The sequence below is a fragment of the Deferribacter abyssi genome, assembly GCF_049472655.1.
Lineage (GTDB): Bacteria > Chrysiogenota > Deferribacteres > Deferribacterales > Deferribacteraceae > Deferribacter > Deferribacter abyssi.
In genome coordinates, this window is record NZ_JAQNCS010000001.1 from 1 (window position 1) to 57,671 (window position 57,671).

General features: G+C 29.4%; 42 protein-coding genes and 2 tRNA genes (1 of these 44 running past the window's edge). 31 read left to right on the plus strand and 13 right to left on the minus strand.

Annotation, left to right across the window (positions count from 1 at the left end):
- Positions 1-109 precede the first annotated feature (109 nt).
- A complete protein-coding gene (locus OWK30_RS00005; protein ID WP_423322319.1) occupies positions 110-367 on the plus strand; it encodes an SHOCT domain-containing protein in 258 nt (85 codons plus the stop codon).
- 422 nt (positions 368-789) lie between these two features.
- On the opposite strand, the gene OWK30_RS00010 is transcribed toward OWK30_RS00005, so the two are convergent.
- The 6 genes from OWK30_RS00010 to OWK30_RS00035 all read right to left on the minus strand — a co-directional run bounded on the left by OWK30_RS00010 (position 790) and on the right by OWK30_RS00035 (position 5,796).
- A tRNA-Met gene (locus OWK30_RS00010) sits at positions 790-863 on the minus strand.
- A 36-nt stretch (positions 864-899) separates the two neighbouring features.
- Positions 900-976 (minus strand) — tRNA-Met (locus tag OWK30_RS00015).
- A gap of 69 nt (positions 977-1,045) precedes the next feature.
- On the minus strand, positions 1,046-3,466 hold the full coding sequence (gene hypD, locus OWK30_RS00020; RefSeq protein WP_423322321.1) for a trans-4-hydroxy-L-proline dehydratase: 2,421 nt from the start codon (positions 3,464-3,466) through the stop codon (positions 1,046-1,048).
- Between the two features lies 1 nt (position 3,467).
- On the minus strand, positions 3,468-4,415 hold the full coding sequence (locus OWK30_RS00025) for a glycyl-radical enzyme activating protein (RefSeq protein WP_423322323.1): 948 nt from the start codon (positions 4,413-4,415) through the stop codon (positions 3,468-3,470).
- Positions 4,360-5,043 carry a GntR family transcriptional regulator gene (locus OWK30_RS00030; protein WP_423322325.1) on the minus strand — a complete coding sequence of 228 codons (684 nt, stop codon included), beginning with the start codon at positions 5,041-5,043 and terminating at the stop codon, positions 4,360-4,362. The genes OWK30_RS00025 and OWK30_RS00030 overlap by 56 nt, the downstream gene beginning before the upstream one ends.
- A 159-nt stretch (positions 5,044-5,202) precedes the next feature.
- Entirely contained in the window at positions 5,203-5,796 is a 594-nt protein-coding gene (locus OWK30_RS00035; RefSeq protein WP_423322327.1) for a peroxiredoxin, read from the minus strand.
- A gap of 220 nt (positions 5,797-6,016) precedes the next feature.
- Between OWK30_RS00035 and OWK30_RS00040 the strand changes: the two genes are divergently transcribed.
- The 8 genes from OWK30_RS00040 to OWK30_RS00075 all read left to right on the plus strand — a co-directional run bounded on the left by OWK30_RS00040 (position 6,017) and on the right by OWK30_RS00075 (position 15,901).
- On the plus strand, positions 6,017-6,766 hold the full coding sequence (locus tag OWK30_RS00040; protein WP_423322329.1) for an NAD-dependent protein deacylase: 750 nt from the start codon (positions 6,017-6,019) through the stop codon (positions 6,764-6,766).
- Positions 6,759-7,250 carry an HIT family protein gene (locus OWK30_RS00045; protein ID WP_423322331.1) on the plus strand — a complete coding sequence of 164 codons (492 nt, stop codon included), beginning with the start codon at positions 6,759-6,761 and terminating at the stop codon, positions 7,248-7,250. The genes OWK30_RS00040 and OWK30_RS00045 overlap by 8 nt, the downstream gene beginning before the upstream one ends.
- Entirely contained in the window at positions 7,247-7,549 is a 303-nt protein-coding gene (locus OWK30_RS00050) for a lipopolysaccharide assembly protein LapA domain-containing protein (protein ID WP_423322333.1), read from the plus strand. The genes OWK30_RS00045 and OWK30_RS00050 overlap by 4 nt, the downstream gene beginning before the upstream one ends.
- A gap of 51 nt (positions 7,550-7,600) precedes the next feature.
- A complete protein-coding gene (locus OWK30_RS00055) occupies positions 7,601-8,605 on the plus strand; it encodes a tetratricopeptide repeat protein (protein WP_423322335.1) in 1,005 nt (334 codons plus the stop codon).
- 289 nt (positions 8,606-8,894) lie between these two features.
- Positions 8,895-11,450 (plus strand): DNA mismatch repair protein MutS, encoded by a 2,556-nt coding sequence (gene mutS, locus OWK30_RS00060; RefSeq protein ID WP_423322337.1) that lies wholly within the window; start codon positions 8,895-8,897, stop codon positions 11,448-11,450.
- A gap of 604 nt (positions 11,451-12,054) precedes the next feature.
- Positions 12,055-12,735 carry a 23S rRNA (guanosine(2251)-2'-O)-methyltransferase RlmB gene (gene rlmB, locus OWK30_RS00065; RefSeq protein WP_423322339.1) on the plus strand — a complete coding sequence of 227 codons (681 nt, stop codon included), beginning with the start codon at positions 12,055-12,057 and terminating at the stop codon, positions 12,733-12,735.
- The gene (locus tag OWK30_RS00070; protein ID WP_423322341.1) at positions 12,732-14,501 is read left to right on the plus strand and encodes a hypothetical protein; all 1,770 of its coding nucleotides are present in this window, start codon (positions 12,732-12,734) and stop codon (positions 14,499-14,501) included. The genes rlmB and OWK30_RS00070 overlap by 4 nt, the downstream gene beginning before the upstream one ends.
- Before the next feature lie 161 nt (positions 14,502-14,662).
- Positions 14,663-15,901 carry an EAL domain-containing protein gene (locus OWK30_RS00075; protein ID WP_423322343.1) on the plus strand — a complete coding sequence of 413 codons (1,239 nt, stop codon included), beginning with the start codon at positions 14,663-14,665 and terminating at the stop codon, positions 15,899-15,901.
- Between the two features lie 51 nt (positions 15,902-15,952).
- On the opposite strand, the gene OWK30_RS00080 is transcribed toward OWK30_RS00075, so the two are convergent.
- The 5 genes from OWK30_RS00080 to OWK30_RS00100 form a co-directional block, all read right to left on the minus strand.
- Complete coding sequence (locus OWK30_RS00080; RefSeq protein ID WP_423322345.1) at positions 15,953-16,729, minus strand: ABC transporter permease; 777 nt, start codon at positions 16,727-16,729, stop codon at positions 15,953-15,955.
- Positions 16,710-17,717, minus strand: coding sequence for an ATP-binding cassette domain-containing protein (locus OWK30_RS00085; RefSeq protein WP_423322347.1), 1,008 nt, complete (start codon positions 17,715-17,717; stop codon positions 16,710-16,712). The genes OWK30_RS00080 and OWK30_RS00085 overlap by 20 nt, the downstream gene beginning before the upstream one ends.
- A gap of 95 nt (positions 17,718-17,812) precedes the next feature.
- Positions 17,813-18,769 (minus strand): tungstate ABC transporter substrate-binding protein WtpA, encoded by a 957-nt coding sequence (gene wtpA, locus OWK30_RS00090; RefSeq protein WP_423322349.1) that lies wholly within the window; start codon positions 18,767-18,769, stop codon positions 17,813-17,815.
- Positions 18,762-19,655: a substrate-binding domain-containing protein gene (locus tag OWK30_RS00095; protein ID WP_423322351.1), complete on the minus strand. Its 894-nt coding sequence runs from the start codon at positions 19,653-19,655 to the stop codon at positions 18,762-18,764. The genes wtpA and OWK30_RS00095 overlap by 8 nt, the downstream gene beginning before the upstream one ends.
- A gap of 141 nt (positions 19,656-19,796) precedes the next feature.
- Positions 19,797-20,555 carry an SDR family oxidoreductase gene (locus OWK30_RS00100; RefSeq protein WP_423322353.1) on the minus strand — a complete coding sequence of 253 codons (759 nt, stop codon included), beginning with the start codon at positions 20,553-20,555 and terminating at the stop codon, positions 19,797-19,799.
- 36 nt (positions 20,556-20,591) lie between these two features.
- Here OWK30_RS00100 and ilvA point away from each other — a divergent pair, with 36 nt between their 5' ends.
- The 19 genes from ilvA to OWK30_RS00195 all read left to right on the plus strand — a co-directional run bounded on the left by ilvA (position 20,592) and on the right by OWK30_RS00195 (position 51,542).
- Entirely contained in the window at positions 20,592-21,809 is a 1,218-nt protein-coding gene (gene ilvA, locus OWK30_RS00105; protein WP_423322355.1) for a threonine ammonia-lyase, read from the plus strand.
- Positions 21,802-23,133: a chromosomal replication initiator protein DnaA gene (gene dnaA / locus OWK30_RS00110; protein WP_423322357.1), complete on the plus strand. Its 1,332-nt coding sequence runs from the start codon at positions 21,802-21,804 to the stop codon at positions 23,131-23,133. Before ilvA ends, dnaA begins: the two co-directional genes overlap by 8 nt.
- Positions 23,134-23,497: 364 nt before the next feature.
- Positions 23,498-24,607, plus strand: a complete 1,110-nt coding sequence (gene dnaN, locus OWK30_RS00115; protein WP_423322359.1) for a DNA polymerase III subunit beta — start codon at positions 23,498-23,500, stop codon at positions 24,605-24,607.
- On the plus strand, positions 24,608-25,597 hold the full coding sequence (locus OWK30_RS00120; RefSeq protein ID WP_423322361.1) for an AAA family ATPase: 990 nt from the start codon (positions 24,608-24,610) through the stop codon (positions 25,595-25,597). It abuts the gene before it with no gap.
- A gap of 10 nt (positions 25,598-25,607) precedes the next feature.
- Positions 25,608-27,977 carry a DNA topoisomerase (ATP-hydrolyzing) subunit B gene (gene gyrB, locus OWK30_RS00125; RefSeq protein ID WP_423322363.1) on the plus strand — a complete coding sequence of 790 codons (2,370 nt, stop codon included), beginning with the start codon at positions 25,608-25,610 and terminating at the stop codon, positions 27,975-27,977.
- A gap of 8 nt (positions 27,978-27,985) precedes the next feature.
- Positions 27,986-30,394 carry a DNA gyrase subunit A gene (gene gyrA, locus OWK30_RS00130; RefSeq protein ID WP_423322365.1) on the plus strand — a complete coding sequence of 803 codons (2,409 nt, stop codon included), beginning with the start codon at positions 27,986-27,988 and terminating at the stop codon, positions 30,392-30,394.
- Positions 30,395-30,396: 2 nt separating this feature from the next.
- Positions 30,397-31,254, plus strand: a complete 858-nt coding sequence (gene folD / locus OWK30_RS00135; RefSeq protein WP_423322367.1) for a bifunctional methylenetetrahydrofolate dehydrogenase/methenyltetrahydrofolate cyclohydrolase FolD — start codon at positions 30,397-30,399, stop codon at positions 31,252-31,254.
- Positions 31,255-32,583 (plus strand): tRNA uridine-5-carboxymethylaminomethyl(34) synthesis GTPase MnmE, encoded by a 1,329-nt coding sequence (gene mnmE / locus OWK30_RS00140; protein ID WP_423322369.1) that lies wholly within the window; start codon positions 31,255-31,257, stop codon positions 32,581-32,583.
- A gap of 91 nt (positions 32,584-32,674) precedes the next feature.
- On the plus strand, positions 32,675-34,549 hold the full coding sequence (gene mnmG, locus OWK30_RS00145; RefSeq protein WP_423322371.1) for a tRNA uridine-5-carboxymethylaminomethyl(34) synthesis enzyme MnmG: 1,875 nt from the start codon (positions 32,675-32,677) through the stop codon (positions 34,547-34,549).
- The gene (gene rsmG / locus OWK30_RS00150; protein WP_423322373.1) at positions 34,524-35,162 is read left to right on the plus strand and encodes a 16S rRNA (guanine(527)-N(7))-methyltransferase RsmG; all 639 of its coding nucleotides are present in this window, start codon (positions 34,524-34,526) and stop codon (positions 35,160-35,162) included. The genes mnmG and rsmG overlap by 26 nt, the downstream gene beginning before the upstream one ends.
- Complete coding sequence (locus tag OWK30_RS00155; RefSeq protein WP_423322375.1) at positions 35,077-36,534, plus strand: tetratricopeptide repeat protein; 1,458 nt, start codon at positions 35,077-35,079, stop codon at positions 36,532-36,534. The genes rsmG and OWK30_RS00155 overlap by 86 nt, the downstream gene beginning before the upstream one ends.
- A 339-nt stretch (positions 36,535-36,873) precedes the next feature.
- Positions 36,874-37,560, plus strand: coding sequence for a metal-dependent hydrolase (locus tag OWK30_RS00160; RefSeq protein WP_423322377.1), 687 nt, complete (start codon positions 36,874-36,876; stop codon positions 37,558-37,560).
- The gene (mqnC, locus tag OWK30_RS00165; protein ID WP_423322379.1) at positions 37,550-38,593 is read left to right on the plus strand and encodes a cyclic dehypoxanthinyl futalosine synthase; all 1,044 of its coding nucleotides are present in this window, start codon (positions 37,550-37,552) and stop codon (positions 38,591-38,593) included. Before OWK30_RS00160 ends, mqnC begins: the two co-directional genes overlap by 11 nt.
- Positions 38,593-39,738 carry a GAF domain-containing sensor histidine kinase gene (locus OWK30_RS00170; RefSeq protein ID WP_423322381.1) on the plus strand — a complete coding sequence of 382 codons (1,146 nt, stop codon included), beginning with the start codon at positions 38,593-38,595 and terminating at the stop codon, positions 39,736-39,738. The genes mqnC and OWK30_RS00170 overlap by 1 nt, the downstream gene beginning before the upstream one ends.
- Positions 39,738-41,267: a DUF342 domain-containing protein gene (locus tag OWK30_RS00175; protein WP_423322383.1), complete on the plus strand. Its 1,530-nt coding sequence runs from the start codon at positions 39,738-39,740 to the stop codon at positions 41,265-41,267. Before OWK30_RS00170 ends, OWK30_RS00175 begins: the two co-directional genes overlap by 1 nt.
- Positions 41,260-44,067, plus strand: a complete 2,808-nt coding sequence (gene uvrA / locus OWK30_RS00180) for an excinuclease ABC subunit UvrA (protein WP_423322722.1) — start codon at positions 41,260-41,262, stop codon at positions 44,065-44,067. The genes OWK30_RS00175 and uvrA overlap by 8 nt, the downstream gene beginning before the upstream one ends.
- Positions 44,048-45,688, plus strand: a complete 1,641-nt coding sequence (locus tag OWK30_RS00185) for an N-acetylmuramoyl-L-alanine amidase (RefSeq protein ID WP_423322385.1) — start codon at positions 44,048-44,050, stop codon at positions 45,686-45,688. Before uvrA ends, OWK30_RS00185 begins: the two co-directional genes overlap by 20 nt.
- 72 nt (positions 45,689-45,760) lie before the next feature.
- Positions 45,761-49,078 (plus strand): translocation/assembly module TamB domain-containing protein, encoded by a 3,318-nt coding sequence (locus OWK30_RS00190; protein WP_423322387.1) that lies wholly within the window; start codon positions 45,761-45,763, stop codon positions 49,076-49,078.
- The gene (locus tag OWK30_RS00195) at positions 49,047-51,542 is read left to right on the plus strand and encodes a BamA/TamA family outer membrane protein (RefSeq protein WP_423322389.1); all 2,496 of its coding nucleotides are present in this window, start codon (positions 49,047-49,049) and stop codon (positions 51,540-51,542) included. The genes OWK30_RS00190 and OWK30_RS00195 overlap by 32 nt, the downstream gene beginning before the upstream one ends.
- Positions 51,543-51,605: 63 nt before the next feature.
- Here the strand turns inward: OWK30_RS00195 and OWK30_RS00200 are convergent, their stop codons facing one another.
- Together OWK30_RS00200 and OWK30_RS00205 are read right to left on the minus strand one after the other, a co-directional pair.
- A complete protein-coding gene (locus tag OWK30_RS00200) occupies positions 51,606-53,504 on the minus strand; it encodes a transketolase (protein WP_423322391.1) in 1,899 nt (632 codons plus the stop codon).
- 93 nt (positions 53,505-53,597) lie between these two features.
- Positions 53,598-55,316: a YgiQ family radical SAM protein gene (locus tag OWK30_RS00205; protein WP_423322393.1), complete on the minus strand. Its 1,719-nt coding sequence runs from the start codon at positions 55,314-55,316 to the stop codon at positions 53,598-53,600.
- Between the two features lie 125 nt (positions 55,317-55,441).
- On the opposite strand from OWK30_RS00205, the gene pstS reads away from it, so the two are divergent.
- From pstS to pstA, 3 genes are all read left to right on the plus strand, one after another.
- The gene (gene pstS, locus OWK30_RS00210; protein WP_423322395.1) at positions 55,442-56,452 is read left to right on the plus strand and encodes a phosphate ABC transporter substrate-binding protein PstS; all 1,011 of its coding nucleotides are present in this window, start codon (positions 55,442-55,444) and stop codon (positions 56,450-56,452) included.
- Between the two features lie 188 nt (positions 56,453-56,640).
- Complete coding sequence (gene pstC, locus OWK30_RS00215) at positions 56,641-57,567, plus strand: phosphate ABC transporter permease subunit PstC (protein WP_423322397.1); 927 nt, start codon at positions 56,641-56,643, stop codon at positions 57,565-57,567.
- On the plus strand, positions 57,557-57,671 hold the 5' portion of the coding sequence (gene pstA, locus OWK30_RS00220; protein ID WP_423322399.1) for a phosphate ABC transporter permease PstA. Its footprint extends 734 nt past the window's final position; the window shows 115 of its 849 coding nt (coding positions 1-115); the start codon lies at positions 57,557-57,559; its stop codon lies off the right edge, out of view. Before pstC ends, pstA begins: the two co-directional genes overlap by 11 nt.

The window sequence follows — 57,671 nt, forward strand, 5'->3', positions numbered from 1 at the left end:
TGTAAATCCTTGGGGTTTTGTAATGGGACCTTTTCCAGACAACTATGATAAAGATGATGATTAAAAGGGGTGGGTTTTACCCATCCCTTTATCTATAAGGGGGTAAGCTATGATGCATGGATTTGGTGGTGGATATGGATTTGGATTTTTAGGGGTGTTTAATATGATTATATGGCTAGTTATATTAATAGCAGTAATTTATGCAATTTTTTATCTTATAAAAGGTTTGGGGTCAAATAAAAACATAGAGAAATCGAGTTCACATGAAGCCTTAAACACATTAAAACAAAGATACGCAAAAGGTGAAATAACCAGAGAGGAGTTTCTCAACATGAAAAGAGATTTGGAAAATTGGAATAACGAATAGCCTAACCCGTAACTGATAAGCAAAAGAAGGTATTCTAGCACAACAATATAAAGCTATCTATACCACATCTTTGAGTTTCTTTTATTCAGCTTTTAATGTCAATAAAAAAATTACAAAATTGCCAACTTAAAAGTTAACAAAAGTGTTAACTAATTTTTGCATTATTTTACATAAACTTATATGACAGAACCGCAAGAATGATAGAAACTTTAATTTGTTATCAGTTTCGAACTATTTTTCAGCTGTGTTGAAAAATAAGAAAGTTGAAAAATATGGTAGATTACAGGAGGATAAAAGTTTTACACAAAATCAATGGTACAATGATTTGCACTGAAAGTTGTAAAATAAGCGATATATTTATATTCTGTAAATAAACCTAATGAAGATTAATAAAATATGAAATTGTCGATTTATAAATAAGATGGCGGCACAGGGACTTGAACCCCGGACCCTGCGGATATGAGCCGCATGCTCTCACCAGCTGAGCTATGCCGCCATACAAAAAAACCGGCATGAAGCCGGGTTATTTACTTGGTTGCGGGGGCCGGATTTGAACCGACGACCTTCGGGTTATGAGCCCGACGAGCTACCAAACTGCTCTACCCCGCGTCAGCGAATTGTTAATATATAAACATTTTATAATTTGTCAAGTACTTTTTGATTTATAGATTCTCTATTTTATACCGTTTCATGTTCTGTTCTCTTTATAATCTCATCCTGTAATTTCTCATTTAAATCACAGAAATAATCGCTGTACCCTGCAACACGAACAATAAGATCTCTATATCTCTCAGGATGCTTTTTTGCCTTTTTAAGCGTTTCTGCATCTATCACATTAAACTGAATATGGTGACCATCCATAGCAAAATACCCTTTTATCAAGCCACATACAGCATCAATCCCTTTTTCCGTTTGCATAAATGATGGAGTAAATTTTACATTCAACAGACTCCCTCCAGTTTTTAAATGATCCATCTTTGAAGCCGATTTTATAACTGCTGTAGGACCATTTCTATCACAACCTTGCACTGGTGATATTCCTTCAGAAAGCGGTTCGTAGGCGAACCTACCATCAGGGGTTGCTCCACAAACTTCACCAAAATAAACATGACATGTAGTTGGGAGCATATTAACCCTAAATTTTCCACCTGGTTTTGTTGTTGCACGTCCGTCAACGCAACTAAAAAATGATTCAAAAATTTCCTTCATTATACTATCGGCATAATCATCATCATTGCCATATTTTGGAGTTTTATTCCATAGAATCAACCTCTCTCTTTCAAAACCATTAAAATTTTTATGAAGCATCTCCATTAACTGCGCCATGGTGAACCTTTTATTTTCAAAAACATGGTACTTGATTGCAGATAAAGAGTCTGTAATAGTACCTATCCCAACCCCTTGGATATAAAGAGAGTTGTATCTAGCACCACCCGCATTGTAATCCATCCCCTTTTCGATACAATCATCTATAAAAATAGATAAAAAGGGAGAAGGTAAATATCTCGCATATATCCTCTCTATTATAAGGTTCCCTTTTATCTTTACGTTTATAAAGTATTCAAGTTGTTTTTTAAATGCATCCATTAATTCCTCAAAGCTTTTGAAATTATTTACATCCCCTGTCTCAACACCAATTTTTTCCCCTGACAAAGGGTCAATTCCATTATAAAGAGTTACTTCAAGCACCTTAACAAGATTAAAATAGCCAGTAAGAGCATAATTTTCTTTACCAAAAGCTCCAGCTTCCACGCAACCACTTGTACCACCATTTCTTGCATCAACTAGACTTTTATCCTGTCTCAACAATTCTTGAATAACCGCATCAGCATTGAAAACTGAAGGCTGACCAAACCCTGTCTTTATTATATGCAAAGCTTTTTTAATAAATTTATCAGAACTTTTCTTGCTAACATGAATACTAGTACTCGGCTGCAACAACCTCATTTCTTCTATAACATCAAGAATGAGATAGGTAAGTTCATTAACTGCATCACTTCCATCTTCATTTAGTCCACCAAGATTTATTTGAGCAAAATCTGTGTATGTAGCACTCTCTTTTGCAGTTACCCCTACCTTTGGCGGTGCAGGCTGATTATTAAATTTTATCCAGAAACATTCCAATAATTCTTTTGCTTTTTCTTTGGTAAGTTTACCTTCTTCAATATCTTTTTTATAAAAGGGGTAAAGATGTCTATCAAGTTTACCAGGATTAAAAGCATCCCAGGTATTTAATTCGATTATAACTCCCAAATGTACAAACCAATAATATTGTAATGCCTCATGAAAGGTTCTCGGAGCATTTTCAGGTACCCACTCACAAATCTCAGCAAGATTTAATAACTCCTCTTTTTTAACAGGGTCATTCTCTTCCTTAGCAAATTCTCTCAACTTTGCTGCATGTCTTTTTGCATAGATTATTATACCTTCTGCAGCATACTTCATACCAACCAATTGTTCTCTTTTATCTAAAGCAATGGGGTCTTTTTCAAAATCAAGTCTATTAATTCTATCATCTATTTTTGCAATAAAATCTTTCATCCCCATTCTGTAAATTTTATCATCCAACACCGTATGGCCCGGAGCTCTCTGTTCCATAAACTCCGTAAAAACACCAGCTTTGTAAGCACTCATCCAAGCTTCATCCATCTCTTTATAAATCTTTTCTCTTATTGTTCTTCCTTTCCAAAAAGGAATTATCTCTTTTTTATAAAGCTCAAATACCTCTTCGCTTACTTTATAAGGCACCTTTTCTCTATCATTTAACAGCTTCAAATCCTCTAAAGTATGACAGCAAACCTCTGGGTAAGTAGGTGTCCCCTTCGGCTTATCCCCTCTTTCTCCCACAATTAGCTCATCTTTATCTATATAAACCGTTTTCTTCTCCATTAAATACTTAATTGCCTTTCCCCTCATAATAGGGATAGATACTTCTCTATTATTTTTATAAAATTCTGTTATTAATTTTGCTCGCTCTCCACTAATATGTTCTATTGCTTCAATACTTTTTCTTCTGAGTCTTCTTACTCTGTCTGTAGAACCTCTTTCAAGATATTGTTCACCTGTAGGAAAATGTAAAGCACATGTTTTTACAGCCATATTATCCCCCTATGGTTACATCAAAATTGTTTTTTTCAAAAAATTCCCTAAATTCTTCTATTCTTTCCCTCTCAAGAGTAAGTGATTCATCCAAAAGATAATTCATGTTCAGTCTGCGGTATTTTTCAAGCATAATATTATGAAACGGTAAGATATCCACACCAGATACATTCTCAATTTTACTAATAAATTTTAAAAACATTTTCAAATCACTCTTAGAATCGTTTACCCCTGGAATTAAAGGAATTCTAATCCTAATTTCTTTTGCAATTTTAGATAATCTTTCCAGGTTTTCGAGAATCAACCTGTTAGACACCCCGGTATACTCTTTATGCTTTAAATCATCTATTATTTTTAAATCATAAAGATACGTATCAATATATCTATTACACTTTTGAATTTTGAAAAATTCCACATATCCACAGGTGTCCACAGATGTATGCCAACCTTCAATTTTAGATAATTTTAAAAGTTCATATAAAAATTCAAACTGAACAAACGGCTCCCCACCTGAAAATGTAACTCCCCCTTTAGAATATCCATAAAATATCTCATCTTTTTTAATTTCATTTATAACTTCACTCACTTCCATCTCTTTACCCACTATCTCAATGGCATTTGTAGGACAATCCATTATACATACTCCACAAAAGCTACAGGAATCGTCCAAATACATGTTTTCATCTATTTTTATGCAACTTTTAGGGCAAACTGACTCACATGTCTTACATTGAATACATCTATCTATATAAAAAATCATTTGAGCAGAAAGCTTTTGACTCTCCGGATTATGGCACCATAAACACTTCAATGGACAACCTTTGAGAAACACAGTACTTCTGATACCAGCACCATCATGAACAGAGTATTTTTTAATATCAAATACTATCCCTTTAACCACCTGACATCTCATTGGAGTAGTACTGTAAAATATATTTTTTCTGCACATTAAAGGACCAATGCACATCACGGATATAATTAGCAGCTTTAACAAATTCTCCTATTCTTAAAAATTCCACAATTTTGGCATGTTCATGTAAAGAACTGTATTCCCACTCAGGCACATAATCTTTTTTACGAGGAAAATCATAAAGACGCTGTTTACAAACTTCCAAGGTACGCAAAAGGGGAGTATTGCAGCTTTTACTGAGATATATATTATGGAATTCTACATTTTTTTCATAATATAAATCAAAATCATCCTGATTAAGAGCCTGCTCCATCTCATCATTTAACTTTTCCATTTTATCAAAATCTTCAGCAAGCATATTATCAGCCACACTCAAAAGTACAGAACTTTCCAATCCACCAATCATTTCATAATAATTTTTTATATCATCCAAAGTTAAATCATTAACAACAACCCCTTTTCTTGGTAAAATTTTTACAAAACCATCAATTTCAAGCTGTAATAACGCATCTCGAAGTGGGGTTTTGCTAATACCAAGCATTATACATAATTTATTTATATCGATAAAATCGCCTCTTTTTAATCGCCCATCATTAATTTCCTGTTTTAAATAATCATAAACCTGCTCTCTAAGAGATTTTGTGTAAAGTATTTTAGAATTTGTCATAAAACTCACCTCTTTGATATCTGATATATCAGATATCGTCTTTTATGTCAAGCTGTGATTCCATGTTATACCAAAATAAACTGTTTAGAAAATAAAGTTAAAAGAATTATATATTATAAAAAAGCCGCCCAAACAGGGCGGCAAATTTGGGAGGTTCTATTAGAAGTGCCCCTGTGGTACCTTTTTGAAAAAATCTTTCATCTTTTCCGGATCAGGAACCATTGTTTCCTTTCCTGGCTCCCAACCTGCAGGGCATACTTCACCATGTTTTTTTGTATACTGAAGAGCATCCAAACTTCTTAAAATCTCTTTTACATTTCTACCGATTCCCAAATCGTGAATAAGTTCAAATTGAACTACACCATCAGGATCTATGATAAAAGTAGCTCTCAGTGCCATGCCAGCTGGCAAAAGAACACCATAATCTTCAGAAATTTTCTTTGTAAAATCAGCAACTAGTGGATACTTAATATCACCTAGTCCTCCTTCTTCTCTAGGAGTATTGATCCATGCAAGATGTGAAAATTTACTATCAGTTGAAACTCCTATAACCTCACAATTCCTCTTTTGAAATTCTTCATACGCATCGCTTAAAGCTGTAATTTCAGTTGGACATACAAATGTAAAGTCAAGGGGATAGAAAAAAAGAACAACCCACTTACCTCTGTAATCCTCTAATTTAATTTTCTTAAACTCTTTGTTTACCACTGCATCTTCTTCAAAAAGTGGTGCTTTCTTAGCTACTAAACTCATCACATTACCTCCTTATGCTTTATTTATAATAATTCTAATTAAAAATTCTGTGATTGTCAAGACTTTTTTAAGATATTTTTTGTCTCATTTATGATTTTTAATTGAACAAAAAATCTTAAAATCTTCTATTTATAATTTAACTATTTTTCATGAAAAAAAATTAACCTGCCTCAGCAATCTTAAAGTTGATAAAAACTAAATCATTTGATATATTTCAAAAATGAGCAAAATTAACAAACTAGCTGAAAAAATAGTTAATTCGAAAAATATTGTCTTCTTTACAGGCGCAGGGATAAGCACTGAAAGTGGAATTCCAGATTTTAGATCACCAACGACTGGTTTATGGAATAAATATTCTGATCTTGACTTTATTACCATCGATGGGTTTAAGCGCAATCCTAAAAAATTTTATGATTTTGCTTTAGAAACATTTGATACAATATTTAACGCAAAACCAAATGATGCACATTATTTTATATCGGAACTGGAAATAAAAGGAAAAGTTAAGGCCATTATAACCCAGAATATAGATGGACTCCACCAAAAAGCAGGTTCTAAAAATGTCCTTCAATTACATGGCGATTTAACAAAATCAATATGTTTAAATTGTAATGTTCAATATTCAACAAGAAGAATATTTGAAATTGCTAAGAAACTAAAGACCGCACCAACATGTCTACAATGCGGAGGTATTATTAAACCAAACGTAGTATTTTTCGGTGAATCATTACCAGAAGATATATTGGAAGAATCTGTTACTTATTCGAAAAACTGTGATCTTTTCATTGTTATGGGATCTTCACTTGTAGTGATGCCAGCAGCCCTCTTACCTGGTTATGCAAAAGAAGCCGGTGCAACTGTTGCTATTATTAACAAAACTTCAACACCATACGATTCTCTTGCAGATATTGTAATAAATGATACATTAAGCAAAACTGTAAACAAGCTGGAAGAGGTGATCAATGGATAAACTTTGGGCACCATGGAGAATGAAATATATATCAGGTGTACATAAAGATGAAGGGTGTATTTTTTGTACAAAGCCAAAGGAAAATAATGATAGAAACAATCTTATTTTATACCGTGGGAAACATGCTTTTATCATGATGAATTTGTTTCCTTACAATAACGGACACCTGATGGTAGCACCCTATAAACATACCGGCAATATAGAAGATTTATGTGACGATGAACTTCTTGATATAATGCATTTAGTTCAAAAAAGTATAAAGGCTATAAAAAAATGTATGCGTCCTGATGGTTTTAATACTGGATTTAATATTGGTAGAGCTGCAGGAGCAGGCATAGAAGCTCATGTACACTTCCACATAGTCCCTAGATGGATTGGGGATACTAATTTTATGCCTACATTGGCTGGGACAAAGGTTATTTCTGAGCACATTCTTGATACATATGATAAAATCTATAAAGAAATACATATGGAGGATCTATGAAAACTCTTAGTACAATTATAAAAACAATTATTATTGCATTAATAGCTCTTTTTGCTGCTTTTAATATGCAATCAGTAGATATAAAGTATTTTTTTAATAAACCACCTATTCAGTTACCTCTTTTTTTTGTAGTACTTGCTGCTTTCATCCTAGGTGTGATAATTTCTGCTTTTATAGCATTTACCGAAAAAATTAAATTAAAAAAAGAAATTAATTCATTAAAAAAGGAAAATAAAGAATTGGAAAAAGAAATTATTAGGCTAAAAAATTTACCTTTAAGCAAAGAAAAAGAGGAGTAATTTTATTATATAATGATTTTAAAAAAATTTTTAAAAAATCTGAGGAATAAAGTGGATGATAAAAGCAAAAAATCTTTTTTAAAAGGGTTTGGATACTTAATTAATCAAGAGTACGATAAAGCGTTAGATGAATTAAAAGAGGTTGTGAGAAACAACACCCATATGGTGGAAATGTACGTTGCCTTAGGAACGCTATTTAGAAATAAAGGAGAGTATTTAAAAGCTATACATATCCATGAAAGTGCTGTGGGTGAAAAAAACTTAAAAGAAGATTTAAAAAAGCAAATTTTGCATGAATTAGTATTAGATTACAAACTTTCAGGACAATTTGAAAAAGCGATTTACTATCTCAATACTCTTTTGAAAATCGACAAATCCCCAGTTTTATATAAACTAATGGCTACCCTTCTTTTCGAAAAAGGGGAATATGAAAATGCAATAAAATTTTATTCGAAATATGCAAAACTTTCTAAAAAAGATATAAGTAAGGAAATTGCTTATGGCTATTTTAAACTATCAGAGAAAACTTCTGACCTTAAAGGAAAAATTAAACAGCTTAAAAAGTCTATAAATTCCTTTTCCTCATTTAGACTCGCAAATTATGAGCTTATTAAAGTTTATAAAAAAATTGAAAATGATAAGTTATTGTATAATCAATTAAACTGGATTATTGATAACGATGTTTTCTTTAAAAAAGATGATATTAATTTTGTTTCAACTATTTATTATGACAAAGAAAAACTAGATGAGTTTGTAAAAAAATGTATTGGTAAAGTATCAACTAAAAATAAAAATCCTATTTATTATATATTTTTGTCAGAATACTTCAGTAAAAAAGGGGATAAACAAAAAGCTATCTCAATTTTACAAGACTTTCTAAAAGAAAAGAAAATAAATATTGTAGCAAAACAATATGTTTTATTTAAAGAAGATGAAATTTTATCAAACCTTTTTGATGAATATCTGTACATTTGTAAAAAATGTGGTGAATCTTTTAACGATTATTACGATATCTGCCCTAGATGTAAATCTATTCAAACATTATTTTTCAAATAAATACCACTTATAATCACCGGTAATGCCCATCTTGTAAACTTTGAAAATACATCTGAATAGATCTCTATCAACCCACATCCTAACAAAAAATAACTTTTAAAAATGAAGTTTTATCTATACATTATAATTTGACAATATATGCTGTTGAATTATAAATGAGAATAGCTAAGTTTAATTTAAAAATTTTAATGCTTAAATTGAAGATGTTTTGTAAAGTAATATGGGTAACTCTTTAAATTTATAATAAAGTAAATTGATCTAAAAAAATAACGGAATAAAAAAAGCAACTATGGATAAAAAAGACGTAAAACTTACTCCAATGATGAAACAGTATTATGAAATAAAAAATAAATACCCAGATTGTATTTTGTTTTTTAGAATGGGTGATTTTTATGAAATGTTCGAAAACGATGCCATTGAAGCATCAAAAATCCTTGGAATTGCATTAACATCAAGAAATAAAAAAGATGAAAATCCTATCCCTATGTGTGGTATTCCATATCACTCATATCAAAGTTATCTTGATAAATTGATTAATGCTGGGAAAAAAGTTGCCATATGTGAACAGCTTGAAGATCCTGCTACAGCAAAAGGGATTGTAAAAAGAGGAGTAATTAGAGTAATAACTCCAGCCACAATTATAGAAGAAGAGTCCATAAAAAGTGCAGATTACAACTTTCTTCTATCCTTTTACAAAGATAAAGACAGTTATTACGTTGCTCTTGTAGATACATCCACTGGTGATCTATTTATAACAATAGGAAATGACTTAGAAAATATCATTGAAAAATGGTCCCCTAAAGAGATTATAGGTAATAAACCCTTGAATAATTCAAAAATCAACTCACAAATAATCAACTATCCCACATTTGAAAAAACTGTTGAGTCTACAATATGCGACCATTACAAAGTAAGTAGCTTGAAATCACTAGGTTTAGATAACGTAAAGTTTGCCAAACCTATTTATTTTGCTATCAAATATTTTGATGAGCTTCTTTTAAATATAACAATTAAACCACCAGTTTTACTCACAGTAGAAGATGAGTTATATCTTGACTCTGTAGCAGTAAATACACTAGAACTTGTAAAGAATTTAAGAGATGGTTCTACTAAAAATACTCTTTTTGAGTTGCTGAATTTCTGTAAAACAGCAATGGGAGAACGTTTATTAAAATTATCTATACTTCGCCCATCAAAAAATCTTCAACTTATCAGATGGCGTCAAGATTTAATTGAAGCATTTATATTTAATCAAGAATTAAAGTCAAAATTGCAGGAATTGTTATCAAAAGTTTATGACCTTGAACGTATAGCCTCTAGGCTAACTGCAAAAAAATCAAATGCTAGAGATCTTATATGGATAAAAAATTCCATAGAAATTCTACCAACTTTAAAAAAAGTATTATTGTCTGCAAATCATCCTGTTTTAAAAGATTTTGGAGAACAGTTTGACACCTTGGAAGATATATTCGATCTTATAGATAAAAGTATTGTAGATGATCCTCCTTTTCAAATTACAAATGGAGGAGTAATAAAAGAAGGTTTTAACAATATTATTGATGAATTTCGTGAAATTAAAAAAAATAGTACCATATTACTTGCAAAATTAGAGCAAAAGGAAAGAGAAAAAACTGGTATAACAAATCTTAAAATAAAGTTTAATAAGGTTTTTGGCTACTACATAGAAGTTTCCAAATCACATCTTTCAAAAGTGCCTTCCTATTTTATCAGAAAACAAACACTAGTTAATGCAGAACGATTCATCACTGATGAATTAAAAGAATTAGAGATAAAAATTATGGAAGCAGACACAAGATTAAACGAATTAGAATACGAGCAATTTTTAAAAATAAGAAAAAACGTGGAGCTAAATGTTGAAAGATTGAGAAAACAAGCTTCATTAATCGCAAATCTTGACATGCTTCTTTCCCTTGCACACTCTGCCATAAAATACAATTATATTCGCCCAATCATTGATGATACTGATGAATTAAAGATTTTAGAAGGTCGTCATCCGGTAATAGAGCAGAAAACAGATGAACCTTTCGTCCCGAATGATATTTTTTTAGACACTAATAAAAACAGGCTTTTGATAATCACCGGTCCAAATATGGCAGGTAAAAGTACTTATCTGCGTATGACTGCTCTCATCACCATTATGGCACATATGGGAAGTTTTGTCCCTGCAAAAGAAGCAAAAATTGGTCTTGTGGACAGAATTTTTACACGGATAGGAGCAAGCGACAATCTTGCTAAAGGAGAGTCCACCTTTATGGTGGAAATGGTAGAAACAGCAAATATATTGGGAAATGCCTCTTCAAATTCTCTTATTATACTTGATGAAATCGGGCGAGGTACATCCACTTATGATGGCCTTTCCATAGCATGGGCAGTGGCAGAATACATAGCAAAAAACTTAAAAGCCAAAACTCTCTTTGCAACCCATTATCACGAATTAACAGATATTGCTCTGACTACCGACGGTGTAAAAAACTATACAATTGACGTAAAAGAATGGAATGACGAAATTATATTTTTAAGAAAAATTATACCAGGCTCTGCAGATAGAAGTTATGGTATACATGTAGCTAAACTTGCTGGATTACCTAAAGAAGTGATAAAGCGTAGTAATGAAATATTAAAACAACTTGAAAAAAATGAATTTAGTATGGAAGGATTACCTAAAATTGCCAAAAGGGAAGAAATAGTTATAAAGGAACCTATACTAATTTTTGAAGAGAGTCCAGTTATTGAAGAATTAAGAAAAATTGATATAAATAATATAACGCCCCTAGAGTCATTAAATATTTTACATAAATTAAAAGAGATGCTTAATGAAGCATAGCATAACAATATTAAAGTTTGCAGTGTTAAACCCTTTTTTTACTTTTAATTTTCTTTTCGCATATATCCCTATATGGGTTCCTTTCGTTTTATTTATCGAAAAAAAAATAAATTTCTCACAATTTGTTAGTATGCTAATTTTAATAGGTCTTACTAAAACATATATATTTTCTTATCCATTCGAAATAAATCCTTTTACTCTATTTTTAAAAAAAGTAGGTAACTTCTTTTTGACTTTATTTTTATTATTCTTTTTGCCGATGTTTATACTTTCTCTCAATTTTACTCTTTATATACTTAGCAATTTGTCACCTTTTATCGTTATAACTTTTATCTTTTTTCTATCACTTTTCTTTGTTTTCAAATACAGATTATCAAATATTCAACCTTTTAAAATATTGTTAAACAACATATTCTGGCTAACAATACTCTTTTCAGAAACTACACAGATTAAAATTTCTATAATAATTTTATTTTTCTTTGTTTCTATAATCCATTACAAAAATAAAATGGAGGCTGTAATTTAAACCTTCCTTAAGATGATTAGATATGTAAAAGAAATGAAACTTTTTAAAAGTTTAAAAATATGAGGAGTAACAAAAATTATGATTATTTATGGTAAAAATCCTGTAAAAGAAGCCCTAAAAAGTAAAAAAGCTAAAAAACTTTTTTTTAGAGATGAAATATGCATAAAATTTAGTGAAAACATCCCTTATGAAATCTTGCCAGCGTCAATTTTTGACAAAAAATTTCCAAAATCTGCTCAATCTATTGCAGCAGAAGTCCCTTTTAAGTATTACAATTTTGAAGAAGAGTATGAAGACTTAATTTTAGAAAAAAATATTGTCGTCCTTGATCAGATTAAAGATCCACAAAATTTCGGTGCAATAATAAGAGCTGGCCATTGTTTTGGTATAACCTATTTCATAGTGGCAAAAAATAATCAATGCCCTGTTACTGCAACAGTTTTTAAAGCAAGTGCAGGCAGTATTATTTATTCCAAAATTGTTCAAGTAACTAATATTGCAAGAACTCTTGATAAACTACTTGAAGTAGGTTTTTTCGTTTCTGCTGCTGACATAAATGGAAAAAAAACACTCTCAAAAGTTTATAACACAGAGCGTAATTGTATTGTTTTGGGTTCTGAAGAAAAGGGAATAAGACCTAATGTTTTAAAACGTGCACATATCACATTCAAAATTGAAATGAACGGTCAAATAGACTCACTTAATGTATCGCAGTCATCAGCTATTATTTTTTATCATTTTTTTAAGGGGAATCAATGAATTTAAAGGACACTCTAATAAAGTGCGGTTTTTACGAAGTCAATAATTCAGTAACTCTACAAAAATTTTTTAAAATTTTAAATAGTTATAAAGGAAATTATGGCTACATAACAGTAGAAGGTAAAAACTTTAAAACAGTCTTAATCAAGGGTACTTATAAAAATTTTATAAAAGAGATAAAAAGTGAACACTCCCTTCCAAAATCTATTTACACAAAAATTGCAGAAATTATTACTTCTTTTGAAAGGGATAATTTTGAACACATAGAAATAGATGCTGGAACAGATGATAAAAATTTATACCTTTTGAAATGTAAAAAAATTCCAAAACCAATTAAACGTTTTGATAAACGAGATATTTTACCCTTTCCTCCACTTACACATATAGAATATTCTCTATTTCACGATGGGTTAACAAAAGAAAATACACTATATTCAAACAATTTTTTCTCTTATCTGCTACCAGAGACGTTATCTCCCTTCTCAGCATCCCTTTTCAAAATATTTGAAAATGTACTAAATCCATTCTTTATGGAAAACAATATCAAAACCTTGGAACCATCAATAAAACATATATTTGGAAAACCTTTTATAAATAAAAATAATCTTGATATAGTTTTTAGGACATTAAAAGGAAATGATCATTTTTATTTACTCAATTATGCACCTCATCTTTTTTTAAAATTAAAAAAAATAAAATTTAAAGAATTTGACCTTAATATAATAAAAAACATTAATTTTGAAAATTATTTTGACGATGCAAGAAATTCCTATGAAGAACTAAATTTTGAGCAATTTCTTGATAATTTGTTCGTTGTTGTTGCTAATTTAGCTGCCATTTTCTTTATTTTCTTTTTTAAGTTTAATAACGCTTTTACAACTCTTTACAACACTCAACCTGACATTTCAAAAATTTTAAAAGTGATATATCTTTCAAGACAATCAAGTTTAATAACTAATAACCAAACACTATATCCATTTTTTGACTTTTCATACAACAAAACTAATTTCTCAAAGATATATGAGACAACTACTTATGATTTAAATACTCTTTTAAAAGAATTCTTTCCAAAAACCAGATTGGCTTTGAAAAAAAAGAAACTTATACAAGCTATATCTGAGATACATAATTTACTTGATATAAAAGATAGAGCAGTTCTTTTTGCCAACAATATTTTCGATAAAGTAAAAAAAATTATTGAAAACAAAAAAGATGAGCTAGTAGAAAATCATAAACTTAAAAAAAATATATCCCCCTTTAATTTTGATTTTAAAGAATTTACAGATATTTATAGTGATAATTTCTACGCCAATTATTTATTTAATTACTGTTTTAAAATATGGCAATTTGAAAGGTATTCTTTTCAAATTGTTCCAAATGAAATCTTTGAAGAAGATATTCCACAAAATCATAGTATAGTTTCAAAAATGATCTCAAAATTTAATAATATAATGACATTTCACCCTTTAATTTTTTTTGAAAAAGAGATTAAAGGAAAAACTTTTTATTTAAAAAGTACAAAAGATGAAATTGAAACTGATTCTATTATTTATTCAAAATCTATACCATTACCACTATTACCCAAAATTAATAAAGCAAAAGCCATAATTGTGGAATCAGCACCGGTTTATTCATATCTCATGGAATATGCGACAGTAACTGATACATCTATAATTACTGGTTTAAGATTTTCACCTATGTTTTTTGGTAATTCTATACTGCAACTTAAAAATAAGACTTTAACTATAGAAAAAAATAGTAGATAATTCCATTTATAAATGGAAACCTTGAAAACTATTAGAGCTATTATAGGAGCAATAGCTGGTGCCATATATGGTATAAAAATATTCCTGATAGATTTTTAAAATATATTTACAGCTCTAAAATATTAAGTTACAATAGCATTAAGCAATTCTTAGGATAATCAATGCATGCATTAATACCAAAAATAAAAAACAAATTACATACTAGCCGAAATAAATATTTAAAAAAATTAACACACAACGAATGTTGTATTGTTCATATAGATATTAATAATTTTTCTTTTTTTAGATTTAAATATGGATTTAATGTTACTAACAAACTATTGGAAATTATATCAGAACGTATATTATCTATACTTTCCGATGAAGACTTTGTTGAAAATATATACGCTGACGATTTCATTGTTTTTTTAACTGGTAATAAAAATGATTGTTTTAAAAAAATAAAATATTTAAAAGAAGAGTTGGATAAACCTATTTTATTAAATGAAAATACCAAAATTAAGCTTTATTATAGAATTTCTGTAATTCATTATCCGAGTGATATTCAAAATCTCAATGAAGCAATTGATTATTTAATAATGTTTTCAAGGTTTATTAAGTCAAAAGAGCCAGAAGGTATTTATTATTTTGACAAAACAGAATCACCTATTTTTGAAAAATTAAAAACATTTATTGATTTTATATATGACGTTAATTTTGATAAACATCTTGTACCCGCTTTTCAAGGAATCTATGATTTAAATTCAAATAAAATCTTTGGCTATGAAGTGCTAACAAGAGTTTATTATAACAGTAAAATTTACAATGCATCACAACTTATCGATATGTTTCAATATTTTAAAATCAACATAAAAAGTGATGAAGTAATAATTAACAAAGCACTTCAATATAAAATTGACACAAATGATCATAGTGTTTATTTTTTTAATATCATACCAGAGTATTTTTACCAATACATTGAAATGATAACTTCAATACTTGATGCATATAAAAACAAAGGACTCAATACTAGTGAAATCTGCATTGAACTAACAGAAATATCAGAATTTTCAAAATTTGATGAAATCAACAAAACTTTCAAACAATTAAAAGAACAATATAACTTGATGTTTGCTATAGACGACTTTGGATCAGGATATTCAAACTTAAATGTTTTCACCTCTTTGCATATAGATTTTTTAAAAATAGATAAAGAGCTAATAGAAAATGTTAAAAACAATCCAATTACAGGATATCTTTTAAAAGCTGTTACAGAACTCTCTCTGTTTAGAAATATTGCTATCATAGGTGAAGGAATTGATTCTGCTGAAAAACTACGCTTTATCAATAAACTAGGATTTGACTATGCCCAAGGATTTTATATTTCAAACCCTAAAGTCCCAGAAAAATTCTTAACTTAAATTACAATAAAAAAAATTAAAATTTTTTGACTTAATAACCAATAGACAATCTTATCGTAAACTATCTCGATTATTTAAAAATCTTACAATTACAAAGATAATCAAAGAAAACATTATCATAGCAGCTGCAACAGGCGCAGAATATTTTAAACCAAAATTATTAAACCTATCATAAATCAAAACAGGTGCTATCATTGGATGATAAGCTATTATTACCACAGCACCAAATTCACCAAGCCCTCTTGCCCACATCATTAGCATTCCATTTACAATATCCCTTCGAGCATTAGGAAGTACTACTCTAACAAAAGCAGAAAACCAGCTTGCACCAAGTGTCCTTGCCACATATTCATACTTTATATTAACCTTTTTAAACCCTTCTTTTGCTCCATTTATTAGATAAGCGGCAGATAAAAACATCATACCAAACATAATCCCAATTGTACTATCTATCAGTTGTATTTTTAAAAAATCAAAAACTTTAGCAAAAAAACCACTATTAAAAGCTACAAGCAGTGCAATACCAGCAGCCGTGTGCGGAATCATTGTAGGGATATCAATTATCCCTTCAATAATCGATTTTCCAAAAAAATCATATCTTGCAATTAAATATGCAAGGGGAATACCTGTAACAAATACACAAACAGTCGCATAAAAAGAAACTTTAAATGTTAAAATAATCGATTCAAACACCTCTTTTTCACTTACAGTATTAATAATTTTAATTATACCATTGTTATAAAACAGCTTAACTACTGGAAAGGCAAGAAAAAAAATAATTATAACACTAAATATAAAAAAAACTGCTTTATTTATCCTTTGTCCCATATTTATCTCTTAAAAAAGATATATCTTTTTTATCAATATTCATAAAAACCTCTTCCCCCTTTGTAATATTTAGTTTCATCAAATTACCATTCATTTTCACAAAAAGTTTCATTTTTCCATATATTAAATAAATTTTTTTATGATCAATAAAAGGTACTATTTCATCCACAACACATTTAATAGAAATATCTTTTGTTGGCTTTTTATCAAGAATAACTTTTGTGGGATCAACTGTAAAATAACCTTTTATCTTATTATCAAGTAATGAAGAAGGTATGATATTCTTAAAACCTAGAAATCTTGCTGTTTCAAGATATTTTGGTTTATTTAAAATATCACTAGCATTGCCATATTCAACTATTCTTCCATTCAAAATAACAGCCATTTTCTTGGCTAAAAATGCAGCCTCTCGAAAATTATGAGTTACATGAATCACTGAAATACCATATTTTGGCACTATTTTTTTCAAATACTCCATTATTTCATAACGAAATGATGGATCAATTGCACTGAGAGGCTCATCAAGTAAAAGTATTTCCGGCTTTGACATTAACGCCCTTGCTATTGCAACTCTCTGTTTTTCTCCTCCGCTGAGGTTATGAATATCTCTATTTAACAAACCTTCTAACTGTAAAAACTCTATAATCTCATCAAAAAGTTTTTTATACTCTTTTATTTTTCTATACTTAATGGAAAAAAGGATATTTTCTTTTACTTTTAAATTCGGAAACAAAGCAAAATCCTGATATACAAACCCAAAACATCTTTTTTCAGGAGCAATATCTGTAATATTTTTATCTTTAAAAAAAATTTTTCCTTTCCTAACTTTGTTAAAACCAGCAATCGTTTCCAACAACATCGTTTTGCCACTGCCAGTTTTACCAAGTAAAACGAAATATTCATTTTCTCCAATAGATAACTCATCAATTTTTAATTCAAAACTTTCTTTTTTTACAAAAAGATTCTTTATATATAAAATGTTACCCATCTTTTACATACTCAAAAAAGTAGTAATAACCTTTATTATTTTAAAAAATCCTCTTAACAAACTTTATTTCATTTAATGATTGATTACTGGAAAATCTATTTACTTTCTAAAATGCTAGCATTACCTGTAATTACTGGTGGTTCAATAAACCGCTGTCCGTTTTCTTCCATTATCTTTTTTCCTTCTTCAGAAAGCAAAAATTTTATAAACTTAACAGCTCCTTCCTTGTTTAAAGGTAATTTATCACCATGCTCCACAATTGTAATACCATAAACCATAGGAGCACCTTTTTTTTCTATCCATGTACCTGGTTTTTTACCTGTAATCTTAAATGATACATTTTTATAGTAATCAGCCAACTCACTATCACCAAGAGATACTTCTTTAGGTAATTCCAAAAACTTCAATCCATGTTGCTTTGCAACCGATTTATAAATAAAAAGATAGTCTATAGCATGAGCTTCAAGTAATCCCAAAAGGTCAGTCTCTTTAGGCCTTACAATTATCTTCTTTTTATTCTCCTCTCCATTTTCATAACTATCACCATATCCAAGAAGTCTCTCAAAAAAACCTTTTATTCCATAATATTTTTCAACAAGTTTAGCTACAAGCATACTTCTATAACCACACGGATCCAAATTTGGATTGGAATGCCCCACTTTTACACCTTTTTTTAGAAGAATTTCAGGCCAATTATTGGAATTTACCACATCAGCATATTTTGATTTTTCTGTATATGCAATTGCCATTTCATTAGTAACAAAATGGATATTAAACTTCGCATATTCTGGAATAAGTAAGTTATCAATAACTTTGTAATCTGCACTTGCCATAATATCAGCAGGTCTTTTCAGTTCTGTAATTTTTCTAGCACAAGCTCTACTACCAGCAGCTTCTCTTACCACATCATATTGAGGATATTTTTTCTCAAACTCTTTTTCAATTTGTGCAAAAGGAACACTAAGGCTACCTGCATGAAAAACAATTATTTTCTCTTTTGCAAAACCAAAAGTAGTAACTATTAACAAAATTAGAAAAATTTTTTTAACCATATACTATCCTCCCACTTATTTTAAAATTATAACCATCTGTAATAGGTAAGCTTTTAAATGACTTTTCCCTTATAAACTCAAGAAAATTTTGAATTTCTTGGTTGAAATAAATCTTCTTTAATAAAATCATATCAAAACGCTCATCAAAAATTTTAATAAAATTTAAATTAAAGAAATTTGCTACCGATTTTGTTGTAATGCCAAAAAGCTGTCTATTTTGCTTAACTAGCATTCCAACTTCTAAATGGGTATTAACAATCTTTTCATCAAAAATATCTTCAGGATTTAATTTTTCTTTTCTTATCATCTCATTCTGCAATATCCTAATACCTGAACCAGTTTGCCTTTGAATCAGTTTTAATCCATTTTCATAAAACTCTTTTAAACTTTTATATGAACTATTCGATACAAAACCTACTTCTCTAAAAAAAAGATTCACAACCACACAATTAGCTGCAACTTTTCTCTTCTTTAAATAAGGGATATTAAAATCATTTTCTTCAAAATCGTATAGATGTGAAAAAGCTATATGAGCTCTCTGATAAATAACATCTTCAACTCCATTTTTACTTCCTACATTACTATAAAAAATTCTCTTCAAAGTCTCTTTGAAATATCTTTCAAAAATGAAAGGGAGCAAAAAATCATCCGAGCCTGAAATTAAAATAATATTTTTTTCTAACAAATTTTTCAAACTTGAATCGGAGATATTATTAAGTGAACTCAACTTTATATAATCCAGCAGTTCATTTTTTGGAAACAGCCATTTTCCAGTTATTTTAGTAGCAGGCAAAACTCCAGTTTGAGCTAAAACATAAACCTTTTTTTCATTGATACTAAGTAACTCAGCTACCTCTTTTGTGGTTAACAAGTGTTTTATTTCCATAATATGTGCTATAACAGAAAATAATTACTTTTTCAAACAAAAAATAACAAAACAAAAATATTAATTAAAAATATTAAATTTTAAACATATGTTTAAAATGGCTTCAGAAAGATTACAACATACTTAAAATTAAAATATTATTTAAAATGGATATTCAGTGAGGCCTCCATCCACAACTAAAGATGTACCTGTAATATATGAAGCTTCCTTAGAAACTAGAAAATAAGCCGCATTGGCAAATTCTTCTACATCAGCAATTCTTTTTGCAGGTATTATATTAGCAATACTACTATAAACCTCTTCATATTTTTTATTTTCTCTTTTCATCTTATCTTCAATCAAAAATTTAACTCTATCAGTAAGTGTATAACCAGGAGCGATTGTGTTTACAGTTATTCCAAAAGATGCCACTTTTTTTGCTAAAGATTTTACATAGCTCGTCAGAGCCGCTCTTAAACAATTTGAAATGAGTAGATTATCAATAGGTTTTTTAACTGATACACTCGTAATAACCAAAATTCTACCATATCTCTTTTTCATCATAATTTTTGCACATTTTTCTATTATTTTTACAGGATTTAAAAATATTGAATCAAAATGCGATTTCCAATCTTCATCAGTTATTTCAAAAACCTCTCCAGCTTTAGGGCCAGGTGAATTTATTACAAGAATATCAAACTCTTCTTTTTCAATTGTTTTCAACAAGTTTTCCACATCTTTCCCTTCAAAAATATTGCATTTAACACCAACACAACTTTTGCCTAACTCTTTTTCAATACTAGTAATATTTTTTTTAGACGATGATGTAAAAAATGTTTTTATTCCATTATTTACCAGTTTTTCCACAACAGATTTTCCTAACCCTTTACTTCCAGATGTTACAAGTGCTTTATATTTCATAATAACCTCCAAAAAAGTTGACTAATTCCTTTCTTAATGTATAACTACAATATCATGTATAGAGAAATTATCAATGCCTATGAAAGAATCAAAGGTTTTATAAAAAATATTCCTCTTTATTATTCTAATATTTTTAGTGAATTAAAAGATGGAAATATTTATCTAAAACTTGAAAATCTCCAAAGAACTGGTTCTTTTAAGATTCGTGGTGCTTTAAACTGCATGCTAAAAAATGCTGAAATATGCAGAAATGGTGTTATTGCAGCTTCCGCTGGTAATCATGCACAAGGTGTAGCTTTTAGCGCAAAAATATTAAATATCCCTGCAACAATCGTAATGCCTGAAATTACACCTTTGATAAAAATTATGAACACCTCTAAATATGGCGCAAAGGTTATTCTTCATGGTAAAACTTATGATGATGCTTATAATAAAGCAGTAGAATTATCTAAAAAAGAAGGGCTTTTTTTTATACACCCTTTTGAAAATGAAGACGTTATAGCTGGACAAGGTACTATTGGATATGAAATATTAAATGAACTTACGGAAATAGACCAAATTCTAGTACCCATAGGTGGTGGTGGTTTAATTTCTGGGATAGCTACTTATGTAAAACATGTCAATCCGGATACAAAAATAATAGGAATACAAGCTGACAATGCAGCAGGCATGTATTACTCTCATATGCGTAAAAAAGTAGTTACATTATCCTCTTCTGCTACTATTGCAGAAGGGATTGCTGTAAAACGTGTTGGGAATAAAACTTTTGAAATATGTGAAAGTTATGTTGATGATGTCATTACTGTATCAGATGATGAAATAGCATATGCAATACTTCAGCTTATTGAACAATCTAAATTGGTAGTTGAAGGTGCAGGGGCTGTAGGAATAGCAGCCATTTTAAGCAACAAAGTTAATGTAAAAAATAAAAACACTATTGTAATAATTTCAGGTGGAAATATCGATGTAAATTTAATATCAAGAATAATAAACAAAGGTATGGTTACCACAGGAAGATATTGTCAAATAATGGTAAATGTAAAAGATATGCCAGGATCATTATCAGCTATTACAGGCATTATAGCTTCACTTCAAGCAAATATTTTAGATATAAAACATCATAGGTTTGACGCAAATCTTCCAGTTAATTATACAAAAGTTATTTTTGATCTTGAAACAAAAGGATTCAATCATATTGAAAAAATAATTTCTGAATTAAACAAGGCTGGTTTTGAGGCTAGGGCAAATGGGTAGTGAAAGAATATGGGAAGAGGTTTTAAAAGAAGCAAAAAATCATCTTTCTGAACAAATTGTTAATACGTGGCTTAAACCAATAAAAGTTGGTGAATTAAGAGGTGATTTTATTCAACTCATTGCACCAAATAAATTTTATAAAAATTGGATAGAAACAAAATATCTTTCTTTAATAAAAAAGATCTTTAATGAATCGCTTTCTATTGAAGCACAAACAATTCAAGTAATTACGAAATTATCTGAAAAACAAAAAAAACCTATAGCACAATCAGTCTCTTCAGCTGTAACAGTAGATGTTTTTACTTCTAACTTGAATAAACAGTATACATTCGATAATTTTGTTGTAGGTAATTCTAATAATTTTGCTCATGCTGCATGCCTTGCTGTTTCAGAGGGTTATTTTCATACTTATAATCCACTTTTTATCTACGGTGGTGTTGGGTTGGGTAAAACACACTTAATGCATGCTGTGGGCAATAAATTATTAGAAAAATTTCCAAAACTAAAAGTATTATACATATCAAGTGAAAACTTTACAAATGAAATGATTTCATCATTGAAATCTAAAAAGATGGATGAATTTAGAGAAAAATACAGAAAGATTGACGTTTTATTATTTGATGATGTTCAGTTTTTAGCTGGAAAACAGAGAAGTACTGAGGAGTTTTTCTACACCTTTAATTCATTATACGATTCTCAAAAACAGATAATACTCACATCAGACAAAACTCCAGATGAAATACCTGAAATGGAAGAAAGATTAAAAAGTAGATTTGCCTGGGGTTTAATAGCTGATATTCAACCACCTTCTGTAGAAGAAAAAACGGCTATTTTAATGAAAAGAGCTGAGCAGATGAATATTCCTCTTGATGAAAAAGTAGCTCTTTTTATTGCTGAAAACCTAAAAAGTGATAATGTTAGGGAATTAATAGGGGCATTAATCAGATTATCGGCATATTCTTCATTTAATGGTGAACCAATTTCCGTTGAACTTGCAAAAAAAACTCTTGATAAATTTTTAATTAAAAAAGACAAAATCATAACATTCGATTCAATTTTAAAAGTTGTTTGTGAATATTTTAACGTAAAATTAACGGAATTAAAATCTAAAAAAAGAACAAAAAGTATAGCTTATCCTAGGCAGATTGCTATGTTTCTTATGAGAGAAAAATTAAATTGTTCATTAAGTGAAATTGGTGAAATTTTTGGAGGTAGAGATCATTCAACAGTTCTACACTCAATAAACTCAATAGAAAAAAAAATAAAAAAAGATAAAGAACTAAAAGAAATTATAAAAATCCTTGAAAAAGCTCTTTACGAGTAAACTCAATAAACTTCTCAGTAACAAATAATTAATTGTTTCATCTAGTTTAAAAAGAGACATGTTTTTTAGATTTTCGGCTCAAAAATAAATTAAGCACAAGATTATTTAATAGTGAATTCTCTCATAAATTTCTAATAAAACATAAAGCAATTAAATGTTTAAAATATTGTGTCAAACTTGTTTATAACTACACACAAGAATTATACTGTGGAAAAACCAACATTTCTCAACATATATAATAATATTTTCAACATATAAAATATCACTTAACACACTTAAAAATAAAACAAATTTCTGCTTGTAAACAATTCCAAAATGCTATATTACTATTATTACTATCTTTAAATAAATTAGGAGTATAATAATGAAGTTTAAATGTTTGAAAAACGATATTGTAGAACTAGTCAATCACGCAAACAACTTCACTACTTCCAAAAACTTAAATACAATCTTACAAAACTTATATATAGAAGCCGAAGGTAATGAAATAACCATCAAATCCACCAACTTACAAACAGCATTTACAGGAAAATTTGAAGCTGATATAGAACAAACAGGTACAACCACAATACCAGCAAAAAAATTTGCAGAAATCTTAAAAGAACTTCCAGATGGCAGCATAATTAACGCAGAATTTACTGGATCAAAATTCATAATCAAATGCGGCAAATCAAAGTTTACACTCTCAACCCTACCACCTGAACATTTCCCCACCATAGCAGACATAACTCCAGAGTATTTTATAAGACTTAAATCAGAACAGCTAAAAGTTATGTTTGAAAAAATACAATTTTGTATATCAAATGATAGATCAAAACCTGAATACACAGGTGGCCACTTCAAAGTATTTGGCAATAAATTAGAACTCTCAGCGGCTGACTTTCAAAAGATTGGTGTAACCGAGTCAAATTTCGAAGAAGAGTTTTCCGATGAATTTACCATAAACATCCCTAAAAAGACAATTACAGAACTCATCAAAATCCTTGACATTAATGAATATATTTCAATCGAAACAGATAGAAAACAGGCCATATTCAAAACTGGTAATATAACTATATACACAAAGCTAATAGAAAAATATATTTCAAGTTTAAATAAGCTTTTCAATATTGAATACAAAGTAAGCGTAAAGCTTCCAAAAAGCAAAATATTAGAATCTGTAAAAAGAGTTTCTACGTTAACAAGTGATATTACCCATGCTGCTGTTTTCTCTTTTAATCAAAACCAATTAGACATATACAGCCTAGAAACAGAATATGGACATGGATATGAATCAGTTGATGGTATAGAATACGAATACGAACCAATGGATATAATCTTAAACACAAAACACGTAATTGACATTTTAAGTCACATAGATTCGGAATTCTTTATAATGAAATTAGTAGGCAGAAAAAATCCAATACTTTTTTATCCTGACGATGATTGGTATAAATATCTGCTCACACCAATATCAATAGAACGTAAACACTAAATGATTTTGAAAGAACTTAGTATAGAAAACGTTAGAAATCACGCACAAAAAAAATTCAATTTTGAAAAAAAAAACTATATAACTGGTATTAACGGAGCAGGAAAAACTAGTATTTTAGAAGCAATTATAGTTTCTATAAGCAGAAAAAGCTTTAAAACTAACAAACTTTCTGATATGATAACCATCAAAAAAGAACATTCTATAATAAATGCGCTATTCGAAAAACATAATTTTGATTATAAATTTCTACTAAAAATCGAAAAAAATAAAAAATACCACTTATTAAACGGAAAAAAGATTGAGAAACTTCAAGACATAATTATTAATTTTCCAATATTTATACACTCACCTTACTATGAAGGATTAACCGACAAGAGCAATAGAAAAAAACTCTCATTCATTGACAAAACCTTATTCTTCATAAACAAAGAATACAGAATTTTATTGAAAAAGCACAACAGATTAATAGAACAAAAAAAAAACCTCTTAATAAAACACAGAGACTACAAAAATATAGAAATATACAATGAAATGATAACTGATTTACTAAAAAAAATATTGAATTATAGAAAAGAACTTCTCAATTCTATAAATGAAAGATTAAGAAATCACAGCACATTAAAACATATACACTTCGAAATTTATCAGGAAAACATACGTAATCTTATAAACAAGGAGAAAACTATAAATAAAAGTTTGTTAAGTTCAAACTCACAAACAATAAAAATAACAAACAGAGACAATATAAATATAGAAAATCTACTCTCATTTGGTCAAAAAAAAGAATTATCCATATTCACTGTATACTCAACTCTTAAAATTATTGAAGAAAACAAAAAAGATGATATAATAATCCTTTTAGATGACTTCGAAGCAGGTTTAGATGAAAAGCGGGTAAAAATATTTTATGAGCTTTTTTCTAAAAACCAGATTATCATAACTGGCGTGGAAAAAAAATATATAAAAAATATAAATACAATTAATTTGTGAAAGGTGAATAATGAAAGAAAAAGGTTACACTGAAAGTAGTATTAAGGTATTAGAGGGTCTTGAAGCTGTAAGGCAAAGACCTGGAATGTACATTGGATCTGTTGACCATAGAGGTCTGCATCATCTTATATACGAAGTAGTAGATAATTCCATTGACGAAGCCACAGCAGGTTATTGCAATAATATTACTATAACTATTCATATAGACAACAGTGTCACAATTGAAGATGATGGTAGGGGTATTCCTATAGGTATTCATCCCACTATGAAAAAACCCACAGTTGAAGTAGTAATGACTACTTTACATGCTGGTGGTAAGTTTGAAAAGGGTGCTTATTACGCATCAGGTGGTTTACATGGTGTGGGAGTATCAGTAGTTAACGCTTTAAGCGAATACTTAGAAGTAACTATAAAGAGAGATGGTGGAGTATACTATCAAAAATATGAAAAGGGTAAACCTGTTACAAAATTTGAACGAATTGGTAAATCTGAAAAAACAGGTACAAAAATAAGATTCAAACCAGATCCTGAGATATTTGAAGAAATAGAATTTTCTTACGAAATTTTACAAAGAAGATTTAGGGAACTTGCATATCTCAATCCAGGTGTTAGGATTATTTTTATTGATGAAAGAAATGATAGAAAACAAGAATTTTATGCTGAAGGTGGAATTGTAAGTTATGTAAGATATTTAAATAAAAATAAAAATACTTTATTAAAAGAACCTATCTATATTAACGGAAAATATGAAGATGTGATGGTTGAAATAGCATTCACATATAATGATGGATACACAGAACATATTATTTCTTTTGTAAATAATATTCATACTGAAGAAGGTGGAACCCATGAAATAGGTTTCAAAAATGCATATACCAGAATTTTCAATAACTTTATCGTAAAAAGTGGCATTTTAAAGCAAAAAATTTCATTAACTGGTGATGATATTAGAGAAGGGCTTTCTGCTATTATATCCGTTAGGTTGCATGATCCTATATTTGAAGGTCAAACAAAAGGTAAGCTAGGTTCAACTATCGCAAAAACAGCTGTAGAATCTGTTATGAACAGTTTCTTACCTGACTTTTTCGAAAAACATATAGATTATGTAAAAAAAATATTAGAAAAAGCTATACAAGCATTTAGAGCTAGAGAAGCTGCCAGAAAAGCTAAAGAGCTTACTAGGAGAAAAAATGCTCTTGAGGTATCTACACTACCTGGGAAATTAGCTGACTGCCAAGAAAGGGATCCTGACAAGGCAGAACTTTTTATTGTGGAAGGCGATTCTGCAGGTGGTTCTGCTAAGCAATGTAGGGATAGAAGATTCCAAGCTATATTACCACTAAAAGGCAAAATATTAAATGTTGAAAAGGCAAGATTTGATAAAATACTTTCAAATGATGAAATAAAAGCAATAATTACAGCCCTTGGAACTGGAATAGGTAATAAAAGCTTTGATGTAAACAAAATCAGATATAAAAAAATTATTATTATGACCGATGCAGATGTAGATGGAGCTCATATTACTACGCTACTTTTAACTTTTTTTTATAGGTATATGAAAGAAATTATTGATAGGGGTTATTTATATATTGCAAGACCACCCTTATATAAAATTAAAAAGGGGAAGATAGAAAAATATATTCATGACGAGAAAGAAATGGAAGATTTTGTAATTAAAAATATAGTTGATAATATCGTATTTGAAGGAATACCAAAAACTAGCTATTATGAAATCTTAAGGGGATTAAAAAGATACATAAATATAAGAAGTAAATATTTGAAGAAAGGGTTTACAAGAGAACTTATAAACAACCTTGCTGGTTATGAATATTTAAATAAGGAAAAATTATCTGATAAGAAATTCGTAGATACTCTTTTTAATGATTTAAAAGAGAGAAATGTGTTTAATGATTATGATAGAGCTTATGTAGATTACAATCCAGAGTATGAGAAATATAATATAATAATTGAAAAAAGTAGTGAAAAGGTGGTAATAAATAGTGAGTTTGTTGATTCCCCTGAGTTTAAAGAGTTAAAAAGAAATTTTTTAAAGATAAAATCGCTGGGTAACAGACCATTTAGTGTAAAAATAGGTGATGGGATGAAATCTTTTAACAACTATGATGAAATGATGGAATACTTTGAAATGATAAGTTTAAAAGGAGTTTATGTGCAAAGATATAAAGGTCTAGGGGAAATGAATCCTCAACAATTGTGGGAAACAACAGTTGATCCTGAAAGGCGTGTTCTTTATAGGGTAAGAATTGAAGATGCAGAAGCTGCAGATGAACTATTTTCTTTGTTAATGGGTGATGTTGTTGCACCAAGAAGAGAATTTATAGAACAAAATGCTTTAAATGTTAAAAATCTTGATATTTAGAGGGGTAGATGAAAAATAAAGGTGTAATAGATATCAATATAGAAGACTCATTAAAAGAGAGTTATTTAGATTATGCAATGAGTGTTATTGTAGGTAGAGCTTTACCTGATGTTAGGGATGGTTTAAAGCCTGTTCACAGAAGGGTTCTTTATGCTATGTATGAAATGGGGGTTTTACACAACAAGCCCTATAAAAAATCAGCAAGAATTGTGGGTGATGTGATAGGTAAATATCATCCTCATGGTGATGCTGCAGTTTATGATACTCTTGTAAGAATGGCTCAAGATTTTTCTTTAAGATATCCTCTAGTAGATGGTCAAGGTAACTTTGGTTCCGTTGATGGTGATGCTGCGGCGGCAATGAGATATACCGAAGTAAGAATGACAAAAATTGCTGAAGAAATGCTTGCTGATATCGATAAAAATACAGTGGATTTTACTCCTAATTATGATGGCTCTTTAAATGAACCTATAGTTTTGCCAACGAAAATACCTAATTTATTAATAAATGGTACAAGTGGTATTGCAGTTGGGATGGCTACTAATATACCACCTCATAACTTATCAGAAGTGATTGATGCTTTAATTTACATGATAGATGAACCAGCTTATGAAGATGATGATTTATTAGGTTTTATTAAAGGACCTGATTTTCCGACTTTTGGTATTATTTATGGAAAAGATGAAATTGTAAAAGCTTATAAAACCGGTAGAGGGGTAATAAAAGTTAGAGCAAGAGTTAAGAAAGAAATATCCACTACAGGTAAGGAATATCTAGTAATCACTGAAATTCCTTATCAGGTAAATAAAGCAAGTTTGATTGAAAAGATTGCTACACTAGTTAGAGATAAAAAGATAAATGGAATTACTGATTTAAGGGATGAATCTGATAGGGATGGTATTAGGGTAGTAATAGAAATTAAAAAAGGAGAAAATCCTGATATTTTGATAAACCATCTTTATAAATACACTCAAATGGAAATTGCCTTTGGAATCAATTTGGTAGCTATAGTCGATAATAGACCTAAAACTCTTACTTTGAGAGAAATATTAGAACATTTCTTAAATCATAGAAAAGTTGTTATTATAAGAAGAACAAAATATCTTTTAAAGAAGGCTGAAGATAGATTACATATTCTTGAAGGTTTGATTATTGCTGTTCAAAATATAGATGAAGTGGTTGCATTAATCAAGTCTTCAAAAGATACTGCTACAGCAAGAGAAAAGCTTATTGAGAAATTTAACCTTTCTGATAAACAAGCACAGGCTATTCTAGATATGAAACTACAAAGACTAACAGGACTTGAGATAGAAAAGCTGAACAATGAATATAAAGAAACTTTGAAGAATATTGAATTTTACAAATCAATTTTGGAAAGCAATAAGGTTTTAATGGGTATAATAAAAGAAGAACTTTTAGAAATTAAGAAGAAATATGGTGATCAACGTAGAACCGATATTGTAAGCAGTACAGAAGAAATAAACATTGAAGATCTTATTCCTGACGATGAAGTGGTGGTAACACTTTCTTTTCAAGGTTTTATAAAAAGAACACCTCTAACAAATTACAGGTTACAAAAGAGAGGAGGTAAGGGTAAAGCAGGTGCTGGTAGGGTAAAAGAGGATTTTATCAAAGATATTTTAGTGACTACAAATCATTCTACCTTAATGTTTTTTACTAATAAAGGAAGGATTCATTATTTGAAGGTTTACAATTTACCTGAGTTAGCAAGAGATGCTAAAGGAAAGTATATAGCAAATCTAATAAATCTTGATAAAGATGAAAATGTGGCTGCAATAATTTCTACAAAAAATTTTGATAAAGAAAGTTATATTTTTATGTGTACTAAAAGAGGAATTGTGAAAAAAACTTCGCTGGATGCTTTCAGTAGTGGAAGAAGTGGTATTATAGCATTAAAGTTAAGAGAAAACGATGAAATTGTTGCAGCAGCTTTGACATCTAAAGATGATTATATATTTATTTCAACGAGGAGAGGTAAATGTATTCAGTTTAACAGTAATGATGTACGTAATATGGGTAGAATTGCCACTGGTGTTAGAGGTATAGAACTTATTGGAGATGATACAGTGGTTTCCATGGAAGTAATTAAAGGAGATCCACTTATTCTTACAGTTACTTCAAAAGGTTATGGAAAGTGTTCTCTTGTTACTGATTATAGAGTTCAGTCAAGAGGTGGTAAAGGAATAAAACTGTCTAATGTGACTGAGAAGACAGGTCTAATAGTAGGTGCAAAACAGGTTAAAATAGAAGATGATGTGATGCTTATATCAAAATCATCTAAAATTATAAGATTATCTGTTTCTGATATTCCTATATTAGGTCGTACCACGCAAGGTGTAAAACTTATGGGTTTAGATGATGAGATAATTTCTTTTGATGTCATTAAAGAGGGGTAAATATGGCTCAATTAATAGATGGTAAGTTGGTTGCATCTAAAATTAGAGATGAGATTAAGAATAAAGTATTGAAATATAAGCATGAATACAAAAAAGTTCCAGGACTTGCTGTCATACTTGTGGGAAATAATCCTGCTAGTAAACTTTATGTAGAAATGAAGACGAAAGCTTGTGAGCAAGCAGGTATATATTCTATTAATCATAGAATGAGTGAATCCGTCTCAGAAGAAGAATTAATTTATGTGATTCAGATGTTGAATGAAAATCCTATGGTGGATGGTATTCTTGTACAGCTACCTTTACCAAAACATATTAATGAATTTAAAATAATTGAGGCAATAGATTACAATAAAGATGTGGATGGTTTTCATCCATATAATATTGGAAGATTAGTAAGAGGGAATCCTCTTTTTTCTCCATGTACACCTTTTGGTATCATAGAACTTTTTGAAGAATATAAAATTGATGTTTGTGGTAAAGATGTTGTAATTGTAGGGGCTGGCAATATTACAGGGAAACCCCTTGCTTCAATGTTATTAAATATGAATGCTACTGTTCAGGTTTGTCATATTTATACTAAAAATTTAAAAGATAAAACAAGACAAGCTGATATCCTTATAACAGCTGTTGGTAAACATAAGCTTATAACAAAAGATATGGTAAAAGAAGGTGCTGTTTTAATCGATGTAGGTATTTGTAAGGTAGGTGATAAAGTGTGTGGAGATGTTGACTTTGAAAATGTAAAAGATAGGTGCTCATATATAACACCAGTGCCTGGTGGTGTAGGTCCAATGACAATTGCCATGCTTTTATATAATACTTTACTTTCTTTTGAACGTAAAATTGGCATTAAGGGTTAAATGGATACAATAGTTGCTCCAATTACTCCTTTATTTAGAAGTTCGGTAATAACTATTAGGATCTCGGGAAACAGAGCTTTTAAAATAAAGGAATATCTTTTTGTAAAAGGCAAACCTATTCAAGATATAAAATATAGATATGTGTATTATGGTGAATTTGTTTCAAAAAATGTAAATGATGACTGTCTTTTTTATTTTTTTAAAGGCCCTAATTCTTACACTGGTGAAGATGTTGTTGAAATTTCTTTTCACGGAAATCCATTGATTGTTCAAAATGCATTACAAGATATTTTTAAGTTGAATATACGTTTGGCAGAACCTGGTGAATTTACAAAGAGAGCTTTTTTGAATGGGAAGATTGATTTAGTACAGGCTGAAGCTGTTTATGAATTAATAGAATCCAAATCTATTACAGGCATACATGCTTCTTTTATAAAGTTAAAAAAAGGTTTGCAGTCACAATTAAATAAAATCAAGGATAATTTGATCGATTTATTGAGTGTGGTAGAAGCATATGTGGACTTTCCTGATGAAGATTTAAGTGATTATGAGTTGCAATATGTTTATGAGAAATTGGATGATGTTATAACAAATCTACAATTTATGATTAAATCATTTGATATGAATAGGTATAATACTGAAGGTGTAAAAATTGCCATAGTTGGGAAGCCTAATGTTGGTAAGTCTTCTTTAATGAATTATTTGCTTCGAGAGAATAGAGTGATTGTTTCTGAAATACCTGGAACAACTAGAGATATAATAGAAGAAGAAATAGTTATAAATGGATATCCTATAAAATTAATTGATACAGCTGGTATTAGGGAGTCTGCTGATAAGTTGGAAAGGATCGGAATTGAATATTCTAAAAAAAAGCTTGATGAAGCTGATATAATTTTGGCTATTTTTGATTTAAGTGACGAGATAGACGAAATGGATGAAAAAATTTTAAAGCTAGTAAAAGATAAAAAAGTAATTTTAGTAGGCAATAAAGTAGATATGAAAAAGATTGACTTTGACTGTGATGTGGAAATTTCTGTAAAAACAGGTGAAGGTATAGAGTATTTGTTTGAGTTAATTGAAGATAGAATAAAAAGTATTGTTTCATTGGAAGATGAAGGTGTTATAATAATAAATGAGCGACAAAAATTTATGTTTGAAGAAATTCTTGATACTGTTATTGAAGTAAAAAGTAATTTTGAAAATAGAACGCTTGATATTTTGGCAGTGGATTTACATTATTGTTTAAGTAAAATCTCAGAAATTACAGGAGAAATTTATACTGAAGATATTTTAAAAAATATATTTACGAAATTTTGTATTGGTAAATAGATCTTTATAAGATAAAAAAAAGATTTTTTAGTAACAAATATAGTAAAATATGATTTGCTGATGTTTCACGTGAAACAATGGAAGGTGTATAATGAATCTATTATATGATAAAAGTTATGATGTTATAGTGGTTGGTGCAGGTCATGCTGGTTGTGAAGCTGCTTTAGCTTCTGCTAGAATGGGAGCTAAAACATTGTTGATTACAATTTATGTTGAAACCATTGCTCAGATGAGCTGCAATCCTGCTATTGGTGGACTTGCTAAAGGGAATATAGTTAAGGAGCTTGATGCTCTTGGTGGTGAAATGGCTAAAAATATTGATGAAACAGGAATACAGTTTAAAATTTTAAATAAAAAGAAAGGACCTGCTGTTAGAAGTTCTAGAGCCCAGGCTGATAAAAAACTTTATAGAGAAAGAATGATTTCCGTATTAATGGATGAAGAAAATCTTGATGTTAAGCAGGGGGTTGTAACCGATATATTGGTGGAGAAGGGGCAAGTAAAAGGAGTGGTTGTAGATTACGGTTTGATTTTTACTACAAAAAAAGTGATATTAACTACAGGTACTTTTTTGAACGGTCTTATACATATTGGAGATAAAAGATACCCTGCTGGAAGAGCGAATGAGTTCCCGTCTTTAGATTTGCCCAATGCTCTAAAACGGTTAGGATTTAAGTTAGAAAGATTGAAAACCGGGACTCCAGCAAGACTTGATGCTGCAACTATCAATTTTTCCGAGCTTGAAGAGCAACCAGGGGATAAAGAACCAAAAATGTTTTCTTTTGAAAGTGATAGACCAAAGCTGCCTCAAATTTCTTGTTATATAACATATACAAATGAAAAAACTCATCAAATAATTAATGAAAATTTACATAGATCACCTCTTTATGCTGGTGTAATAAAGGGTATTGGTCCAAGATATTGTCCGTCTATTGAAGATAAAGTGAAAAAATTTCCTGATAAAACAAGACATCAAATTTTTTTAGAACCAGAAGGTCTTGATAGTAGAGAAATTTATGCGAATGGGTTTTCATCCTCGTTACCTATAGATGTACAGATAAATATGTATAGAACTGTAAAAGGGCTAGAAAAGGTTGAGTTAGTTAGACCTGCGTATGCTATAGAGTATGATTTTGTGCAGCCTACAGAACTTTACCCGACTCTAGAAACTAAGAAAGTTAAAGGGTTGTATTTTGCTGGTCAAATCAATGGTACCACTGGTTATGAGGAAGCGGCTGGGCAAGGATTTGTTGCTGCAGTAAATGCAGTATTATCTTATGATAATAAGGATTTTATTTTGCGTAGAAATGAGAGTTATATTGGTGTGATGATAGATGATCTTGTAACAAAGGGGGTTGATGAACCCTATAGAGTTTTTCACTCAAGAAGTGAGTATAGATTATTATTAAGAGAAGATAACGCTGAATATAGGTTGCTTGAATATGGTTATAAACTAGGGTTAATAAAAAAAACAAGATATGATAGATTTTTAAATGAAAAGAGTATGTTATATAATGAAATAAATAGACTGAAGGGAATAAAAATAAGGCCTAATAAAGATACTTTATCTATGATCAAAGAGTTTGATCTAAAACTAACAGCTCCTACTACATTATATGATTTATTAAAAAGACCTGAAATCAATTATGAAATAATTAAAAAATGTTGGGGTGGTGTTGATAATAAAAGAGTTGCTGAACAGGTTGAGGTTGTTGTTAAATATGAAGGATATATAAAAAAGCAGATTTTAGAGGTAGAGCGAATTAATAAAATAGAGAATGTTAGAATTCCTGATAATATTGATTATTCAAAAATTAAAGGGCTTAGAAAAGAATTTGTTGAAAAATTTACAAAGATTAGACCTAAAACATTAGGACAAGCATCTAGAATTCCTGGGGTAACTCCAGCCGCTATATCTCTTTTACATGTTTATATAGAAGATGAAAAACGGAAAAGAAATATTTAGTAATTATTTTAATAATGATAAATTGATTGAAAGCTTAGATTATTTTTTTGAAATCCATAAAAATGCGCAAATAAATTTAACAGCAATTAAAGATTATGACAATTTTTATATAAAACATTACCTTGATAGTCTTTATATATTTAAAATATTTACAATTAAATATAATCTGCTTATGGATATTGGTTCTGGTGGTGGTTTTCCTGGTATTCCTTTGGCGCTTTTATTTCCTGAAAGAAGAGTTGTTCTTGTTGAAAGTATAAAAAAGAAAGCCGTTTTTTTAAATAAGGCAGTACAAGAGTTGCAATTAAAGAATGTAGAGGTTGTTAATGAAAGATGTGAAAATATTAAAAATATTTTTCCAGACTTTATTACAGCAAGAGGGGTTGCGACAATAGATAAAATTTTAAAATGGACAAAAAATGTTTCACGTGAAACAAAATGCTTTCTTTTTTATAAAGGTGAAAAAATAGATGAGGAAATAAGAAGTGTTCAGAAGATGTTAAAAAAAAATAATCTGAGGTATAAAAATGTTAGAGTTGAAGAGCCTTTTAAAAGGACTTATACTTTTATTTATCGTAACAACTACAGCTTGTGTTCCACAGAACCGCGTTGAAATTGTTAAAATTAATAAAGACTACTCACCCCTTTTTTATATAACAAAAAAACCAACAAAAGAAGATGTTTTGTTTTATAAAGCTTTGATTTCGAGTGGAATTAAACAGGACCAAATAAATGGAAAGGTATTATTAGGTGGTTATTTTTATAAAACTGGTGAATTTAAGAGAGCAAAAGAAATCTTAGAAAAGACACGAGATATTAAAGATAAAGACGTCAGGTATGCAAGATTATTATGGTTATTTGACATATATTTGAAAGAAAATAATAAAGATAAAATTCATAAGGTATTGAAAGAAGCTTTGAAACTAAACGATAGAAATAGATTATCTAACTTGATTTGTTCAAGATATCCTCTTAATCTTACTGGTAACGCTTGCCTTATTGCAATTTATAATCAAAAGTTCAGTAGTAAAAAAGATAAAAATAGGAAAATTAATGTTTATAAAAATAAAAAAATAAAAAAGAAGAAAAATGAAGAAAAAATTACAAATATATTAAAATTGTTTATGAGAAGTGATGAAAATAAAAAAAAGGTAGAAGAAGATAGTACCATTTTTAATGATAAAAAGATTTGCTTAAATAGTGAAAGTTTTGATAAAAATGAAGTTAAGGGTATATTATATAATATCAAGAAAAATAAGTTAGATTATTTAACGGAAATAGGGGATAATTGTGATGGTAGGTGGTACTTTAGTGAAAAAACTGAAGAGTTACTTGATAAAAAAGGATTAGATAAAATTTATTTTGGCATTGATTATAATGAAATTTTTGAAGAGATAAAAAATTATCTTGAATTAAACAATATAAAAAGATTCTATGTGATAACTAATAACGATTTAAATATAACTAACGATAATATTACAGTTATTGATGCAACTATAGATGCTCTGAAAAATTTTTTTGTTACATTTAATGATGAATATGACAATGCAACAGATTATTATTTTGTTTTTTTAGGTGACTCTGATGAGAGTATAAAGTTTGTACCATTGTTGAAATATTATGCAAAAGATCCACGATTAATTAAAGTGATTGTGGGAACAGATATCTTTAAAAAAGAATATTTAGATGAAAATTTTTACGAATATTTTAAAGGTTCAGTAATTGTGGCACCAATTTGTGAAATATGTGATAAGCTACGTAAAGATTTTTTTAAAGGTTTTGAAAACTTTTACAATAGTAAAGGAGATTTTTATTCTGTTTTAGGATACGATATTGTTACCTTTATTGATAGTGAGCTAAATAATATCTATGGCAAGAAAAAGTATTTAAGTGGGATAATAGGTATTAAAGATAATAAAGTGTATCGAAATTTTGAATTCTATAAAATATTAAGCAAAAGAAGAATTAAACTACTACTTAATTGATAGTAGGATAATAGTATAGTGTTCATAGAATATTAAATGATATAATTATAACTATATTATAATATTGAGATATGATTTAAGAGAGCAGAGCAAAATAGGTATCAAATTTTTTAACAAGTTAATAATAAATATTATATTTTTATATTATTGAAAAAAAATAGTCAGTACTATCCTTTTATTATTCATAAGTTTAATTGAAATAAAGTTACTTATCATCTAATGTTATTCATAAAAAAAGAGCTGCAAGATATTTTTTGTGAAGAACGAAATTGTTAGAATACATTATTCCTTGATGTAGATTATATATTTAGATATAATTGTTAATAAAAGGAGGTAGATGTGGTAAAGATAAAATGGCTGGGGCATGCTGCAGTCTTAATTCAAGGGTCAAAACGGTTACTCATAGATCCATATTTAAAAGAAAATCCAAAAGCAAAAATTGATATAAATGAACTTGCTATTAATTACATTCTGATAACACATGGTCATCCTGATCATCTTGGAGATGCTATTCTTTTGGCAAAAGAGAAAAAAGTTCCAGTATTAGCAATTTTTGAGATTACAGCATATTTACAAAGTAAAGGAATCAGTGAAATAATCCCAATGAATATTGGAGGGAAAAAATACTTTGAGTTTGGTTGGGTTAAGATGGTGCCTGCTGTTCATTCTTCGTCAATCATAGAGAATGAAAGAATTATTTATGCAGGTAATTCTGCTGGATTTGTAATAAACATAGATAGTAAGATCATATATGTTGCTGGAGATACAGCACTATTTAAAGATATGGAACTGATTGGTGAAATATTAAAGCCAGAAATTGCAGTACTTCCTGTAGGGGGTAATTTTACAATGGATATAGAAGAAGCGATACATGCTACTAAAATTTTAAATGTTAAGAAAGTAATACCAGTACATTATGATACTTGGGATACAATTTCTACTGATATTGAAGAGTTTAAGGATAAATGCAAAGGGTGTGATGTAGAGCCTATTATTCTGGAGGTAAATGAAGAGTATGAGCTATAAAACAGTTACTAGGATATCAAAAACTGAAGCGATAAAACTGTTTATGAATTCTGATTTATTAGAAATTGGTAATATTGCTAATGATATTAGAAAAGAAATACATCCAGAAGGGATTGTAACATTTGTTATTGATAGAAACATAAATTACACAAATATTTGTGTATGTAAATGTAAATTTTGTGCATTTTACCGAAATAAAGATGATAAAGATGCTTATGTGTTAGATAAAGAAACATTAAAAAGAAAAATAGAAGAAACAAAGCAACTTGGTGGTACACAAATTTTATTACAGGGTGGATTACACCCAGATCTTGGTATAGAGTTTTATGAAGATATGTTGATGTTTATAAAAGACCAAAATATATGGATTCATGGTTTTTCACCACCAGAAATTATTCATATATCTAAAATGTCTGGCTTAACTATAGAAAAAACTCTTGAGAGGCTTATTAAAGCAGGTCTTGACTCAATTCCAGGTGGTGGAGCTGAGCTTTTGGTGGATAGAGAGAGACTAAGGATTAGTCCGAATAAAATTAACTCTGAGCTGTGGTTAAAAGTTATGGAAATTGCTCATAAATTAGGATTGAAAACTACTGCAACTATGATGTTTAAAAAAGGTGATAATATAGATTATATTTTGGAACATTTAGATAAAATAAGAGAATTACAAGATAAAACTGGTGGATTTACAGCATTTATTCCTTGGCCTTTTCAGCCTGATAACACGGAGTTGGGTGGTGAACATGTTACAGCTTATGAATATTTAAAAGTGCTAGCACTTTCAAGAATATACCTTGATAATATAAAAAACATTCAAGTATCCTGGGTAACTCAGGGACCTAAAATTGGTCAGATAGGGCTTTATTTTGGAGGGAATGACTTTGGTAGTTTAATGATTGAAGAAAATGTTGTGGCTGCCTGTGGTGCCTCCTATAGGATAAGTTTAGAGGATATGGTATATAATATCAAAAGGGCTGGATTTATACCTGCCCAAAGAAATATGCAATATGATATTTTAAAGGTATTTGAATAATGGTTAAAAAAGATTTGTTGGATATTTTAGTTGAAATAGCAGAATTTATGAATAAAACCAAAAATATTGATAATTTGCTGCAAAATATTATTGATTTAGCGAAAACCTATTTGAAAGCTAAAAGAGTTTCAGTTATGCTTATTGAAAAAGATAAATTGAAAATTGTTGCAGCTGTAGGGTTAAATTTTGACTTTAGCAATATTTACATTAAAATAGGGGAAGGGCTTAGTGGTAAGGTAGTAGCAACTGGTAAAGAAATAGTAGTTAATTTTGCTAAAGATATCAAAAAAGAGTTAGGATACTCTGCAAAATCATATATGTGTATTCCGCTTAAAACTAGTGAAAAAGTCATTGGTGTATTAAATGTTACAGATAAAGAAAATGATTTTTTCACAGAGGATGATGTCAAAATTGGTAAATATATTGCATCCCAATGTGCATTGGCAGTAGAAAGATTTAGGTTATATGAAGAAGAAAAAAGGAGTGAAAAATTAAAGCTGATAGGTAAGTTTACAGCCTCAATTGCACATGACATAAAAAATCTTTTAAATATAGTTCAAGGTTATATAGAATTATTAGAAATTGAGATATCTAATAATAAGGCAATCAGGGAATATGTTGATTCAGTAATAACTGAGTTAAAAATTATATATGGACTAACACTGGATATATTAGACTTTTCAAGAAACAGCATTTTACTTAATAAAGAACGTGTAAAGCTATCTGATTTCCTTGATTTAATTGAAAAACATACAAAGATTATGATTAAGTTTCTGAATATAAAATTTGAAATTAATTGTGATTTTGATGAAGAAATTATGATTGATAAAGAAAAATTGTTTAGAGTTTTTATGAATCTGATTAATAATTCTGTGGAAGCATTATATGGAGAGGGGATTATAAGGATTAATGTAAAAAAGAGTAATAAGTTTATAACCTTTGAGGTATATGATAACGGAGTAGGTATTAAAGAAGATAACATAGAAAAGATATTTGATCCTTTTTTTACTTCAGGTAAACTTAAAGGGACAGGATTAGGATTAGCAGTAGCAAAAGAGATTGTTAAAGCACATAATGGTGAAATTCTGGTTGATTCAAGGGAAGGTGAATATACAAAGTTTATTATTAAAATTCCGGTTATTTGATGAAGCTCTACTTTCTTAAAAAAGATGAAAAAAATGTATTTATTGAAATATTGAAGAATAAGTATCAACTTGATGCAAGTGAATTTATTATTTATGAGAGTGGAGATTTTCTAGAAGCTGAAATTTCCACGGAAAAAACAATCGATGCGAAGTTAGAGTTAAAGTTTTTAGAAAATGATTTAATTCTTAAAATTTCGTTGTATCCAGCAGTAAATGGAAAAAGTTTGGACATTGATAGTATAATAAATGCTATTACGGCAGAGGGTGTTAAAGAAATTAATATGGATAGATTAAGAGAAGCCTATGATCTTTTCCAGATGAATTACATAATGAAAAATGTAATAGTTTCAAAAGGAATAAAACCAATTCATGGGAAGGATGCACGAATTATTGTGAAATTTAAAGAAAAGTTAGATACTAAAAATAACGATTTTGATGGAAATGTAAATTTTAAAGAAACTAGTAATATTGTTAATGTCAAAAAAGGGGAATTATTACTGACAAAAACATTACCTACAAAGGGTGTTCCCGGAATGACAGTTAAAGGGGCTGTGATTCCTGCCAAAGAGGGGAAGGATTTTGAGATTACAATAATTGAAGGAGTAGATGTTATAGACAATGGACGGAAATATGTAGCTAACGTTGATGGTTATGTAGTTTTTGAAAACAATAAAATAGCAGTGTATCCAGTTTATACTGTAAAAGAAGTAAATTATGAAACAGGAAATATAGATTTTATTGGAATTGTACATGTATTAGGAGATGTTTTAGGTGATTTTAAAATTAGAGCATCTAAAAGCATTTTAATAGATGGTGTCTGTGAAGATGCAGAACTCATTGCTGATGAAGATATTTATGTGAAAACAGGAATTAAAGGTAAATTAAGAAATATAATTTATGCTAAAAAAAATATTATTGTCAATTTTGCAGAAAATACAAAACTTTATGCTGAAGGCGATATCATAATTAATAACTATATGCTTAATTGTATTGCGAGAGCTGGTGGAAAAATTACTGCTGTAAATGGGAAAGGACAGATAGCTGGTGGTGAGGTGGAGTCATATGGGGGGATAGAATGTAATGAGTTAGGAGCTAAAGGGAGTGAAAAATTTAATATTGTTGTGGGTGTGAATCCATTTTCTTTAAAAAGGTTGAGAAAGCTTGAAAAAGAGCTTGAAAAATATGTTCAGAATTTAGAGAAAATCGATGAAACTATAAAACAACTGAACTTAAAAGATGAAAATGTATATAAAAATAAAAAAGTAAAACAGATGCTGGAACTTAGAAAAAATATTATAATCAAAATTGAAGGAATTAAAAAAAATATACAAATGTTGAAAAACAATATATATAACGAAAAAGCTAAAGTAAGGGTGAAAGGTATTATACACTCTGGTATTAACATACAAATTTACAATGCATCAACAAAAGTTATTGAAGAGATCAAAAATGGTTTATTTTTTTTAGAACCAAATTACAATCAAGTAGGATGGGTGAGTTTAGAAGGGCTTAATGAAACTGATGATTGATCATATCTTAGTAAGAGGAGCTAGGCAACACAATCTAAAAAATATTGATGTAGATATACCAAAAAACAAACTTGTTGTGATTACAGGTGTGAGTGGTTCGGGTAAGTCTTCCCTAGCCATTGATACTCTTTATGCTGAGGGGCAAAGACGTTATGTAGAGTCTTTGTCAGCTTATGCAAGACAGTTTTTGGAGTTGATGGAAAAACCGGATGTGGACTCTATAGAGTTTTTATCTCCATCAATATGTATTGAACAAAAAACAATAAGTAGTAATCCAAGGTCTACAGTAGGAACTGTAACTGAGATTTATGATTATTTCAGATTACTTTATGCAAGAGTTGGGGATGTTTTTTGTCCTTCCTGTGGAAAACTTATACAAAAATATTCTGTTCAACAAATTGTGGATAATATTTTGAAATCTCCGATGGGAAGTAAGATTGAAATTCTTGCACCTATAATTAGGGGTAAAAAAGGAGAATATAAACAACTTTTTAAAAAACTTTTGAAAGATGGATTTATAAGAGGTTATGTGGATGGTGTATTAGTAAGATTTGAGGATGATATTGAGTTAAATAAAAATGTTAAACATGAAATATCTGTAGTAGTAGATAGGATTAAAATTAAGGAAGATATTAAACGGAGAATTACGGATTCTGTTGAAGTAGCTTTAAGACTTTCTGAAGGGCTTGTAAAAGTAAGAAATGAAGAGATTGAAACACTTTATAGTGAGCATTTTTCTTGTCCAGACTGCAATGTGAGTTTTGCTGAAATTGAGCCTAGAATTTTTTCTTTTAATAATCCTTATGGGGCATGCCAGGTTTGTGATGGAATTGGAGAAAAAATGGTTTTTGACTTAGATTTGATTGTTCCTGATAAAGATAAATCTATAAGAGAAGGGGCAATCAAGCCTTGGGAAAAGCTGGATGATTTTTATTTTTATAATACATTGATTGCACTAAGTAAAAAATATGACATAGATTTGAATAAACCTTTTAAAATGTTAACAGATGAAGAGAAAAAAATTATTTTTCATGGAGTAATTGAGCCTTTAGAATTATTTACTTTTAAAGGTGAAAAGAAGGTTTTTTATAAAAAAAGGTTTGGTGGTGTAATTGGATATTTAAAAGAAAAACTTTATTCTGGAATAAAAAGTGATGTAGATTTTGTAAAACAGTTCATGTCAGAGATGCCTTGTGAAGCATGTAGTGGGACTAGATTAAAAAAAGAGTCTTTATCTATAAAAGTGGGAAATAGGAATATTGCTGAGATTTCATCTATGACTATTGAAGAATTATTTGATTTTGTAAATAAATTAAAATTTGAAGGGTTTAAAGCCTCTGTTGCTGATAAGATTTTAAGAGAAATTAAAAGAAGGCTTAAGTTTTTACTGGATGTAGGACTTGATTATATAACTCTGAATAGAAAAGCAGGAACTTTGAGTGGTGGTGAATCTCAACGAATAAGGCTAGCTACTCAAATTGGAGCAGGATTAACGGGAGTTTTATATGTTCTTGATGAACCAAGTATAGGTTTGCATCAAAGGGATAATGATAGATTGATAAATACTCTAAAAGGGTTAAGAGATATAGGTAATACTGTATTAGTTGTTGAACATGATGAAGATACTATAAAAGAAGCTGACTGGGTAATAGATATGGGACCGTATGCTGGCAGAAAGGGTGGTGAAGTTGTTTTTTGTGGAACACCGAAAGATTTAGTTAAAGATAAACATTCTTTGACTGGTAACTATTTATCAGGAAGATTAAAGATTGAAGTTCCTGATAGTAGGAGAAAAGGAAATGGCAAGAAACTTAAAATTATTGGTGCTAAAAGGCATAATCTAAAGAATATAGATATAGAAATACCTCTTGGTAAAATTGTTTGTGTAACTGGTGTTAGTGGCTCAGGTAAATCTTCATTGGTGATTGATGTTTTGTATGACTCTGTCTTAAGAAAACTAAGAGGACAGAGTGTAAGAAAAGATAATTGTGAAGAACTTATAGGTATAGAACACATTGACAAAGTAATAGATATTGATCAGAGTCCCATTGGTAAAACTCCAAGATCAAATCCAGCTACCTATACTGGGGTGTTTACAGATATCAGAGAAATTTTTGCTTTGACTGTTGATGCTAAGAAACGGGGATATAAAATGGGAAGATTCAGCTTTAATGTAAAAGGTGGTAGATGTGAAAATTGTCAGGGAGAAGGGTATATAAAAATAGAAATGCACTTTCTGCCAGATATGTATGTAAAGTGTGATGTTTGTCATGGTTTGAGATACAACAGAGATACTCTTGATATTAGATATAAAGGTAAAAATATTGCAGAAGTTCTTGATATGACAGTTAACCAAGCATATGAGTTTTTTGAAAATATACCGAAACTTAAAAATAAACTTGAAATTTTGAAAGATGTAGGACTTGGATACATTAAACTAGGGCAACCAGCTACTACATTATCTGGAGGTGAAGCTCAAAGGATTAAGCTTGCAAAAGAGCTTATGAAGCGAATGACAGGTAAAACACTATATTTATTCGATGAGCCAACCACTGGACTTCATATGGATGATATAAAGAAATTGATAAATATATTTTATAGGCTTGTAGACAATGGAAATAGCGTTATAATAATTGAGCATAACTTAGATGTTATTAAATGTGCTGATTACATAATTGATTTGGGACCTGAAGGAGGAGAAAGAGGTGGTAGGATTGTGTTTCAAGGGACACCTGAGGAGTGCTGTTTATGTAAAGAATCTTATACGGGGAAGTATTTAAGTGAAAAATTACATGTATAGGTGTAACTTTTTTATAGTAGTAATAATTCTGTTTTTTAGTATTAATATATTTGCAAGTTTGATAGATGAGTATAACTCTGCAAAAAAAGATTTATTGTATATAGAAAAATCAAGAAAAGTTTCTAGACAGTCATATATTTTAACGGCTGAAAAATTTTATAAAATTTATGCAAAGGCACCGCGCTCTTCCTTGGCTGATGATGCTCTTTATTTATGTGCAAAAACATATATGAAAAGTTATTCTAGGTTTAGAAATAAAAATGACCTGAGTAATGCTCTTAAATATTTCCGACTTTTAGCAGCAAACTATAAATCAAGATGGGCTGCAGATGCATACTACAAAGCAGCTTATATTTACTATTTAAAAAAGGATTATGTTAGTGCAAAGTATATGATTAAGAAGTTAAAGGCTAAATATCCAGGAAGTTCTAAGATAAAAGATGCGAAAAGATTATTGGCAAAGATTAAGAGTGCAACAAAACCTAAGAAAATAAAAAGCAGTGTTAGAAAAACAGGTTATATTAAAAAGAATTCTAAGAGTATTGTGATTAAGGGGATAAGATATTGGAGTAATAAAGATTACACAAGAATTGTTGTAGATTTGAGTAGCCCTGCAAAATTTGAAAAACACTGGTTAAAGAAAAACGAAAAGCTTAACTTGCCTCCAAGACTATTTGTAGATATTTATAATTCTAATGTTGAGGGAAATATACCTGAGGTTATTAATGTTAAAAATGGATTGATTAGTAGGATTAGATGGGGAAAATTTAAAGATGGCGTTACAAGAGTAGTTCTTGATACTATTTCAGTTAAAGAGTTTTCAGTATTTCAATTAGTAAATCCAGCGAGAATTGTAATAGATATTACAGGTGAAGTAAAAAAATCTACTCAATTTAGTAAGAAAAAAAATTCCAATAATAGAGCTAATTATTCTGATACGTTAGCATCAGTTTTTGGCTTAAAGATAAAAACTATTGTTATTGATCCTGGACATGGTGGCAAGGATCCTGGGTGTAACTATTATGGATTAAAGGAGAAAGATATTGTTTTGGATGTTGGGCTTCATTTGAGAAAGTTGTTAAAGAAAAATACAAAACTAAAAGTACTAATGACAAGAGATCGAGATGTTTTTATTCCTCTTGAAGAAAGAACCGCCTATGCAAACAAGAAAAGAGCTGATATTTTTGTATCAATACATGTCAATGCCAGTAGAAACCGAAGAGCAAAAGGTGTGGAAACATATGTCTTAAATGTAACAAAAGATAAGTCGGCGTTAGAGGTAGCAGCTTTTGAAAATCAGGCTACAGAGAAATCCCTATCCGATCTTCAAGGAATTTTAAAAGATATTATTTTAAACTCAAAACTTGAAGAATCATTGATACTTGCAAAAAGTGTTCAAAATAGTTTAGTTCTTCATCTCAAAGAGAACAGTTTAGGTGTAAAGCAAGCACCTTTTTATGTTCTTGTTGGCGCTAAAATGCCATCAATTCTTATAGAAACTGGGTTCTTAAGTAATAAAAAAGAAGCAAGAAAATTTGCCACAAAAAGGTATAGAGAGGAGATTGCTGAAGGTATATTTAATGGACTAATGAAATATATTAAAAAATATAATGGCAGATAGATGTTAAAAAAATTTTTTCTTAAATTTGTACACTTTTTTCTTGTAATAACTTTGTTTTTTTTTATTATTTTGATGCTTTTGAATATATTTTCTGCTCAACTTTTAAACTTTTATATACTAAAATCGTTTGAAAATAAAATATCAATTCATATTGGAAAAGTTAAGAGAGTATTTTTGCCTATATACTTTGAGGTTGATAATGTTTCTATAAAAAATGCTGATGGCTTGATACTTTTCAAAGAAGGTCGTTGTGAGATAAACTTAAGATCTTTTTTTTCGAGAAAGCCTTTTATTAGTCTTTTTTTCAAAGATTTTATATATGAAAACAAAGGTAATAAGAATCGAGAATCTAATGTTAAATTTTTATTTGATGATTCATTACCTTTTTATATCATAAAAGATTTAACTATTGAAAATTTTATTATTAAGAGGCTGGAAGATAGTGTTGTTGTTGAGAATATTAATGTTCAAAATAATAAAAGTTTTCAAATAGTTGTAAAGAACTTTTCTGTTTTTGATAGGAAGTTAAAAGTAAATAATTTAAATTTAAAACTAATAGGAAAATTATTTAAGCATAAATTAGTGATTCATAGTGCTACAGTTCAAGGTATTGATATAGATGGAAAATTTAATGGATATTTTGGACAAAAAGGGTATGAAGCTAAGTTTCAATTAAAGCTCGGTACAAATTTCTTGAAACTTGTTAATATAAATTTAAAAGGTGACGCAAAAATAACTGGAAATATAAGAAGTGGTTCAATTAGAGCTGAAGTAGTTACAGATAGGCTTTACTATTCGAGTGAACCAGTTCAAATAAAAGGGGTTTTTAAGGGTACTTTGGATAACCTAAAATATGAAATAGAAAAATTCCACTATAAAAATTTTGACATAACAGCTTTTGGTAAAACTGATTTGAAGAGTTTAAAGGGGAATTGGAGATTTAATAGCCCACTAGTTATCTATAAAGATAAACAGAGAAAATTTATTATAAAAGATGCAAGCTATAATTATAATTTGTCGAAAAAGAAAGGTTCTATCAAGTTTGAAATAATAGGTGCTGAAAACTATCAAGTACATATTGAGATTCAAGTAGCTAGCTCGGATATTTTTATAAAAAAAATACAAATACAAAGTAATAGTACAAAATTAAAAGGGGTTGGGAGTTATGAGAATAAATCTTTAAAGCTGATTCTTAATGGAGTGGTAAAAGATAACAAGGAATTAATAAAGTTACTTAATTTATCTCATAATATTAACATTTCTTTAGAGATAGAACTAAATAATGAGGGTTTTTTTGCAAAAGGTACTTTTAAAGGATTGGCACCATTGAAGTATCATAATTTGAATATTAGCAATTATTATGGAGATTTCAAGCTAGATAAAGGTTTTTTTGACTTTAAAATTTTAGGGGATGCTGAAGAAGGAAAGATTTCTGTAATTGGTCAGCTCAAGAAGAAGTTTAATAAATATAAAGTAACAATTTATAATTTGCCTTTTAATAAAGTGCTTGGTTATTTTGGTGTTAAAAGCAATATAAATTTACCTGTTAGTGGTGAAGTTGGTATTCAAATAGCTGATTCTAAAGTTTTTGTTAGAGGTGGATTAAATAAAGTGAATGGCTTTAAATCACTGAAGATTGATTTTAGTTACGAGAATAAAAGGTTAAACATTGATAGTTTAGCTTTTAAAAATAAGGAATATAAAAATCCAGGCTATATTGATTTTTATCAAAGAAAAATAAATTTTAATATAAACGACAGAAAATTTAAATATACATATAAATTATTTGAAATTGAAGGGTTGCGTGTAAGGGTTGAAGGAAATCTTTTGAACCCATTTGTGATGGCAAGCGGTAATATTATACACCCAAAATTGGGTAATCTTAAAATGAAAGTGTCTGGAAATTTTAGAAGTATGAAGGTTAAACTTTTCGATAAAAAAATAAGAGCTGATTTTGATATAACAAATTTAAAGATTCTTAAAGGTATAATTGCCATAAATAATTATAAATTAGAAAAAGATACTAAAATTAGTTCTTTTGTTTATGTAAAGTCAGAAGATATGAAAAACTTTAGTTTTATTTCATCAAAATCACTAATTTATTATAAAAATAATACAATTGAATTGATTGATTTACATGGTAATTACAGAGATGAGTTTTTGATTTTAAAAGGTGGTAGTTTATCTAGTGATTATTTTAAAAACCTGAAAATTAAGGAGGGTTATTTTTCTCCTAAGAATTTTACTTTAAAATTGGTTCCTTGGAAAATTAATTTTAAAAATTTTGTTGTTATAAAAGGGGAGGGTGAAATTTTAATAAAAGGTAATTATAGTGATACTGATGTATTTGCTGATGTTTCTGGTAAAGGTTTTGTAAATATTCCCGAGCTTAATTTGAAAGTAAATGTTATATCTTTTAATTTGAACATTAATCGTAAAAGGATAAGAGCGAGTTTAATAGGTAAGAAACTTGATACTTATATTAGGTTTTCTCTTTTTTCCAAAGATTTATATCAAATAAGCCAATATAAAATAATTTTAACTGGTGAAAATGTATTTATTTCTAAAGATGGATTTTCTGGTATTTTAAATATTAATATCACTAAAAAGGTAGGTAAAAATGTAGTTACTGGTGATCTTTTTATTACAAAAGGTATATTTAATTATAAAAAAATAAAAACTGTTTCAAGTACATCTGAAAAAGTTAATTTTCCATTTGATTTTGATATGCATATATTAAGTGTAAAACCTATTAAACTTATGGATGATTTTGTTGATGGGAATGCTTATGTTAAATTGAATGTGGTGTATAAAAAAGATCAGTTAAATGTAACAGGAGTAATTAAGTCGGTTGAATCTTATTTAAAAATTGCCGGTGAAAAATTTTTTGTAGAAGAAGGCTATTTGAAAATAGATGGAGATAAACCACCATATTTTTATACCAAAGCAATTGGAACTGGTAGCTTTAATTATTTAACTATTAAAATATATGGTTATTTACCTGATTATACGGTAGAAATTGAGGATTTAAACCCAAATAGTAGAGAAAATATATTCAATAAAAGCAGAACTCAATCAAAAAATGTAATATCATCTTTTTTTACTGGATCATTATTAAAAGAGCTAACAAGATATACAGAAAAACTGCTTGGAATAAACAGAATTGGGTTAGAAGAAACATCAGTTTCTGGCACAGAAATGAGAGATTATTTTAAAGTGGGTCGCAGGTTTTCTGATAGGTTGGAGATAAAATATTTAGTGGAAACAGAAGGAAAAGGAGAGGGGGTTGTACTGGGAGAATATTTGTTGTTTGATTGGTTAAAGTTTAATGTGACTTATTCTAGTAAAGAGGGTTCGGGTGCGGGTATTACTTTTTTTACTAGTTTTTAGTATTTCAAATCTTTTTGCTTTTGAAAATAGTGACTTAATGAACTTATGCCAAAAGTATGGATACCATATTGCTGATGAAATCAAGAGTATTTTTAAACTTGAAAATGTGGTACTAACTAAGGATTGTTCTGTTAAAAATACTATTCAAAAAAAATATAAAGTTATTTTAAAAGGAAACTATGTCTATTTAGATAGTACCCTTTTAAGGGTTGCGTTAATTAAAAAAAAGGAAGTAGTAGAAGATGAAGTTCAGTCTGTAGTAAAAAGAATTGAAAAATTTTATGAAGATAATGGTTATATTGATGTAAAGGTTGATTTTACTTTAAAAGACAATAAATGTCTTATTTATATCAAAGAAGGTGATTTGTATATAATTAGTGGTGTAGAATTAGTCAATGTTCCTTTTAAATATAAAATTATTCCTTTCAAGATCTTTTCTACGAAAAGACTTCATGAAATACTAAGTAAAGTTAAAGAAAAGTTGAGAGAAAACGGCTATTTTGACGCAAAAATAAAATATAATTTAGAGTATGTAAAATACAATTATCCTTTTTTTAACAAAGATAAGTTTATTAGTAGCATAATATCTGTGTTGCCTTTTTATCATAAGATAGTTAAGTTAAAAATTACTGTAGATACAGGGGAAAAGTATAATATTGTAGTTAAAGGAGTTGTTGATAGGAAAATTCAAGAAGAAATTAAAAAACTTTTTGTTAAAAGTGTTGAACGTATAAACAGTTTTTATGTTGGTTTTTTTAAAGAAAAAAGTGCTAATTTGTTAAAATCGTTTGGTTATGAGAACGGTAATGTAGAAGTTGAACTAAAAAATAACACAATTTTAATATCTGTTTTTTTTAATAAATATTTTAAGCATATTAATATCAGACTTAAACTTACTCCTAAAAACAATAAAGTTGAAGCAGAAATAAATAACTATCTTAAAACTAATATGTTTGATTTGGATAAAAAAAAATTAACATCTCTTTTAAAAAAAATCGCATTTAGTGAAGGTTATTGTAATCCAAAAATTGAGAGTGCTTATGCTAAAGATGATATTAGAAATTATGAATTATATGTTGATATCAATCTTGGTAAACAATGCAATATTGGAAATATATTTTTAAATAATGAAAAAATTTACTTAAGGTTTAAGTCAGTTAAGTTTAGTGATATTGATCGAATAAAAAGTGAGTTAATAAAGCAATATAATAATAGATATTTTTTCAGATATATAAATTTTGAGAAATATGAGGTAGATGGTGATAATGTAAATTTGTATTTTATTGGTGATTTAAGGAATTATAAGTTAAAAAATTTAATTTATTATGATAGTGAAGCTGTTTATAAATTAGCAATAAAAAGATATTTTAGAAAAGACAAAAAAATTACAAAGTACAAAATCGATAAGGTAAGAAGTTATCTGAAAAAAGTTGGTTTTTATAGTGCAAGCTCTGTTACCGTTGTTCCTGTAAATAATGGAGAAGCTTTAATAGCAATATATAATAAGGTTGACTATAAAAACCAGGTTTATGGTGGTTTTGGTTTTACCTCTGTGAATGGATTAAATGCTTATATAGGATATAGGAGATTTGATTTTGCTAATCATAATCTTAACTTAGTGTTTTTTAAATCTAAAGATGAAGTAAAAGGAAATCTGAGCTTATTGGGTTATAATTATCTAGGAGAAGATATATACGATGAGCTAGGGTTTATTTACAGATATAAAAAAGAAAAACACTTTAAAGTTAACTCGAAAAAAGTTTTTGTTCAATTATCTAAAAGCTATATCAATAAAACTCTTTCTACTACTTTTATGTTTGATGATTTAAAAGAATATAATTTTGACTATGATTTAACACTTAAAAATAAGGTTGAAACAAAGAAAAATATTGTAGGATTAAGGGGGAGTATTACTTTTAAAAATTTGGATTTGATCATAAATCCGTTAAATGGTTATGCGCTTAGTTTTAATGGTAATATATATAGAAATCTGCAAAAATTATTTTTTTACGAAATAAATGTAGGCTGTACTTTATTTAAATCCTTATTTAAAGAAAAATATTTATTTTCTATGGCGGTTAAAAGTGGTAAACTGTTTGGTAATGATAGCTCAATACCATTAAGTTATCGTTTTACGCTTGGTGGTCCACAGATGATGAGAGGGTATGGTGTTGATGATATTGGAGAAGAAGATTCAACAGGCAAGGTCTTTGGAGGAAAGAATTATTTTTATAATGAAATAGCATTTAACAAATTAATTAGAAAAAATGTATTAATAGGTTTGTTCTTTGAGTCTGGTAATGCAGGTGATGACTACAATAAGATTTTTAGATATAAGGATTTAGGAATAAGTTTTGAATTGAGGACACCTATCGGCCCTTTAAAGTTGAGTTATGCTAATAATTATTTTTTTAGTAATAAAAAATCGCAAGCTTTTTATATAACTTTTGGTAGGATTTTTTAAAGGATAACCATAAAGAGGTAATTGAGATATAATGAAAGAAAAAGGGGGATACCCTTTTTCTTTCTAAAGGTAAGATCTTATATCGGCAGCGATAGTATCAGGTGATAAACCTATTAAGTCAAATATCTGATCTGGTTTTCCAGAGTAGGAATAATTTTTTACTCCAAATTTTACAAGTTTTATTCCTAGTCCTTTTGAAGCGATAAAATCTGCAATAATAGCACCTAGCCCACTGTTTACATTATGATCTTCATAAGTAAACCATACTTTTGAATCTTTGAATTTTAACAATATTTTTTCGTCAAGATGGAATGGACATGATACATTAAGAAGAGCAAGATTTATTCCATCTTTTTTTAAAATTTCTACTACCTTTAAGCCTCTTTGTAGCATTGAGCCAAAACTTAAAAGAGGAATTTCACCTTTTCTTATTATATCTATTTTACCGTATTCGAAGATATAATTTTCACCAAAAAATGGATTTCCGTTTTCGTCAGATATAATTGTAGTTTTTGATCTTCCCATAGAAATGAGAAAGTTTCCATATTTGCTTGCGGCGTATCTTACTGCCCTATCTGTTTGATTTGGATCAGCCGGTAATATTACTTTGAAACTATATAAATTTCTCATCACTCCAATATAGTCGATACACTGATGTGTTTTACCATCTTCACCTACATCTATTCCTACGTGAGTTGTTATAACTTTTAGGTTAGTATCATTTATATCGTTCAGTCTTTGTTGATTATAGGTTTCATCAATTCCAAATACACCAAAATCAGCAAAAAAAGATACCATACCATTGACACTGGCAGCACCTGCACATGTGGCTGTATGGTGTTCTTGAATTCCGGCCTCATAGAAGAATTCTTTAAATTCATTAGCTACCTTATCAGTTTTTACTGAGCCTGCAAGGTCACAATCAAACACTAAAATAGGATTTGAATCATTTTTTAGACTGTTTAAATGAACAAGGTCAATAATAGCAGCGCCAAAAGCACTTCTATTATCGGTTTTAATATCTACTCCGTATGTTTTAGGCGTTCCTAAATCTAGTTTTATTTCATATCTGGATATTTCGTGTTTTGTTTCATCAAATGAGAAATTTGCACGCATCTTTTTATACTTTTCTAAATCATTTTCAATACCAAGCTCTTTTAGAGCTTGGTCTAATTGTTCTTCTGACAAAGCTTTTCCGTGATATACCTCTTTATTTTCCATAAAAGAAACGCCTTTGCCCATTATGGTATGAGCCAAAATAAGTACGGGTCTTTCGATTTTATTTGCTTCGAGTATTGCATTTGAGATTTCTTCAAAATTATGCCCATCGATTTCCAAAACGGCCCATCCATCTGCAATATACTCATCTTTAATGTTTTGGGGCATAACATCAGTAATTTTTCCGCTTATTTGAAGTTTATTGTAGTCAACAAAAGCAATGAGATTGTTAATTCTATATTTTATTGCGAATCTTCTAGCCTCTGAAATTTGTCCTTTTTGCTGCTCTCCATCCCCCATAAAGCAGTACACATTGTAGTTATAGTTAAAATATTTTGCGGCAAGAGCCATTCCACAGGCAGCTGATAAACCTTGCCCTAGGTTACCTGTTGTCCACTCTACCCCAGGAATCATCCTTTCAATGTGTCCTTCAAAGATGCTACCTGCTAATCTAAAATAAGCTATTGCTTCGTCAATATTAAAAAAACCATTTCTACCAAGTACGGAATAGACTCCAGGGGATGTGTGGCCATGAGAAATTACAATTCTATCTCTGTCCAGTGATTTGTAATTACTAGGGGATATATTAGCCATTTTATAAACTGTAAGATACATATCTATAGATGACATTGAACCACCAGGATGCCCACTACCTGCTAGGGTGGTCATTTTTAGAATATCACCTCTGCAAAGATTTGATAGTTTCTCTAGTTCTTTGAGATCATTAATACTTAAGCTTTTCATAATTTCACCCCAGTTTTAAATTAGCTGATGTATTAACAAAGTAACCCCATATTGTCAACATACTTGTTTTTTAGTGAAGATTTGAAGTTTAATTTATGTTGAAAGGTGATTTTTTTTATGTTTTTGTTTGCCTATTAAAAGGTAATTTTTTTGTTGTGCTTTCTTTTTCAAATCTTTTTCAACATAGAGTGTTTCTCCTGTGAATGGGTTTTTTCCAGTATAATACATTATAGATGACCATGTGAGAGGTAAAGGTGTAAAAATTTGAATCTGTTCTGGAATTGTTTTTATTGTATTTATAAGCTCATTTTTAAGCTTTTTTGTTTTTACTAAAGAGCATCCAGGATGTGCAACGATAAAATAGTATGTTAAAAACTGTTTTTTCCTGAATTTTTTATTTTTTGCATAAAATTTTTTAACAAAATCTTTAAGTGTATTGTTTGAAGGTTTACCCATAAGAGTTAAAATATCGTTATCAAGATGTTCAGGAGCAATTTTTAGTTGGCCTGAAATATGATATTTGATTAGCTCATCGAGATATTTGTCGCCAAAAAGTTTATCCTTTAAAATCAGGTCATATCTAAGACCTGACTGTATAAAGACTTTTTTTATACCGTTTATTTCTCTTACTTTGCGCATTAAGGTTATTAATTTTTTGTGTGAAACAGTCATTCTGCTACAAACATTGGGGAATATACATCTTTTATTCTTACATTTGCCAAATTTTTGTTTTTTGTCACATTCGTATCCATATATATTTGAAGTAGGGCCACCCAAATCACTTATAATCCCTTTAAAGAAGGGAGTTCTTTTTAATTGTTCTACTTCTTTTATGATTGATGGTATGCTACGACTTATTACTCTTGTGCCTTGATGAATTGCAATTGCACAGAAGTTACACTCACCAAAGCAGCATCTATTTATAGTGATGGAGTTTTTTATTGTATGAATGGCTTTGACTTCACCATTTTTTTTAAGATAAGGGTGAACATCATATTCAAAATCGAGCTCATAATAAGAATCTAATTCATTTTCACTTGGTAGCCATTGGGGGGGATTGTGAATTAAAAATCTGTTGCCATATTGTTGGAATAAGCCATTTGCATTAATTGGATCTTGATTATCATAAAATAGTTTCATCATTTCAATAAGATCGTTTATATTTTTTATCACTTGTTCAAAAGAGGGTAATTTTGTAAAATTATGAGGATGTTTATTGGATAAATAGCAGATACCTCTTACATCTTTATAGTCCTCTTGTTTGTCAAATCGTTTTGCAAGCTCTAAGATCGTTTTTTCTCCCATTCCATATACTAAAATATCTGCTTTAGAATCAAGTAATATAGAACGCCTGATTTTATCATCCCAGTAATCATAGTGAGCTATTCTTCTTAAGCTTGCTTCTATACCACCGATAATAATAGGTTTTTTGGTTTTATCATACTGTTTAATAAGATTTACATACCTAATAGTTGCTCTGTCAGGCCTTTTATTATTTTTGCCACCTGGTGTGAAATCATCCGTTTTTCTTCTTTTTTTCAAAGGAGTATAATTTGCCACCATTGAATCAATACTTCCTGCAGTAACTCCCCAGAAAAGCCTTGGTAAACCAAGTCTTAATATATCATGGGGTGATTTTAAGTTTGGTTGAGAGATTATTCCCACTTTGAATCCGTTTTTAACAAGCAATTTTCCCAAAAGTGCTACTCCAATATATGGTGAGTCAATGTATGCATCACCAGTGACAAATATTATATCAAGATTTTTCCAGCCTAGTTTTTTTAGCTCTTCTTTCGTTACAGGTAAGAACATGAAGCATAAGATAATAAAACTAACAAAAAAATAAATCATATTTTACAAATTTTTTACAAAAAGTTACAATTTTTCTAACAATGAATGTTTAAATCGGTATTGACGATAAAATAAGGGGGTCAAATATGTTTAAGAAGCTGTTTTTAACTGTTTTAAGCTTTATGTTTATGGTATCTTTTGCTGTTGCAGGTGGAAAAATAATTAATGGTGCAGGAGCTACCTTTCCATATCCTGTATATAGTGCTTGGGCTTACATGTACTATAAAACAACAGGAGTTAAACTAAACTACCAATCCATAGGTTCAGGTGGTGGGGTAAGGCAAATTAAAAGTAGAACTGTAGATTTTGGCGCCAGTGATGCTCCATTGACTCCGAAAAAATTAGAGGAGTACAAGCTGTATCAGTTTCCTGCAATTATTGGTGGGGTTGTACCTATAGTAAATGTTAAAGGTGTAAAATCAGGTCAATTGAGAATTTCTAGAGAAGTTCTTGCCAATATTTTTCTTGGGAAAATCAAAAAATGGAATGCACCTGAAATCCAAAAATTGAACCCAACATTAAAATTGCCAGATACAGGTATAACTGTAGTGCACCGGTCAGATGGTTCTGGTACTACGGCTATTTTTACTAAATTTCTTTCAAGTGTTTCAAGTGAGTGGAAGGAAAGGGTTGGAGATGGTAAATCAGTAAGGTGGCCAGTTGGTATTGGAGGCAAAGGAAATGAAGGTGTGGCAAACTATGTGAAAAGAATAAAAAATTCTATAGGTTATGTTGAATTTGCCTACGCAAAAAATAATAAGTTAAGTTATGTGTTGTTGGAAAATAAAGAGGGTAACTTTGTTGAACCATCTTTTGAATCCTTTAAAGCGGCAGCTGCTTTTGCAAATTGGGATAAAAATAAGGGGTACTATCTATGGCTTGTGGATGCTCCTGGTAAAAAATCTTGGCCAATTGCTGGTGCATCTTTCATTCTTCTTGCTAAAGAAAAAAAAGAATCGAATAAAAAGGTGGTGCAATTTTACGACTGGGCATTCAAAAATGGTGATGAGGTGGCAAAAAAGCTCATATATGTACCTTTACCTGAAAATTTAAAAAATAGTATCAGAGATTATTGGAGAGAGATAGGGATTTATTAGTAATATTGAAGAGGATTTTAAAATAGATCATTGGGGGGCCAGCCCCCTCTCCTTTAATTTTATTGATGGTTTTCGGAGTATCTATAACTAACACTTGTGAAATTTTTTACAAAAATTTTACAAAAATTTTAAATTTTCTTTAAAATAATTCAATAGTTTTTTTGCTAAGTTTGATAAAAAAGGTTTGTATGGAAAACAAAAAAAATTTTTATGATAATTTTTTTAAACTAACAACTTTTTTAGGTACAATTACACTTTTTCTAATAGTTTTTGGAATATTTATATCTCTAGTTTTTGAATCAAGGCAAGCCATTGGCAATTTTGGAGTTATCAAATTTCTTACATCTACTACTTGGGATCCTGTTCGAGAAATTTTTGGTTCAGCAACAATGCTTTCAGGGACTGTAATTGTTACTTTGATAGCTCTTCTAATGGCAGTACCTGTTGCAATAGGTATTGCTATATTTCTTGTAGAACTTTGTCCTGATTTTTTAAAAGGAGCTTTTGGTACCACAATTGAAATGCTTGCTTCAATACCAAGTATTATCTACGGAATGTGGGGTTTGTTTACTGTTGCCCCAATTATGGGGAATTATATTGAACCTTTTTTGCAAAAGGTTTTTGCTCCGATACCTTTTTTAAATGTACTTTTTAGAGGTACCCCTTTAGGAATTGATATTCTTACCGCAAGTTTGGTATTGAGTATTATGCTTATACCTTTTATTGCAAGTATCACGAGGGACACACTTAATCTGACGCCGGTAGTATTAAAAGAATCAGCTTATGGTATGGGAGCTACAAAATGGGAAGTTATAAAGGATATTATGCTACCACATGCGAAGTATGGAATATATGGTAGTATTGTTATAGCAATGGGTAGAGCCTTAGGGGAAACAATGGCAGTTGCTTTTGTTCTTGGAAACAATCATAAAATTCCATCGTCTCTTTTGGATGCTGCAGCTACCATCACGGTAACACTTGCTAATGAATTCACAGAAGCTGATACAGATCTATACCTATCATCATTATTTTATCTTGCTTTAATTCTTTTTGTTCTAAGCTTCTTTATTTTAGCTATTGCAAAGTATATGCTAAGGAGAAGTAGTGCAGAATAATAATATAAAAAGAAGGAAAATAAAAAATTTTATTGCTTTATCTATTGCATTTTTGAGTGCTTTAGTAGGGTTATTTTGGTTAGTATTTATTCTTTTTGATCTTT

What these genes read in the sequence shown, in the direction of transcription:
- OWK30_RS00045 (WP_423322331.1), top strand. Translation starts at nt 6,759, where the DNA reads ATGGATAAACTTTGGGCACCATGGAGAATGAAATATATATCAGGTGTA.
- mqnC (WP_423322379.1), top strand. Translation starts at nt 37,550, where the DNA reads ATGAGCTATAAAACAGTTACTAGGATATCAAAAACTGAAGCGATAAAA.
- OWK30_RS00190 (WP_423322387.1), top strand. Translation starts at nt 45,761, where the DNA reads ATGCTTTTGAATATATTTTCTGCTCAACTTTTAAACTTTTATATACTA.
- OWK30_RS00095 (WP_423322351.1), bottom strand. Translation starts at nt 19,655, where the DNA reads ATGGAAATAAAACACTTGTTAACCACAAAAGAGGTAGCTGAGTTACTT.
- OWK30_RS00030 (WP_423322325.1), bottom strand. Translation starts at nt 5,043, where the DNA reads ATGACAAATTCTAAAATACTTTACACAAAATCTCTTAGAGAGCAGGTT.
- OWK30_RS00175 (WP_423322383.1), top strand. Translation starts at nt 39,738, where the DNA reads ATGAAGCTCTACTTTCTTAAAAAAGATGAAAAAAATGTATTTATTGAA.
- OWK30_RS00120 (WP_423322361.1), top strand. Translation starts at nt 24,608, where the DNA reads ATGATTTTGAAAGAACTTAGTATAGAAAACGTTAGAAATCACGCACAA.
- OWK30_RS00075 (WP_423322343.1), top strand. Translation starts at nt 14,663, where the DNA reads ATGCATGCATTAATACCAAAAATAAAAAACAAATTACATACTAGCCGA.
- pstS (WP_423322395.1), top strand. Translation starts at nt 55,442, where the DNA reads ATGTTTAAGAAGCTGTTTTTAACTGTTTTAAGCTTTATGTTTATGGTA.
- OWK30_RS00205 (WP_423322393.1), bottom strand. Translation starts at nt 55,316, where the DNA reads ATGTTCTTACCTGTAACGAAAGAAGAGCTAAAAAAACTAGGCTGGAAA.
- OWK30_RS00025 (WP_423322323.1), bottom strand. Translation starts at nt 4,415, where the DNA reads ATGTGCAGAAAAAATATATTTTACAGTACTACTCCAATGAGATGTCAG.
- wtpA (WP_423322349.1), bottom strand. Translation starts at nt 18,769, where the DNA reads ATGGTTAAAAAAATTTTTCTAATTTTGTTAATAGTTACTACTTTTGGT.
- mnmG (WP_423322371.1), top strand. Translation starts at nt 32,675, where the DNA reads ATGAATCTATTATATGATAAAAGTTATGATGTTATAGTGGTTGGTGCA.
- OWK30_RS00040 (WP_423322329.1), top strand. Translation starts at nt 6,017, where the DNA reads ATGAGCAAAATTAACAAACTAGCTGAAAAAATAGTTAATTCGAAAAAT.
- OWK30_RS00100 (WP_423322353.1), bottom strand. Translation starts at nt 20,555, where the DNA reads ATGAAATATAAAGCACTTGTAACATCTGGAAGTAAAGGGTTAGGAAAA.
- OWK30_RS00155 (WP_423322375.1), top strand. Translation starts at nt 35,077, where the DNA reads ATGTTAGAGTTGAAGAGCCTTTTAAAAGGACTTATACTTTTATTTATC.
- OWK30_RS00080 (WP_423322345.1), bottom strand. Translation starts at nt 16,729, where the DNA reads ATGGGACAAAGGATAAATAAAGCAGTTTTTTTTATATTTAGTGTTATA.
- gyrB (WP_423322363.1), top strand. Translation starts at nt 25,608, where the DNA reads ATGAAAGAAAAAGGTTACACTGAAAGTAGTATTAAGGTATTAGAGGGT.
- OWK30_RS00070 (WP_423322341.1), top strand. Translation starts at nt 12,732, where the DNA reads ATGAATTTAAAGGACACTCTAATAAAGTGCGGTTTTTACGAAGTCAAT.
- rsmG (WP_423322373.1), top strand. Translation starts at nt 34,524, where the DNA reads ATGAAAAACGGAAAAGAAATATTTAGTAATTATTTTAATAATGATAAA.
- OWK30_RS00005 (WP_423322319.1), top strand. Translation starts at nt 110, where the DNA reads ATGATGCATGGATTTGGTGGTGGATATGGATTTGGATTTTTAGGGGTG.
- uvrA (WP_423322722.1), top strand. Translation starts at nt 41,260, where the DNA reads ATGATTGATCATATCTTAGTAAGAGGAGCTAGGCAACACAATCTAAAA.
- pstC (WP_423322397.1), top strand. Translation starts at nt 56,641, where the DNA reads ATGGAAAACAAAAAAAATTTTTATGATAATTTTTTTAAACTAACAACT.
- folD (WP_423322367.1), top strand. Translation starts at nt 30,397, where the DNA reads ATGGCTCAATTAATAGATGGTAAGTTGGTTGCATCTAAAATTAGAGAT.
- mutS (WP_423322337.1), top strand. Translation starts at nt 8,895, where the DNA reads ATGGATAAAAAAGACGTAAAACTTACTCCAATGATGAAACAGTATTAT.
- OWK30_RS00035 (WP_423322327.1), bottom strand. Translation starts at nt 5,796, where the DNA reads ATGAGTTTAGTAGCTAAGAAAGCACCACTTTTTGAAGAAGATGCAGTG.
- OWK30_RS00200 (WP_423322391.1), bottom strand. Translation starts at nt 53,504, where the DNA reads ATGAAAAGCTTAAGTATTAATGATCTCAAAGAACTAGAGAAACTATCA.
- OWK30_RS00050 (WP_423322333.1), top strand. Translation starts at nt 7,247, where the DNA reads ATGAAAACTCTTAGTACAATTATAAAAACAATTATTATTGCATTAATA.
- dnaN (WP_423322359.1), top strand. Translation starts at nt 23,498, where the DNA reads ATGAAGTTTAAATGTTTGAAAAACGATATTGTAGAACTAGTCAATCAC.
- OWK30_RS00170 (WP_423322381.1), top strand. Translation starts at nt 38,593, where the DNA reads ATGGTTAAAAAAGATTTGTTGGATATTTTAGTTGAAATAGCAGAATTT.
- gyrA (WP_423322365.1), top strand. Translation starts at nt 27,986, where the DNA reads ATGAAAAATAAAGGTGTAATAGATATCAATATAGAAGACTCATTAAAA.
- mnmE (WP_423322369.1), top strand. Translation starts at nt 31,255, where the DNA reads ATGGATACAATAGTTGCTCCAATTACTCCTTTATTTAGAAGTTCGGTA.
- OWK30_RS00085 (WP_423322347.1), bottom strand. Translation starts at nt 17,717, where the DNA reads ATGGGTAACATTTTATATATAAAGAATCTTTTTGTAAAAAAAGAAAGT.
- rlmB (WP_423322339.1), top strand. Translation starts at nt 12,055, where the DNA reads ATGATTATTTATGGTAAAAATCCTGTAAAAGAAGCCCTAAAAAGTAAA.
- ilvA (WP_423322355.1), top strand. Translation starts at nt 20,592, where the DNA reads ATGTATAACTACAATATCATGTATAGAGAAATTATCAATGCCTATGAA.
- hypD (WP_423322321.1), bottom strand. Translation starts at nt 3,466, where the DNA reads ATGGCTGTAAAAACATGTGCTTTACATTTTCCTACAGGTGAACAATAT.
- dnaA (WP_423322357.1), top strand. Translation starts at nt 21,802, where the DNA reads ATGGGTAGTGAAAGAATATGGGAAGAGGTTTTAAAAGAAGCAAAAAAT.